A 56,759-nucleotide genomic window follows, 5' to 3' on the forward strand; every position below is an offset into this window, starting at 1 on the left:
CTCCTGGACGCCTGGTGGACCCGCTGGCGTGACGGCCCCCTGGCCGCGGCCGTCGAGACCGGCCGCCAGCTGGAACGGCTGAAGGCCGGAGACCTCTCCCACCTCGGCCACGGCGAAGTGTCACGACTGGAGCGCCCGGAGCACCCGCTCTTCGGTATGTGCGGCCTCCTTCACCCCTATCCCGTCCCCGCCTCCCCGACGCGGCCGCTCCGCGGTGTGTCGGGGTCACCTCACCTCCGTCACTCAAAGGAGCTCTTCTGATGCGGTTTCGCCATCCACCCCTGGTCCTGAGTCTCGTACTCGCGGTCCTGTCGTCCTTGCTGCTCGGGGCCACTCTCCTCAGTGCCCCGCCCGCCGCCGCGGCGACCGTCGACCCCAACGCCTCATACGTGCTGGTCAACCGCAACAGCGGCAAGGCCCTGGACGTCCACAATCTGGCGACCAACGACGGCGCCCGCATCACCCAGTGGACCAGGAACGATCAGAACCAGCAGCAGTGGCAGTTCGTCGACTCCGGCGGCGGCTACTACCGCGTCAAGTCCCGCCACTCCGGCAAGGTGCTGGACGTTCACAACAAGTCCACCGCCAACGGCGGTGCGATCGTCCAGTGGACCGACCTGAACGGCACCAACCAGCAGTGGCGGCTGGCCGACAGTTCGGACGGTCACGTGAGGTTGATCGCGCGCCACAGCGGCAAGGCCCTCGAAGTACAAGGCGGTTCCACCGCCGACAACGCGAACATCGTCCAGTACGACGACTGGGGCGGCACCAATCAGCAGTGGCAGCTCGTCCGGGTCGGCGCCGGCAACCCCAGCCCGACGTGCGAACTCCCGTCGGCGTACCGCTGGTCGTCGACGGGCGCGCTGGCGCAGCCCAAGCAGGGCTGGGCCTCGCTCAAGGACTTCACCGTCGCCCCCTACAACGGCAAGCACCTCGTCTATGCGACCACGCACGGCGCCGCGGGAACGGGAGCGGGCTGGGGTTCGATGAACTTCACCCCGTTCACCAACTGGCCGGATATGGCCTCGGCCGGCCAGAACGCGATGTCGAACTCCGTCGTCGCGCCCACGCTCTTCTACTTCGCGCCGAAGAACATCTGGGTGCTCGCCTACCAGTGGGGCAGGACCGCCTTCTCCTACCGGACGTCGAGCGACCCCACCAACCCGAACGGCTGGTCAGCGGAGCAGGAGCTCTTCTCCGGAAGCATCACCGGCTCCACGACAGGCCCCATCGACCAGACGCTCATCGCCGACGGCACGAACATGTACCTGTTCTTCGCCGGTGACAACGGCAAGATCTACCGGGCCAGCATGCCGATCGGGAACTTCCCGGGCAGTTTCGGCTCGACCTACACAACGATCATGAGCGACACGACGAACAACCTGTTCGAAGCCCCGCAGGTCTACAAGCTCCAAGGCCAGAACCGCTACCTCATGCTCGTCGAGGCGATCGGCTCGCAGGGCCGCTACTTCCGCTCGTTCACGGCCACCAGTCTGAACGGCTCGTGGACGCCCCAGGCCGCGACCGAGAGCAACCCCTTCGCCGGCAAGGCCAACAGCGGCGCCACCTGGACCAACGACATCAGCCATGGCGAACTGATCCGCGCCAGCGCCGATCAGACCTTTACCGTCGATCCCTGCAACCTGCAATTCCTCTACCAGGGACGCGACCCCGACTCCGGTGGCGAGTACGGTCAATGGCCCTACCGGCCAGGTCTGCTGACACTGCGGCGCTGACGATGTGACACAGGTCCGGCTCCGCAGTGGAGCCGGCGTGGCGGGCTCGGCGGAAGGCCGGGCCCGCCCGGTGGTCCCGGAGCAGGTGGAGTGCGAAGCCGGTGCGGCCAAGGGCCGGCCTCGACTGTGCCGATCCGGGCAGGCGGCGTGGTGGCTGCTGAGTATCTCGCCGAAGTCGCGGATATGCGGTGCGGCCGTGTCCAGTTCGGGCAGCGGGCCAGGGGCGGGCCTTGACCCCGGGTTTCGAGCACCGAAGACACTTGGACCTTGAAGGTCCAGGAGAACGGAGTTCCCGTGGGGATGAAGCACTATCCCGCCCAGTTCAAGGCGGATGCTGTCGCGTTGTACCGGTCGGGGCCGGGAGCGACGATCAGGTCGGTCGCCGGGGATCTCGGGGTGAACACCGAGACGCTGCGGAACTGGATCCGGGCCGCCGACGGGCGCCGCCCAGGCGCCCACTCCTCGCCGGCGGCCGCCGCGCCGGCCGGCGGCGACGGTGTTCAGGCAGAGTTCGCCGCGGCCCGCAAGAGGATCCGTGGGCTGGAGGAAGAGCGCGAAATTCTCCGCAAGGCGGCCCGGTGTTTCGCGACGGGGACGCGCTGGTGAACCGCTGCCGGTTCGTTGACGACCACCAGCGCCGGTTCGACGTGAAGCGGCTCTGCGACATCCTCGGCCTCTCCCGCTCGAGCTTCTGCTACTGGCGCCGCACCGCGGCCGCGCGGACGGCCCGGCAGGCAGTTGAAGCCGGCATCGCGGCCCGGATACGCAAGGTCCACCAGGACTCCGACGGCACCTACGGAGCCCCGGGACCACCGCCGAACTCCGCGACGAGGGCGGCTCGGTGGTCAACCACAAACGCGTCGCCAGGATCATGCGGACCATCGGGCTCGGGGGAGTCCGCCTGCGCCGCCGGCACCGCACCACCGTCGCGGACCCGGCCGCCGCGAAGGCACCGGATTTGATCGGCCGTGACTTCACCGCGGCCGCGGTCAACAGAAAGTACGTCGGCGACATCACATACCTGCCGGTCAGCGGCGCGAAGCCGCTCTGCCTCGCGCCCGTCACCGACCTGTGTTCCCGGCGACTGGCCGGGTGGGCGATCGCCGGCCACATGCGAACCGAACTCGTCACCGACGCCCTGGCGGCCGCCGCGCGGACCCGCGGCAGTCTCGATGGATCGATCATGCATACGGATCACGGATCACGGATCACGGATCACGGATTACGGGTCGCAAGGCGGATTCAATCAGTCGTCGCAATACCTTGATCATGGAGGTGTGCGATGGGGTGAGACCAGATGCAGAAGGTGCTGGAGACGCCTGCGGGGGCGCGACGGCAGTGGGCGGTGGATCGGGCGATGCGACCGCCGATGGGCACGGTCACGTTGGCTGACCGGAATCCGACCCCACCACGTCCCGACGCGCCGTCAGGCACGCACACACCCAACAACGTGACAGCGCCCATCAGCGCCATGCAGACGCACTTCATGGCGGCTTGCTCGTTCGGGAAGTGCCCGCGAGCGCGGACGGCCATGCGGATCCGTGCGTTCGCGCTCTCGATCGCGGCGTAGGTGAGGAAGGCCTGTGGGAAATGCAGGTCGAGGCCAAGGTGGCGTGCGTCCATCGTCGCTTCCAGTACGGCTTTGGTGACCGGGACGCCGGCCCGGTATAGGTGGTTTTACTTCCCCAGGATCAGCAATGACCGATTTTGCTTGTACGAGTGCGATAAATGATTGATTCTGAACGAAATTCAGTTTCCCTGGATAAGAGCATATTAATCTCTCAGACTTGCGGTGACGGACACACCTCCGTGCGAACCCCTCAGAGGAGGATTCATGCGTTCAGTTCTCGGCACTGCTGGTCCACGACCGAAGCGAATATTGACCGGCATTGTGGCGGCCATGGGTATCCTGCTGCCCGTAGTCGCGGCCACGCCAGCCCACGCGGCCACCTCGACTTACAGCACCCCCGGCACCTTCACCTTCACCGTTCCCAGCGGGGTCACGCAGATCACCGTCTCGGTCACTGCGGCTGGCGGCGGCGGAGGCGGTAGCACGGCCGGTGCCATCCTTCCCGGTACCGGTGGTGGCGGCGGCGGAGGTGGCGCCACTGTCAAATGCACACTGACCGTCAGCCCCAACGCCACATTGACCATCGGCGTCGGCACTGCAGGCTGGGGAGGCTCGGAATACAACAACGGGGGCAACGGCAACACCTCCACCATCACCATGGGTGGCGCCATGAGGGCCGCAGCCGGCTTCGGCTACGGCGGCAGCCGCGGGCTCGGCTCCTCCGGTGGGGGGCCAGGCGGAGCCGCTGGAGCCCCCACCACCTGCAACGGCACTGCGGTGGCCCTCAGCGCGGGCACCGCCGGCACCCAGGGCGGCTCTGGCGGATTCTCCAGCAACGCTGGAGGAACCGGCGGCGCCGCCGGCGGAACGGTCCCCGCATCCTGCCCAGCCAGCTCCGGGCGTGGCGGAGACGGCGCGGCCGGCGGCTCGTTCCAGGGCTTCACGGGAAACCAGGCGTCCAACGGCTGTGTCGTGCTCAGCTACTGAAGCACCACCGTGGAAGTCGAGGAGCTGGCCGCCGCAGTGTCACGCCCAGGAACGGAGGCCGTCATTGATTCCTCATGCCGATTGCCAAGCCGCCTGGGCAGTGGGAGGCACGGCCTCGTAGGACCGTCCGTCTCGTAGCAGGGCCCAGAGGACGTTGACGCGACGGCGGGCCAGGGCCAGGACGGCCTGGATGTGGCGCTTGCCTTCGGCGCGCTTGCGTTCGTAAAACCGGCGGGAGTCCTCGCAGTGACGGATGCTGAACAACGCGGAGATGCAGAAGACGCGTTGGAGCCGGCGGTTGTGACGGCGTGGGCGGTGGAGGCTGCCGCTGATCTTGCCGGAGTCGCGGGGAACGGGTGCAACGCCGCGACTCCGGCGAGGCGGTCTGCGGTGCCGAAGAGGCTTATGTCGCCGCCGGTCGTGGCCAGGAACTCGGCGCCGAGGATGATGCCCAGGCCGGGCATGCTGGTGGTCACTTCGAAGTCCTGTCAATCTTCTCGAGCTGTGGAGTCCTTCCTGTGCAGCCGGCCCCACGGTGGGGCCGGCTCGGTCTTCGTTCTCGTAGTCGATCGGGCTCTTGAACTCGCACACGCTGTGCAGCCGACGAGTGTTGCGGAAGTCGGTGATCCAGGTAGCGATTCTGATCCGGGCCTCGGCACAGGTGCGGAAGGTGTGACGGTGGACGTACTCGACCTTGAGGACGCTGTTGAACGCCTCGGTGACGATCTCCGTCATATCGCCCGCCCAGACGAGGTCGGGTTCGTCGGCGGTGAAGTCCCGCTTGACGAAGTCCGGTGCGGCCGGTCGCTTCCCCGGCCTGGTCAGCCCGCTTCGGCGTCTGACCACCCGGGCGACGAGGCCGCGTTCGGCCATCAGCTTCACGACGGTGTTCACCGAGACGCGCCAGCCCCTGCGGACCAGCAGGACAAAGATCTTCGGCGATCCGTAGGTGCCGCCGGAGCCGGCAAAGATCTCACCGATCTCGTCGGCCGGCTGCTGCCGACGTACCGCACGCCTGGTCGGGCGACGGTCACGCCACTTGTGGAACCATGACCCGCTCACGCCCAGCACGCGGCACGAGACGGTGTGCGGGATGCCGTGCTCGGTCCTGTTGTCGCTGATCACCCCGGCCACGGCGGCCGGGTCCGCCGCAGCTACTTCACCCACAGGACCATGCGGCGCTTGAGGACATCACGCTCCAACCCCAGCTCCTTGTTGTCCTTCTTCAACGCCGCGATCGAAGCCGGCAGCCGGGCGGTCAACGCGTCCTTGTCCTCCGGCCCCGCCTGCCCGGCCCGCTTCGCGCGCGACACCCAGGTCGCCAGCGTTGTCTCGTTGATCACCAGGTCCTCCGCGACCTCGGGGACCGGCTTCCCGGTCTCCGTCACGATACGTACGGCCCCTCACGAAACCCCGCCGTGAACTTCCGACGCTTCTCCGCCATGACAACCAACATCCCCTGCTGTCACGGGCTCCACGCTACGAGGGGAACCTCACTCGCGGACTCAGCCCTGATCGAGCGGGTTCGACATGGTCCGTTCCGCCCATCCTCCCGCTACCAACTCCGCCGCCGCGCATCCTGGCTTGCGCTCCGCCTGCCCCTGGAACAGGTGCACGAAGGACTTGGCAAAGCCCAGTCGGGGGTACGCCTCAACCAGCGCGTCTCTGAACGACGCGTCGAAGGCTTCCATCCCTGCCCCGGAGACATCCGCGCTGGTCCCCACCTGCAACAGCCGACTCTCCACGTCTACTTCCGGCGCGACGTCGTCCCGCATATGGAGCACGATCAGCTCAGCCGCCCGATCGCGTCTCTCGGTCGGCCAGCCAAGACCGGCCGTGAAGACCCGTGCCAGGTGGCCACCAGCCTCTTCGAACGGCAGCGTGTGGCTGTCGAAGGGCGGAGTGAGAGCCAAGTCGTGCAGCAATGCCGAGACGAAGAATAGCTCCCGGTCGAAGTCGAGGCCACGTGTCTCCGCCCAAGCCGCGCCGAAGAAGTATGACCGCACAGAGTGGTGGTACAGCGCGTCGTCAGCGTATTCCTCACATACCAGTCGCGCTGCCTCTGCCGCCCGCCCCACAGGTACGCGCACTCCTGCAACCTCGATCAACATCTGCCTGCCCCCTTTGCAACCGAACGCTATTTCGAGATGTGCAGCATAAGGGTTGTCCCGTAAATGATCTTCGAGTCGTCTTGGGTAGGGCTGGTCGCTGTGCGGTCCGTTGGCCTACCCGGCGAGAGCGAGGTTGTGCAGGCGGGCGATGCCGAGCATGGCGTGGTGGACTCCGTCGCCTTTGAGGCGGCAGTCGCGGAGGATCTTCCAGGTCTTCATGCGGGCGAAGACGTGCTCGACGCGGGCGCGGACCTGCTTGTGGGACTTGTTGTGCGCCTGCTTCCACTCCGGTAGTTCTTCGCCTTTGCGCCGGCGGTGTGGCATGACGAGTCCGGTGCCGGGGTAGCCACCGTCGGCGATCGTGAGGGTCTTGCCGACGGCTGCCTTGGCGCCGGATTCCTCCCAGGCTTTGCAGTCGTTGCGGTTTCCGGCAAGCGGTCTTCCCACCGCGACGACCAGGCGGGTGTCGGCGTCGATGACGACCTGATGGTTGGTGGAGTACCGGTAGTTCTTCGACTGCGCGGCGATGGCGTGGTCCCGGGTCGGGACCAGAGTGCCGTCCACGATCAGCACGGTGTCCTTGGCGAACCGCTTGCGGGGCTGGAGCGCGAGCATCGGCCCGAGGTGGTCGATGATGCGGTCGGCCGCCGACTTGGAGACCCCGAACAGCGGGGCGAGCTGGCGCATGGTCAGGTTGGTGCGCCAGTACGCCGCGACCAGCAGGGCCCGGTCCTCCAGCGGAAGGCTCCACGGCCGGCCCTTGCGGACCGCATCCGCACCCTCGCGTCGCAGCACGGTCACCAGCTTCCCGAAACAGCGCGGGCTCAGCCCGGTGAACGGGGCTATCCAAGACGGCTCCGACGCCGTGATCACACCAGCCACACCAAGATCATCTCACCCGTGACCAGCAGTTACGGGACAGGCCTTAGCCAGATCTGAGCTCCCACTGCGGTGAAAGTGTCCGGTCACAGCACTAGCGACACTCCGGGGCCCAGTTACCGGCGCCTGGCCGACGCGCTCCTCGGCAGCAGGGCCAAGCAGAAGGCACAGAGACGAATGCGGGCCACGCCTCAGAGTCGCTCGCCGGGGCATCTCCCGCAGGCCCGTGCTGTCGGAACTCGTGAACAACCCGATCCCGCCGCAACGCCCGGATGCCTCCCGTACTGCTGTCGAAGTGCTGTCCCTTTCACGGACAGAGCCAACCGCGTAGAGCGCATCCGGGACGACGGTGGCGCCGCCTGCGCAAGCACCGGACTTTCGGATATCTCACCCCGGCCGAGACCAGGCAGCGGCATCAGCACACCCTCGCGGCATAACGATCACGTGTCCGGGATCACGGGAAAACTTCAAGAGTGCCCACGCTGAGATCTTGGCCCAACGCGAGCAGATCGCCGATCTCCTCGGACAGATCCGGGACCTCCAGACCGAGTGGAGCCAGGGGGACATCACCCGGATCATCACCGACAACGGTGCCCTGAAGAAGCCGGTCCGTGAGCTGTCCGCCCAGAGCGAGTCTTTGACCAGCAAGCTGGCCGCTGCCCGCGAGAACGTCTGCTTCGCCGACAAGCGCATCGCCGACCTCGAAGTCCAGCTCACCGAACAGAAACAGGACGCGACATGACCACCGGCCCCACCCTGCCCCAGCAGATCTCCGTCGACGGACAGCAGGCCGCGAACCTCGCCACGATGCTGCGTGAGCTGGAGCGGTTCCCCGACGGGTGCGACGAGACCATCGCTGGCGCGATTGCGGAATTCTTCGGTCTCCACCCCGCCGCGGAGGCATACAGCGCGGCCGTCTGCTTCCACGCCGACACGCTGGAGGCAGCCCTCGGCCTCCGAGAGTCAGAAGGGGTGCCCCGACGGAACTCGCTGACCAGGGGCGATGTGCCCTTGCCTGGAGATCGTCTCCCACGCTGTCGGAGATCTTTTCCCGCCGGGCGACGCGCCCTTCGTTCACGACCTGACCAGACCGTCAGTCAACTCGTCGACGTCCAACGGGGGTTTCGTGGGTGTCTGTCTCGGACCTGGTGAGGCACCTGTGGTCGTGTGTTCACTTGAGCCGACTTGTCATCTCAAGTGTTTTCTTGCCAAGATCCGCTTTGCTTGGACCTGGCTTTGAAGGTCGGGCACCCTCTTGACCAACTCGGAGTCCACCGTGCTCGATCTGGCTGACTGCCGTGCGCACCAGCCGTCGGCGCCGCGCCACGACCGCGCGCCGCGCGATGTCCCACAGGGCGGCCCCAGGCTGATCGCCCTCATCCCCGCCCACAATGAGCAGGAACGTATCGGCGCCGCCATCGAAGGCCTGTGGCGGCAGGCCAGGCGTCCGGACCTGGTCGTGGTGGTCGCCGACAACTGCACCGACGCCACCGCCGAGATCGCCGTGCGGCACGGCGCTCAGGTCTTCCCCACCGAAGGCAACACCCACAAGAAGGCCGGCGCCCTTAACCAGGCCATCGAATGGGTGCTCCCCTCTCTGGACGACTGTGACCTGCTGCTCGTGCAGGACGCCGACACCATCCTGGCCCCCGTGTTCGTCGAGACGGCCATCGCCACCTTCGGCGACAAGGTGGGCGCGGTCGGTGGGGTGTTCTACGGCGAGGAGGGCGGCGGCCTGCTCGGGCTGCTGCAACGCATGGAGTTCCACCGCTACGCCTGGGAGATCGGGCGATCCGGTGGCAAGGCCCAGGTCCTCACCGGCACCGGCACGGTATTCCGGGCCCGTGTGCTGCGCGAGGTACGCGCCGCCCGCCTGGCCGGGCGGATCGGCGGCGGCACCGGCTACTACAGCCTCGCCTCGCTCACCGAGGACGACGAGATCACCAAGGCCATCAAGACCCTCCGCTACCGCACCATGTCCCCGGCCGGCTGCGCGGTGACCACAGAGATCATGACCACCCTGCCCAAACTGTGGCACCAGCGTCTGCGCTGGCAGCGCGGTGCCCTGGAGAACCTGCGCGACTACGGCTTCACCCGGGTGACCGCACGCTACTTCCTGCAGCAGTTCATGCTCGGCTTCGGCGCCTTGAGCTTCCTGATCTACCTCGCCTTCATGTCCCTGACCCTCACCCTCTACGGCTGGACCGGGCTGTCGCTCTTCTGGACCGCCATAGGTCTGATCTTCGTCATCGAAAAGGTCGTCTCCGTGCGCCGCGCGGGCCCCCGGGCCGTCTTCACGGCCCTGCTGATGGTGCCGGAAATGCTCTACGACCTGTTCCAGCACGCCGTCTACTTCGCCTCCCTGTGGGGCCTTGTCCGGCGTAGCGAGGAGAAGTGGGTCGCCACCTGACCACCCCCCACACCACCTTTCACTATCCAAGCGGCAGTGCGGCACGCCTGAGACCTGTGCCGTTGTTGCCGCTGCCCACAGGAGAGATCGATGTACGGAAAAGTAATAGGAACAGGTACCGCCGGCACGGGCGGTGCGGCCCTGGCCGCCACCGGCACGGGCCTTCACAGCATGGCGCTCATTGTGGCGGCCACCACCCTCGTCGCGGCCGGAATGGCCCTGTACAAGCTGGCCCCGCGCCCACGCCGCCGCTGAACCACCCCCCGGCGCGGCGCCCGAACCGCCGCCGCGCCGGACCTGCGATCCTTCATCGCCAAGCAACCGCCGTACAGCGCCCCTCCCACGTTGAACGCGCCGAGCCGAAACCAAGCTCACGTGGCCGCCGTGCAGGAGTGGAGATGGCGCCAGGCGTACCCGTCGCGGTCGTCGAGTCCGTGCGGCCTCCCTCACAACCGATCACCGGGACCGCCACAGGCGCCAAGTCGGCGGCGGTCTTCGTGCTGCCGCCCCGGCTCTTTCCACACCCGACAGGTACTGACCAGCCCGGACCATAGCGAAACGGGCGGATCGTAATCACGACCCGCCCGTTTCGTCGGTGCGTTGGAACACCTTTCGTCGGTGCTCCGAAGGGACACAAGGGGCAGATTCCCCGACCATCTGACCGGCTTCGAGACCCGCGGGTCCAGCGCGAGGCGCTGGACCCGCGGGTCTCGGCTCGTTCGACGCGAGCTTGCCGATCACTCGATGAAGCTGCAAATCCTGAGTTCCGCGCCGACATCCCGGACATGTTCGCTATGTTCCGCCGTAGGCCACAGCCCTTCTGCGGACGTCCTCGGCCGGAAAAGCCCAGCAGCATGGCGTCTTGGTATGCCGACGGCGTTGTCATGTTGTTGGGTACGTGATTGTCTGACGGTGTGTCGGGGTGTGATGGGCCCCGGGTGCGGTCGTGTTTTCAGGCCGTGGTGGGCCGGTCGGCGGCGCCGGTGATCTGATCCCGGACGGCGAAGCGGACGATCGTCTCGGCTCGGTAGTGATGTGCGGGCATCGGGTGGCGGTGGGGCCGCAAGTGCGGCGAGATGCCGCTGAGCGCGGACCGGGACCGCTGTGCCGCGCCCGTGGATCGCAAGGCCCTTCACGCGCGTTCCCGCTGTCGGGTGGGCTGGTGGCTGTTCTCGGCCCGGCTGTTCGGGCCTTTATGAGCGCGGTGCCCGACGGAAGGCATGACCTCGCCGTTGACACGGCGCTGTGGGAGCGCAGCTTGTCGGTGACGACCACCCGCGGCACTGCACGCGTCTTCATCGTCAGGTGGCAAAAGAACCGCCTGGCGGCGGCCTTGTCCCGCCGGTTCCGCACAGGGATGCCGGGGACGTTGCCGCCGGCGTCGACGGCTCGCCATAGATACTCCAGCACGCCGTTGACCTTGATGAGCGTTCAGCTTGGCGCGGGTCCGTTCGGAGACCACGGGCAGGAACTTCGTTTCACCGTCGTCGTCGACGGCGGTGACGTACTCGTGCTCCAGCTCGGTCAGGCAGGCGGTGATCTGGTCGCTGCGCCGGGCGGTCCAGCGGATCAGCTCGTGCGGCACCCCGGCAATCTCCATCACGGGCCGTCGCCCCGGGGTGACGGTGCGCGGCTCGGTCGCCGGCCCCAGCGCCTCGCAGACCTCAGCGGCCACGAGCTCGTTGTAGAGCGCGGAGGCGGCCACGGTGTTCTCGTGCAGGGCCGTGGTGTGTATCGAGCCCCACTTCCCGTCCAGGCGCTGCCCCTTCACGGACAACAGCAGATGGTCATGGAGCAACGGTCTCCCCGACCGTGCCTCGTAGTGGCGGAAGCGGGCGGCGGCCGGTCACCGGCCTGTACGATCCTGCGCCCGGTCCGTACGACCGCCTGCCGGAACCGGATCGCCTCGGTCACCGCCTCATTGACCAGCCACTCGCCCTGAGGCCCGTCCATCATGGCCCCGGCCACGTCGAGCGAGGCGATCGCCGGATACAGGGCCGAGGTGGTGCCGTGCATCATGAGCGCCTCGTTGGACCGCTCCATCATGTAGAAGGCAGGCCGGCGCCGAGCGTTGCAGCACTGCGCCGGCTGGCCCGGTCCCGGTCCTCTGAGGAGAAGCGGGGTCTTCTCCTCGGGGGCCGGGATCACGTTGCTGCCCGGGGGCCCGGCTCGACACCGGTCAAGTGAGGGTCAGCGTGGTGATGCCGGTGGCCTCGGTGATCCCGGTCGTCAGGCACTTCAGGGTGTTGGGTTGGGGCAGTGTGATCGTTTGCAGGACGCTGGATCCCTGGAAGAGGCCTTGGGTGACGGTGCCGGTGAAGGTGGTGATGACCTGGCCCAGGACTGCGGTGCTGCTGCCGCTGCCGGTGATCACGCTGGTGGCGCCGGTGTTCCAGGTGATGACGCGCTGCCCGGTGAAGTCGTCCAGCAGGTTGTTGCACCCGGCGAAGAGGGTGAACGTCTCTGCGTAGGCGCCGGCGGTGACCTGGCTGGTGGTGTCGAGGCAGGAGGTGAAACTGCCGGTGGTGGTCAGGCTGATGTTCCGGGGCCGGAAGACAACTCCGGGACTGTAGGTGGTTGTCTCCGAGCCCGTGCACTGCACCGCCGACAGCGGCTGTTGCGGCGCTGTGGCTGCGGCGTGGGCCGGCATCGCGAAGACCATCAGGGCCGCGACGGCGGAGATCAGTCCGGCCCATGACATACGCGTCATCCGTACACCTTCCTTCCTTGGCCGGGCCACGGAAGGTCACCGGCGGCCCGGGCTGCCCCACGGACGCGGGGAAGTGAGAGTTCAGAGGCTGGTGATGGTGAGAGTGAGCATGCCGCTGACACTGGTGACGCCGGTGGGAGTGAGGCAGGCGAGGGACTGGTTGAGAGGGGTGGCGAAGGTGACCGTCTGGACGAACGTGGCGCCGGTGTAGCGGCCTGCGGTGATGGTGCCGCTGGAAACCACCACGGTCTGGCCCAGGGTCCGTACGGGAATGCTGGTGGCGTGCGGGGTACTGGTGTCGCCGTTGTTCCACTGGACGGTCTGCTGGGCGAGCGTCAGCCCGGGGCTGTACTGCTGGTCGGCGGTCCCCGTGCAGGCGACCAGCGCCGCCGCCTGGGCCGGCCCCGCGGCCAGGAGCGGCAGGGCTACGGCCAGGGCGGCGGTGACGGCTGCGGCGACCAGGCGTCGGAACACAGGTGCCACGAGCTTTCCCCCCGAAGAGCGAGTGCGAGCGGACCGAAGTATTGTGCGCCCGGGCGCGAGGATGCAGGGCGAGCGGTTCGGGGGCGCGCGGAAGCACATCCCCGGCACTCGAACAGCGGGGTCGACGGCATGTGCGCGGTGCAGGGGTTGTGGAACATACCCGTTCGAGCTAATTCAGGTTTGATGCCGGGATTTACCGCAGCGGGGGCCTGAGCATGAGGTTCAGGCGGCACCTGGGCGCCCGAAGAAAAAGAGGGCGATCATGAGCGTGACCCTGCGCACGCTGGAGGGACCTGCCGCCGACGCCTACCTCGCCTCATCCTGGGCCGAGCTCTACGACCAGGCCCCGGAGGCATCTCCCTACCAGTTGCCGTCCTGGCCCACCGGATGGGCCGGGCAGCTCCCGCCCACCGACCGCCCGGTCACAGCCCTGTGTGAAGAAACAGCCGGACGGGTCCTGGCCGCCCTGCCCCTGGTCCACGACCGCGAGGGCGGCCGGGTACGGACGTACGCGCTGTCGACCCCGATGGGTGAGTACGCCCGGCCCGTCGGTCCGACCGCACACGACCCGCAAGTTGTCGCGTCCTTCGCCCGCTACCTCCACGACCTGGCCCGAGAAGGCCACGACGTCGAGGTCAGCGGCCTTCCCGCACAAGGCGACCTCGCCCGGCACCTCACACCCGCCGTACCCGTCTCCGTCGGAGGCCGGCGGACCGAGGTGGCCGACTGCGCAGAGATTCCGCTGCCGGTGGCCTACGAGGCGATGTCCCTCGACCCGGCGCGATCACAAACGACGCCAGCGCGCCTGGGAGAAGCTCGCTCTCACCCGCACTGTGGCCTACCGCCGCACCCGCGACAGCGACGAGTTGCTCGGCGCCTACGCGGCCCTGACCCGCCTGCACGCCCACCGCTGGGCCGGTCGCACCCCCCGGACACCCTCACTCACGCCCCCGACGCACCCCACTGGCCGGCCGTACTGAAACACTGCGGACCCAACACGGCGTTCGTCGCCACCCTCACCCTCACCCTCGACACCCGGACTGTTGCCGCACAGCGCGGCCGCGGCCGGGTCGGTGGCCCGTCATCACGAGGTGGACGGGGCGGTTCGCGACCTGCCCGTCCCGGACGGATCTTCACGTTGATGGCGTCCGCGAACGGCACCGGGCCGACGCGGTCCGGCGGCCGGTTGGACCACTCCGCCATGCCGTCCATCACCTTGCCGGTGATCGTGGAGATCGTGGCCTTGGACACGCTCGCGCCGTAGACCTCGGCCAGGTGTGCGGATATCTCACCGCGGGTGAGCCCCTTCGCGGACAACGACAGCACCATCTCGTCCACGCCGGACAGGCGCCGCTGCCGCTTCTTGACGACGGCCGGCTCGAACGTGCCCGCCACGCCCCGGGGGACCTTCACCTCGACGGGACCGGCACCGCTCAGCACCGTCTTCGCCCGCGTCCCGTTGCGGGAGCTGCCGCTGCCGCTGCCGCTGCCGCTGCCGCTGCCCCGGCCCTCGGCGTCGTGCTTCTCGTATCCGAGGCGATCGGTGATCTCGCCCTCCGGGGCGGACTCCAGGACCCCCTGGTCAGCTGCTGCAACAGCCCGCCCTCCCCGGTCAACTGCAGACCCTCACTCGCGGGCCCGGTCCACCAGCATCGCGACCAACTGCTCGTCACTCACCGGCACGACCGCCGCCACCTGGCCGGTGTCCGCTATCCGCTATCCGCTCGATGGTGGTGTCGCTCATCTGGCGTCTCCTTGATCATCGGATCCGCCGATCATTGAACACTCCCGCACCTCACGGTGCGGCCGGACGTGGCGCCGTACGGTCGGGGTCAGTGGTAGGCGTGGACGACGGCGTGGCCCTTGCCGCGGCCGATCATCCACTTGTTGACCGGCGTGGTGACCAGGAAGGCGACGGCGAAGCCGCCCAGCAGTGCCGTCCAGAACAGTGCGTCCGACAGGTGCGCGTCCATCGCGCCGGGGGTGAGGGCGATGATGCCGTTGTCGACGAGCTCCATCACCGCGATCGACACGGTGTCGGCGGCCAGCGCGACCTTGATCGCGCTCTTCCAGTCCAGGCCTGCCCTGCGGACCGCGAACAGGGTGAAGGAGTAGCCGAAGACGAACGCCAGGGTGATCGCCAGGACCATTGTCTGGACGTTGCCCCACAGCAGGGCGGTGCCGATGACCATGCCGAGGATCTCACCGATGGCGCATCCGGTCAGGCAGTGCAGCGTCGCCTTCGCGGCGGCTCCCCACGTCACGCCGCCCATCTGATGCCCGGCGTGACCCGCGTGCGCCTGGTGCACGGCGTGGTCGTGTGCGGCGGCTGTGTGGTGTGCGCTGTGATCCATGACCATCATCCCCAATCCCGTCCAGTGTGACCCGCTCCCGCGGGCTCACACCATCCATTATATACCCCCTAGGGGTATGAGGGGAGGGGTTGCCAGATCCGGCATCAAGCCTTTGACGCCCCGCGACGGTTGGGGCCCTTGTCCGCGGGCGTGAGGCCTGCGGACAGGGAGGTGCGGGTCGCCTCGGTCAGGTGCACGGGAGGGGGTCGGTCGCCGTCGGCTCCCGGCACAAGGGACACGGGAGCTCTCCTCCTTGCCTCTGTGCCGCTGTGCGCGGCCATGGGGAGGACCCATCGATGGGGAGGGCCCATCGATGGGTAGCGGCGGGTCTCTCGTTCCCCTTGTGGTCGGTTCCCGGCGTGCTGAGGCTGTGCGGCCCCTTCGGTGGTGGCGGTTTCGACTGGCGGGCTCTGCGGTTTGCCGCCCATGGGAGTGAGGGTGGCCAGGGAGCCTGCGGCGGCGAGGAAGGCGGTGCTGAACCCGTTGGTGAGGGCGGTCAGGTCTGCCGAGTGCGCCGACGTACTGGGAGGTGGCGAGCGCGGTCAGGGCGGCGAGGCCGAGGGCGGGGCCGACCTGGTAGGTGGTGTTGACGATGCCGGAGGCGAGGCCGGTCTGTTCCTGGGGGGTGGGGACATGGCGGCCATCAGGGTCGGGATGTAAGCGAGCCCCATGCCCAGGGCTGCCACCAGTGAGGCGGGCAGGACGTCTGCGAGGAAGCTGCCGGTGGGGCGGGCGGCCGAGAGCCACACCAGGCCCGCGGTCAGGACCAGCAGGCCGCCGGTGATGAGCGGCTTGGGGTCGAAGCGGCCGAGCAGGCGGGCGCTGGCGGTGGTCATGAAGAGCATCAGCAGGCCGGTCATCGGCAGCAGGGCTGCGCCGGATGCGAAGGCGCCGTAGCCGAGGACCTGCTGGAGGTGGAGGTTGAGGAAGTACCGCATCGGGATTCAGGACGCACCCAGCAGTGCCATTGCCAGGTTGGAGACGCCGAGACCGGGGATGCGCCAGATGCCGAGCGGCATCAGCGGCGATTTCGCGGAGCGCTTGATGAGGACGAACACGATCAGCGGGGCGGTGCCTGCGATCAGCTGAAGGACCGTCTGCGCGCTTCCCCAGCCCGTCTCGGGGGCGCGGACCACGGTGAAGACGGTGAGCGCGAGTCCGGCAGCAGGCAGGTGGTGAGCAGGGTGGCGATGCTGATCGAGATGCAGATGATGTGGTCGTACTGGCAGGGCTGGTGGCCGGGCACGGCCTGGGACCCGCCCCCGCGCCGGCCGCCGCGCACGCGGCGGCCACTTCCCACCACGCGTCGGCCGCCGACCACGGGCAGGCGATCCCCGACGGTGCTGCATGCCAGGAGGAGTGCGTCCATGCCGACGATCCGGCCGACAACGGCGGCGGCGGACGCGCCGAGCACGCCGACGCGACGTGCGCCGCCATCGGCACGGCCGCCGCCACCGGCACGGCCGGCGCCCCGGTCCTGCCCGCGCCCGCGGTCCTGCCCGACCACGCCGAAGCCCAGACGGTTCTCGCGCACGGGGTCATCCCCGACGCCACCGCCTGTGGACGGGCACCGCCGTCACTGAGCGAAATGCAACCCCTGCGCATATAGGGCGGCCCCGGCATGCCCGGCCCCCAGAGGGCCGGCCGGCCTCTCGGCCCCGCCTCACTTCCGCACGTTCGCAGACGCGCGCGTGTCCCAGCGCAGGAGTTGCACCATGAGCACCAAGCGTTCCCTGATCCGCCGCGCCACCGCCGTGGCCGCGGCCGCCACCGCCGCTCTCATCCTCGCCCCCTGCGGCAACGGCAATGACAGCGGCGGCTCGGCCCACAACGGGCACGGCGCCGCCTCCTCGTCCGCCTCCGTCCTCGCGCAGCAGGGCGACCACAACGCCGCCGGCACCGCGTTCGCCAAAGGGATGATCCCCCACCACCGTCAGGCCATCGAGATGGCCGACCTCGCCGTGACGGGCGCCGAGTCGGCCGAGGTGAAGAAGCTGGCCGACAAGATCAAGAAGGCCCAGGACCCGGAGATCAGGGCCCTCTCCGGCCGGCTGACCTCCTGGGACGAGCGGGTCCCGGCCGAGGGCGTCGGTCACGGCGGGCATGACATGTCCGGAATGGTGACGGCCGAGGAGACGAAGCAGCCGGAATCGGCCTCGGGCAAGGCGTTCGACACCGCCTTCCTCCAGCCGATGATCAAGCATCACGAAGGCGCCGTCGTCATGGCCAAGACCGGGCAGGCCCAGGGCGCGTACCAGCCCGCCAAGGACATGGCTCAGGTGATCATCACGTCCCAGAGCGCGGAGATCGCCCGGATGAACAACCTCCTCGGCAAGAGCTGAGCCGCATCAGCACACCTCGGGTGCGGACAGCCGGCAACGGTTGTCCGCACCCGGGCCGGCCAGCCGTTCTTCCCCTCCAAGCGTTCTGGACCTCACACATGACCATCCGCTTCCGCAGCGCCGCGTTCGTGGCCGCTGCGGCGACCGGCGCGCTGCTGCTGACCGCCTGTGCTCGACCACCGGCACCGCGCCCGCCCAGGACCAGGCCGACGCGACGAGCGATGCCGACCCGGGGGTCGGGCACCTGCACGATCTCGGCGTCGACCCGGCCGACGGCACCCTCTACGCCGCCGGGCACCTCGGCGTCTTCGGCCTCATCCCGACCGGCGCCGTACGGATCACCGACCGCTACCAGGACGCGATGGGCTTCACCGTCACCGGCCCGCGCACCCTCCTCGCCGGCAACCACCCCTCACCGACCGCCCCCGCCGCGACCTCTCCGTATCTGGGCCTGATCCGCAGCGCCGACGCCGGCCAGACCTGGACCACCGTCTCCGCCGCGGACGAAGCCGACTTCCACTCCCTCCAGCAGGCCGGCCTGATCCTCCACGGCCTCGACAGCCGGACCTCGCAGGTCTGGGCCGGCAAGGACGTCGGCGCCACCTGGGAGCGGCGCGCGAAGATCCCGGCCGATGACCTCGCCGTCCCCCCCCGGGACGCCGCAGGAGGTGTGGACGGCCGGCCCCGACGGGCTGCTGCACAGCACCGACAGCGGCGCCGCCCTCCAGCCGGTTCCCGACGCACCGGCCCTGGCCGCCGTGGAGCAGCCGGCTCCCGGCCGGCTGATCGCCCTCACCGCGGGACGGCAAGGTCCTCTCCGGTGGCGACCGACGGGATCTCCTGGACCGAACGGGGCTGCCTCCCGGGCGGCGTGCGGGGCTCTGTGCTGACTGCGGTCGGCCCCGGCCGTCTCCTGGCCGCCGACAGCAACGACGCCGTCCACGAGTCCAAGGACGGCGGCCGCACCTGGACCACCGTGCACCAAGGGGGCCACACGAACACAGGGCACTGACCGCCCGACCCGTGAGCCTCAAGGTCCCTGCTGCCGGAGTGAACCCGGCGGGGACCGTCCTGCAGGCCACTACGGGGCCCAGTATGGACAGGGAGTACCGGTGTCGGGGGCATCGGCGGCTGCTCAACCACTGAGGAGTACGGCCAGCAGCCGCGCTGTGGTCGCCTTCGTGTCCTCGTCCGGTCGGGGACTGCGGGCCATCAGCAGGTGGTGGGTTGTGCCGATGAGCGCGAGCGCGATGGTGGCGGCGTCGGCGCGTGCGGGCAGCCGGCCGTCGCGCTGCTCCGCCTGCAGGTAGGCGGTGAAGACGTGCTGGATGGCGTCGAACGCGGGCGCGCCGGACTGGAAACCTTCGCGGGTGTGCTGCGCGGCTGCCGGGCGGGTCATCGCCAGTCCCACCACGGCGGGAGGAAGGGAGTCCAGCAGGGCGAGAACGACCTCTTGGAGATTGTCGGCAACGGTGGCCTGTCCCACCCTGGCCTGCAGCGCCTCGGCCTGGCGAGCGTACGGGCGACGTCGAGCCGCGCCCTCTCGGCCGCCTCGGGCCCGTACCGCGGTCTGCTGCCGGCCTGGTCGCGGCCCGGCTCGGGCTGCGACCAGGCCGTGGAGAAGTCCTGCCCGCGACACGACGCGGCGGACTCAATGGCCTGCGGCCGCACCTCGCCGCGTCGTATCGCGCGCCCTGAGCCCGCCGCCGCGCACGTAGCCGCGCCCGGCCGCCCCAGCCACCGTGCCGCGCCGGTCGGGCAGTCCCGCTGTTCATCAGTGAACATCCTGTACGTCCGCCACTCCGCCGCCACCCGGCCGCCCTCGAGCCGTGCCGTAGCTCGCCGACGGCAAAACCACGGGCGATCGTGGGTAGGCTGTGGCGGTGCGCACAGTCGAGCTCCTGTTGGACGAGGCGGCGGACCTGGCGGTCCGGGAGGCCTGGCGGCGGCTGGCGGACGCGGGGCTGCCCAGTCAGGCGCGCCACCGTTCACCGACCAACAGCCCGCACCTCACCCTGGCCGCCTGCCGGGAGCTGACCGCCCCGATCCGCTGGGAGCTCGCCGAGGTGGCCGCGGCCCTGCCGCTGCCGGTGCGGTGCACCGGCGTGGTGTGCTTCGAGCGGCCCACCTCGGTGCTGGCCTGGGCATTGGACCTCGACCTCGCGCTGGCCAACTTGCACCGCCGGGTGTGGGAGGCGGTGGCCTCGGACAGTCCACTCGAACACCTCAACCCCTTCCACGCACCCGAGCGCTGGAGTCCGCACATCACTCTCGGCCGGACCCGGCGGGCCGGAGCTTTCGCCGGCCGGCGGGTCCCTGAACTACTCCCCGCACCGCCGCTGTCGATCCGGCTCACAACCTTGCGCAGCTACGACACCGAGACCGGCGCCTTGGAGGTGCTGGAGCCCCGCACCTGAGAGGTCGTTTTCACCTGCATCGCCCTTGTACCGGTCGGTTCCTGAGGTGCCGGGCGCTGGTGCAGGTATGGCCGTGGAGATCGTCGACGTCTGGGGGTAGGCGAGGTTGCGGATGGGACGGAAGACGGCGTAATCCTGTCTCGTCCCGGGATGCCCGTTCTTCGTGGCCGTGTGTGCCTCCATTGCCGCTGCCGCGCGCCTGGGCGCATTCGGTTCGCGGCGGTACTCCGGAAGCATGCCGACACGACGCCCGTATCCGAGTGATCTGTCCGATGCCCGCTCGGAGTTGATCGAGCCGGTCCCTGCTGCCTGGCGCTTCGAACGCCGCGGCAGGGCCCTGGGCTTCGGCCGCCCGCCCGAGCACGACCTGCGCGACATCATGGACGCGATCTTGTACGTGGACCGCACCGGGGTCCAGTGGCGCTGTCTCCCACACGACTTCCCGCACTGGAACACGGTCTACGGCTACTTCGCCAAATGGGCCGACGAGGGCGTGTTCGCCCAGCCGGGCGGCCTGCTCAGGCGATTGCTGCGCGAGAAGGAAGGACGGAAGGGCAAGCCTTCTGCGTGCGTGATCGACGCCCAGAGCGTGAAGACCTCCACCAGCGTCCCCGCCGCAGGCCAGGGCATCGACGTGGGGAAGAGGATCGTGGGACGCAAGCGGAGCATTGTCACCGACACGCTCGGACTCCTGCTCGCCGTACTGGTCACCGCGGCGAGCGTGCAGGACTCCGCCGTCGGCACCACACTGCTCGATCAGATCGCCGCCGACCACCCCGGCATCCGCAGGGTGTGGGTCGACGGAGGCTGCCGCCAGCACCTCGTCGAACATGCCGCGACCCTCGGCATCGACATGGAGATCAGCGCCCGCACCCCTGGGACCAGGGGTTTCACCCTGATCCCGAAATATTGGGCTGTCGAGCGGACCTACGGCTGGCTCATGCTCCACCGTCGCCTGGCCCGCGACTACCAAACCCTGCCCACCCGCTCGGAAGCCATGATTCACCTCGCGATGACCGGTCTCATGGCCCGCCGCCTCACCAGCGAGAACACCATCTCCCGGCGCGATCCGGCACCGCAGACCAAACACCAGATTCCTGAATAAAACACTGGGAGAAAACGACCTCTGAGATGCTGTTTGGCTGCTGGTGCCGGACCGAGCGGGTGTTGCTGACGTAGGAGCAGTACGCGCCTACGAGTTGCCCCGTGACCGAGGGCAAGCACGACGATCCGAGGTGGCCGGCCTTCGCTCGCCGCCACGGCTTCGATCCCCGCTGCCCCGTGCAGTGGGAGACTGGCCCAACGGCCGTGCATTTCGCAGAGTTCTTTGTCTGCCTGGACGCGGCCCCCACGCCTGATCAGCGCGGTCAACGGCGGATCAGGGGCGGGCGCGCCCGCACAGAGCCTCAACGCGCCGTCCCCTACACCGGGGGCACCCCGCCACCAGGCAGAGGCGAAGCTTCTACTGTCTTGTGTCCTCAGTAATGGCACCGGATCGGCCACGTCAGCCGGCGGTCTCGAGCCGGGGCACGATGTCCTGGCGCAGCCGTACCTTGTCCGTCTTGCCGACGGCGGTCAGGGGGAGCGCCGGAACCTCGGCGAGCCGTTCGGGCAGCTTGAACCGGGCCGGTCCGCTGTCCTCCAGATACCTCCGGAGTTCCGGCAGGGGCGGTGCTCCCTCGTCACGGCCCACGACGTACAGGCACACGGCCTCACCCAGTACACGATGGGGCGTAGCGACGGCTGCGGCGGCCGCACACCGGGGTGTTCCAGTACCAGTGCCTCCAGTTCGTCCGCCGGGATCTTCTCTCCGCCCCGGTTGATCACGTCCTTGACGCGCCCGGCGACCACAAGGTTCCCGGACTCGTGGCGACGGACGAGGTCGCCGGTGCGGTAGTGGCCGTCGGGGGTGAAGGACGTGGCTGCCGCGCCACCGTGGTACTCGGTAATGACACCCGGCCCCCTGGCGAGGAGTTCGCCCATCTCGTCGTCGGCCACGGGCCGGCCTGCACCGTCCACCACGAGGATCTCGTCACCGGGCGAGGGGGGACGTTCCTGCGTGGTGAATGCCACCTCGGGCGGATCGTCGAGCCGGGTGAAGTTCAGAAGTTTCTCACTCACGCCGTACACCTGCTGGATTCGGCAGTCGAAGGCACGGTTCAGTTGGACGGCCGTTGATTCGTCCAGGCGGGCCCCACCGACCTGCAGGACTTGCAGGCTCGACAGGTCAGGGCCGCTGGAGGCGGCGCGGGCGAGGAGCCACTGCCGTGCGAGCGCGGGGGTGAGCGCGCAGTGAGTGACGCGTTCTCGCTCGATCAGCGACATGGCGGCGGCCGCGTCGTTCGGGGCGGAGAGTACGACCTTTCCGCCGCAGGCGAGCGTGCCGAGTACTCCTGAAGAGGCGAAGGTGAAACGGTGTGACACCTGCAGGACGGCGAGGAACACGGATTGGGGTGTCAGTCCCGAGACCGCTGCCGCGCAGCGGGTCGTGTGGCCGATCGCCTCATGGGTTCGAGCGATGGCTTTGGGACGCCCGTGGTTCCGCTCGACAGCAGGAAGAGGGCGGTGTCCGAGGGGAGCCGGCCCGGATGGGCGGGAGGCGGGTGGCCGGCCTCGATGAAACGGTCGATGTCCACATGGCCGACGGTCCGGTCGCCAGCATCCGAGACGAGCAGGAGACGTACCGACGGGTGCCGTTCGCGGAGCTTCTCGGCGAGCCGCAGGTGGTCGAAGCGCTGATGCCGGACCGGTACGGCCAGCACGGTCGGCGCCAAGGCGGTGATCACCGTCTCGAGTTCGTGCTCGCGCAGGGCGGGAAGGGCGAGGACCGGGCGCGCACCGAGCCTGACGAGCGCGAGTGTGAGGATCAGGATCCGGGTCTGGTTGGACAGTTGCACGAGTACGGTGTTGCCGGGCCGGATACCCGTGTGCACCAGCCGGGCGGCGCAGCCGGACACCGCCGCTTCGAGGCCGGCTCCGGTGAAAGAGTGCTCGGCGTCGACCGGTGCCGCCCGGTGCCCGCGTGCACGTGGGTGCTCAGCCCGATGTCGTCCAGGAACTCCGGACGCCACCAGCCGCGGTCCCGTTACTCTCCGCAGGCCCCCGCGCCGGGCCGACGGTCGCCGATGACGTCGGCGAGTTGCCGCACGGTGAAGTCGTGCTCTGCCCAGAGATCGATGCGGGTGTCGAAGCGTTCGGTCAGGGCCGGCTGGACCTGCGTGAGGTCGACGGAATCGAGCCCGAGGTGCGTGCGCAGCTGTGAATCCTGGCGCAGCAGCTCTTCTTCGATTCCCAAGTCACGAAGGATCTTTCGCACTTCTTCGATGCCCGTCAACCGGGCCTCCTTGCCTGAGATCACGTGCCAAGAGCTGACCAATGCGACTGGTATGCCCAGTGCTTCTGGCCGTGAGACCGGCGCACGGGAGCAGTGGGAAGCGCATGCAGCCACGGTGCACCCGCGAAGTCAGCAGCCGCACTCCCGCACGCCCCGCACTGTCCGTATTCTCCGTGCGACGCTGTGACATCACACCGGTTGAGCTTCTGGAGCGTGATGAGCCCATTGAACAGCGGGACGCTCGCGGTACCGGGCGCCAAGATCTACTTCGAGGTACGGGGTGAAGGGCCTTTTCTGCTCCTCGTCGGAGGAGGAAACTCCGACGCGGCGGTGTTCAAACGTCTGGCCGACGTCATGGCTGGGAGCCACTGTGCCGTCACCTACGATCCGCGCGGGAACTCACGCAGCGTGCTCAACGGCCCTCCGGTGGACCAGAGGGTCGAGGAGCACGCCGACGACGCCTACCACCTGATCGAGCACCTCGCCGACCCGGACGAACCCGTATACGTCTTCGGGAGCTGCTCGGGCGGGCTCACTGCGCTGGAACTCACCATTCGCCACCCGGACAGTGTCCGGCTGGTCGTCGCCCACGAGCCGCCTGTTCTGAGCATCCTTCCGGACGCCGAGCAGCACTTGGCACTCCTGGACGACATCTGCGGGACATATCTCCGTGAGGGCATGGCGCCGGCCCTCACCAAACTGCAGGCCTTCCATGGCGGCCGGCCCGCTCCGGCCCTCCCCGAAGTGCACAACAACACCGACTTCTTCCTGACCCACTTCCTCCGGCAGCTCGCGCACTTCGTACTCGACCTCACCGCGCTGGAGGAAGTGGCGGACAAAGTGGTGTGGGCCGGTGGCCATGCCTCACGCGAGGACCTCGTGCACCGCCCGACGCTCGCCCTCGCCGGTCGGCTCGGACGTGAGGTGGAACTGTTCCCAGGCGGGCACGTCGGCTACGCGAGGTACCCCGCCGACTTCGCCGAACGGCTCGTCGAGGTGCTCACCCCCGCGGTCGATGCGGTCGACGCCCGGCGGGGAAGCACCGGCGGAGGGCAGTGACGTGCGGATCGTAATGGGGGCGCAGAACTGCGGATTCGGCCCGGTCTCCGAACTCGTCGCGGTCTCCCGGCCGCTCCATGAGCACGAGCGGGTGTTTGTCGGGGACGGCGTCGCCGCTGTCTTTGCCCGGCGCAACCCCGACGCCTTCGACGCCACGTACGACACCAGCGGGCTGTCGGAGAACGCCAGGTCCGCAATGATCGACGACCTGCTGCGGAGCAGCGACCATGTGGTCTCGGCCATGGACGCTGAGTTGGTGCTCCGGTCCGTGGTGGCGCGGCGGACCGTGACCATGGTGGACAGCCTGTTCAGTTTCTGGCAGCTGACGCAACCGCTGACCGAGATCCGTGACTTGTGCACAGCCATGCCACGTTCTCGCTTCGCGGCCGCCGACCAGCACCTGTCAGGCCTTTCCCCGCACGAGCGGATTGTCGCGGCTCACCTGCTCGCCACACACAGTGTCGTGCAGAACTTCCCCGGCGTCACCGAGCGCGCAGCCGGCTTCGCCGCCCTGGGGGAGGGGCCTCGAATACATGTGACCGGCTCGATCGTCGACGTCGAAGGCCTGCGGGATGTCGTGTGCACCGCCGAGCCGGAATACGACCTGTTGATCAATATCGGCGGGTTCAAGAACTTCCTCCTGGACTTCGACGTCAACAACGACTACGTATGCCTGCTCCGCCGGTGGATTCCGGATCTGCTGCGTGACTGGCCCCGATTCCGTCGCGTACTCGTCTGCGGCGGCCCGTTCGGTGAGGGCCGGGAACAGACCATCCGGGCTGCGGGCAGTCAGGTCGACTACCGTCTCCTGTGCCAGCGCGAATTGCTCCAGGTGGCGGCGACCACTGCGGACTACCTGATGGCACCCGGGCTCACAGCCCTCCACGAATCGATGACCCTGGGGCGGCTGCCCCTGGCGATCCACGAGCAGCACTACGCCCATGTCTTCACCATGCGCGCACTGGACGGCACGTTGTTCGGCCGCTCCGGAGGCCGGTTCACAGACGTGGTTCCGTGTCACCCGCTGCCGGAGGACGATTTCGCCGGGACCGCCGCCCTGGTCGAGCTGGCCGGCCGTATCCGGGAGAGCCAGGAGCTTTACGCGAAGTACCGGAAGACATTCAACGAACGCATCGAGCAGTACCTCACGCTCACCCCATCGCAACGACAACACGGCATCGAGGAACTCCGGAAACTACTGAACGGCGCCTCGACCCACTCGGTGATGACCGAGATCCTGGACGCGCTGCACGCTACGTAATGTGGAGAAGACCCAGACCAGGCCGGGACTGTAAAACGTTCGGTATAACTCCCTACCCCGACCAGCTCACCGAACGCCTGATCAACAACAACAGGCCCAACACCCTGCGCCCGGCCTACGACATCGGCGACCGCGTCCACCCCAACAACGCCGGCTACCACCGCATGGCCCAGACCATCCCGCTCACGCAACTCTGAGTGCCCCGCTGCACGCGCTACCGCGACCCCGGGGACGAACCACTACGGCCGGGGCAGGGCCATTCCTGCCCCGGCCGCTGCGAACGCTCGGACATCGAACCACGGTGACTCCCTGGGTTTGGCCACCCGCCTCAACCCGCTGGCATCGCCAGGACGGCCCCGGTTCGCCGATACCGGCGCCTTCCAGGAACACGACCAGGTAGTGGTCGCTATAGGGATGCCGAAAATCTCGCCCCGGCTGGCGCTGTGCACAGTGACTCTCCGGCCGCCCGAGACGAAGGGCCGGTGCACGACGATCGGCGTGCTACTCACACCTCCCAACCTGCCTCGGGCCCTTGCGCTCGGGCCGCCGATTGCTGTGAGCTCCGGGCTCTACTCTCCGCGTGGGGCCCGGTCGATGCCGGGGGCTTCCTGGGCGATCGTCGTATTCGGCCCGTGGCCGGTGCGGACGACGGTTTCCGGGGGCAGTGTCAGCAGCCGGCGGCGGATCGAGTCGATGATGGTCGGGTGGTCGGAGAATGAGCGGCCGGTCGCGCCGGGGCCACCCTGGAAAAGAGTGTCGCCGGTGAACACGGTACCCAGCGCGGGCGCGTAGAGGCAGACGGCGCCCGGTGCGTGGCCCGGGGTGTGCAGGATCTCGAGGTCGATGCCCGCGACCTGGATGCGACGGCCGTCGTGCAGCTCGCCGTCCGGTCGGCGCGTCGGGTGGGTGAGCGCCCAGACCGGCAGGTCCTCGGGGTGGAGCAGAACGGGGGCGCCGGAGCGGCGGGAGAGTTCGGGGGCCGCGTCGACATGGTCACTGTGTGCATGCGTGCAGATGATCGCGCGCACGGTGCGCCCGGCGATCAATGTCTCGATGGCGTCGACGTCGTGCGGTGCGTCGATGACAACGACCTCCGTATCGTCGCCGACCAGCCACACATTGTTCTCGACCTCCCACACCCCACCGTCGAGCTTGAACTCGCCGGTGGTGACGGTGTGGTCGATCCGTACGCCCGTCCCGGTGCCGGTGCTCACAGGACCACCACCGAGCGCAGGACGTCGCCGCCATGCATCCGCTCGAACGCCATTTCCACGTCCTGGAGGCCTACCGTCCCGGTGACAAAGGCGTCCAGGTCGAGGCGGCCCTGGCGGTAGAGGTCGATGAGCATCGGGAAGTCGCGGGACGGGAGGCAGTCGCCGTACCACGAGGACTTCAGGGCGCCGCCGCGGCCGAAAATGTCCAGGAGCGGGAGAGTGAGCTCCATGTCAGGGGTGGGGACGCCAACGAGGACGACGGTTCCGGCGAGGTCGCGGGCGTAGAAGGCCTGTTGGTAGGTATCCGGGCGGCCGACCGCCTCGATGACGACATCGGCACCGTTTCCGTCGGTCAGGGCGCGGATTGCCGCGACGGGGTCGGTGTTCTTGGAGTTGACAGTGTCGGTGGCGCCGAGGGTGCGGGCCAGCTCGAGCTTACGATCGTCGAGGTCGACGGCAATGATCTTCGCGGCGCCGGCAAGACGCGCGCCTGCGATCGCCGCGGCGCCGACGCCGCCGCAACCGATGACGGCCACCGAGTCGCCGCGCGAGACCTGACCGGTGTTGATCGCGGCGCCGATACCCGCCATCACACCGCAGCCGAGCAGGCCGGCGACGGCCGGGGAAGCCTCCGGGTCCACCTTGGTGCACTGGCCGGCGGCGACCAGTGTCTTTTCGGCGAAGGCGCCGATGCCGAGAGCCGGGGACAGCTCGGTCCCGTCGGTCAGCGTCATCTTCTGCTTCGCGTTGCGGGTGTCGAAGCAGTACTGGGGGCGGCCGCGACGGCAGGCGCGGCACTGGCCGCACACCGCACGCCAGTTCAGGATCACGAAATCGCCGGGGGCGACGTCCGTGACGCCCTCGCCGACCGTCTCGACAACGCCCGCCGCCTCGTGGCCGAGCAGGTAGGGGAACTCGTCGCCGATGCCGCCCTGCTTGTAATGAAGGTCGGTGTGGCAGACCCCGCAGGCCTGGATCCTCACGACGGCCTCACCCGGGCCGGGGTCGGGGATCACGATCGTCTCTACGCCGACGGGCTCGTTCTTCGCCCGCGCCACCACGCCTCGCACCTGTTGCGCCATGAGTGCTGTCCTCGTCTCGTCTCGTCGCATCGCCGGCCACGGGTAACTCGTCCCCGGGATCCGGTCCGGTCCTTCTGCGTCGTACCATCGCTTGCGGTGCGCCGGATGCGAAGCCAGGGCAGCGGTGGCGGCAGGAACCAGCAGATGGGAGAACAATCGTGGCAGATACCGGCACAGGCGCGGGGGTGGTGGCGGGTGCGGAGCCATACGTTCCGGACACTCTGGATCGCGGCATCCTGCACGTGCTGCAGCTGGACGGCCGTGCGCAGTTCCGCCGGATCGCGCCCGTCCTGAACGTCTCCGAGCACACGGTCGCGCGCCGGTACCGGCGGTTGCGGGCGGCGGGCCTGCGGGTCGTGGGCGAACCGGACACGGAACGGCTGGGCCGCACCCAGTGGCTGCTGCGCCTGCGCTGCGCGCCGGACGCCGCCCTCCCACTGGCTGACGCGCTCGCCCGCCGCCCGGACACGGGGCACGTCACGCTAGCCTCCGGCGGTACCGAGCTGCACTGCACCATCCACACCGGCAGTGCCGAGGAGGACGAGGAGGTCCTGCTGCGCGCACTGCCCCGCACCCCCCGCGTCGTCTCCTTCGACGCCCACTGCTTCCTGCGTACCTTCAGCGGCAACCCGCCCCGCTGGTACACCAAGCTGGGCGCGCTGACCGCCGCGCAGCACGCGGTCCTCGCCCCGGACGGCGAGCCGCGGCCCGCTACCCCGTTCACGACGCCCCCGCCCCTGGCCCCTCTGGCCCCACCGCGCCCGCATGTCGAACTCGACGCCCTCGACCGTGCTCTGATCGCGGCCCTCGCCCGCGACGGCCGCGCCCCGCTTCCCGAACTGGCTGCCGCCACCGGCCTGTCCCCGTCCAGCATCCGCCGCCGCCTGGACCACCTGCGCGCCACCGGCGCCGTCCGCATCAACGTCGGCTTCCCTCCGGCCCGCCTGGGATACCGCAAGCGCGCGATGCTCTGGCTACGGGTCGCGCCGGGTGCGCTGCAGACCGTCGGCGAGGTCCTCTCCGGCCATCCCCAGACCGACCTGGTCGCGGCAACCACCGGCCCCTCGAACCTGGTCGCCACCGTCATCTGCCGCGACGCCACCGAGCTTTACCTCTACCTCAACCACCACATCGGCTCCCTCCCGGACATCCAAGCGGTGGAGACAACACCCGTGATCCGCGAGGTGAAACGGCTGGCGGCATGGCACGGCGACAGCCACCGCTGACCCGCGGCCTATCCGACTCGGGACACGTCGGGCCCGCGTGTCATCGACGTGGTGCGCTGACGCATGGCGCCAGGCGAGGGCGGATTCAACTGGTCGTCGCAACACCTTGATCATGGAGGTGTGCGATGGGGCGAGACCAGATGCAGAAGGCACTGGAGGCGCCTGCGGAGGCGAGACGGCAATGGGCGGTGGATCGGGCGATGCGACCGCCGATGCGTTCACCGGGTCGGCCGGTGCCCTCTCGTGCAGTGCAGCGTCACTTCTGGCGGCGGATCGCGTCGGGAGTGACGACCGCGGAGGCCGCGGCGGCTGTTGGCGTTTCATGGCCGGTCGCCACCCGGTGGTTCCGTCGCGTTGGCGGGATGCCGCCGATCAGCCCGGATGGGCCCACCGGCCGCTGTCTGTCGTTCGCCGAGCGTGAGGAGATCGCGCTGCTGCGCGCCCAGGAGTCCGGCGTGCGGGAGATCGCTCGCAGGATCGGCCGCGACGCGGGCACGATCTCACGCGAGCTGCGCCGCAACGCGGCGACCCGGGGCGGCAAACCGCTCTACCGGGCTCTGGTGGCGCGGTGGACAGGACAGCAGGCTGCGAAGTGTCCGAAGACCGCGAAACTCGCAGGTGATGACAGGTTGCGTGAGTACGTGCAGGACCGGCTCGCCGGCAGCGTCCGCCGCCCCGACGGCACGACCGTCACCGGGCCCAAAACGCCCGCGTGAAAGGGGCTGAACAAGCCGCACCGGCAGGACAGGCGTTGGGCGATGGCGTGGGGACCGGAGCAGATCTCGCACCGGCTGCGTGTCGACTTCCCCGATGATGAGTCCATGCGCATCAGCCACGAAGCGATCTACCAGGCGCTGTTCATCGAAGGCCGTGGCGCGCTCAAGCGGGAGCTGGTCATGTGTCCGCGCACCGGTCGGGCGCTGCGGGTTCCCCGTGCACGGTCGCGGAACAAGCCGCAGGGGCATGTCACCGCGGAGGTCGTCCTCAGTGAACGCCCCGCCGAGGCTGCGGACCGTGCGGTCCCCGGATACTGGGAAGGAAATCTGATCATCGGGACGGGCCGCTCCATGATCGGCACGCTGGTCGAGCGCGGCAGCCGCTCCACGCTCCTGGTACACCTGCCCCGGCTCGAGGGCCGGGGCGAGAATCCGCCCGTGAAGAACGGCCCCTCGCTCGGGGGCTACGGCGCGATCGCGATGAACGCGGCACTCATCGTGGCGATGACGCAGCTGCCCGGGCAGCTGCGCAAGACCCTCACCCGGGACCGCGGGAAGGAATTTTCCGGTCATGCCCAGTCCGCTCTCGATACCGGGGCGAAGGTGTTCTTCGCGGATCCGTACTCGCCCTGGCAACGACCGACGAACGAGAACACGAACGGGCTGCTGCGTCAGTACTTCCCGAAGGGCACCGATCTCTCCCGCTGGTCGTCCACGGACCTCGAAGCCGTCGCCACGGCGATCAACAACCGGCCCCGCAAGATCCTCGGCTGGCGGACACCGGCCGAGGTCTTCGAAGAGCGGCTACGCTCGCTTCAACAGCCCGGTGGTGCTAACGGCCGGTTGAACTCGCTCAATATACGAGTAGGGCCTTCGCTGGAATCCGCAGGTCAGCCGGGGTCCGGCAGAGCATGGGCGCGGTCGGGTCCAGTGCCGACAACGCCGCGGCCGAGCCCTTCAACGCCGGCTTCAAAAGAGAGACCCTCAAAGGTCAAAAGGGCTGGCCGAGCGAGCGCGAGGCGCGACTCGACGCCTTCCGCTGGCTGACCCGGTACAACACCCGCCGCCGGCATTCCCATCTCGGTCAGCGGTCCCCGATCGCCTTCGAGGAAGCCTTCCGACCGACGACGACCACCCTTGCTCAAGCTGCATAGACGTGTTCAGGATTCGGGTCAAGGCCCGGGCTCATTCTTTCCCCCTGCCAGTGCCCGCTCATTCCAGCACGCCGAGGGCGGTGTCCGGTCGGCAGTAGGGGCAGGCGGGCACGCCTTCGGCCAGCAGCCGCCGTATCTGCTCGGGCTCGGCGGCCACGCAGCGGTTGCCGGTGTCCCAGCACTCTACGATGGGCCCCGGCGGGAAAGACCGGCTGCTCGCCGGTGCAGCGGATGCGCAGGGAGTGGTGGCCTTCGCCGTTGAACTCCCAGGTGTCCTGCCCGCGGTGGAACAGGGTGACCAGGGCGTGGCGGTCAAAGAAGATCGAGACCTTCGGTGATCGGGATCCGTTATGCGACGGTCCGCACGCTCGTGCGGAGCTGCTTCGGGGCCCGCGGTCACAGGGGCCCCAACCTCTGGCTCCCGAGGCTGCCGGGCGTGGTGATGAAAGGCGGGTGGCGTCCCTCAGGCCCGTAATCCGACGATTGTCGATGATCACTGCACGAGACCTGTTTCCACCACCCGGCCATGATCAGCCATCAAGGGTTCGACGCCTCACTGCTTGTCGTGCACGAGGTCGTTACTGCAGACCGCGGGTTCCGGCGGCGAGGTCGTGAAGCTCATGCCGGCCCTGACCACCACGGACGAGGACCTGGGCGAGGGCCTCGGCATCCTGCGGGAGGCGGTGGCCGATGCCGTGGGAGCCGGTGGCCGCTCGCGCCCGGTGACCGGCCGCGCTATGGCCGGGGCCGGGGCCTGGTAGACCATCCGCCACGTATACGGGCGGTTCAATCCCGCGGCGGCGGAGCCGTCATCCCCGCGGCGGCTCCCGCCTCCCGGGCCGGGCCGCGTTCGGTGAACCAATGAGTACGTACCGCGTCCGTCGGCCCCGGTTCGCCGAGCGCGTCCAGGCCCCAGTCGGCCAGGGCGTCGATGACCTGGCGCAGTGCCAGCCCGCGCGGGGTGAGCCGGTACGCCGCCGCGCTGGCGGGCCGCTCCAGGCGGTAGCGCTCGACCAAGCCGTCGCGCTCCAGCTGCCTGAGCCTGCCGGCAAGGACGTCGGTGGAGACGCCCGGCAGATCGGTGTGCAGTTCGGTGTACCGCCGGGGGCCGTGCAGCAGCTCACGGACGATCAGCAGGCTCCAGCGTTCCCCCACCGCGTCCAGCGCTCGGGCGACGGCGCAGTACTGGTCGTAGCTTCGGTGCGACATGGATCCAGCATAGCCAAAAGGTTGGACTTTCCAAGTAACCACTTGGTAGAACAAAGCAATCAAGACGGCGCGGATGATGATCGGGAGGCCACAGATGAGGTTCCGGCAGTCCAGAAAACTGAAGGACGTGTGCTATGAGATACGCGGTCCGGTAGTCGATCAGGCCAACGCCCTTGAGAAGGCTGGTCACAGCGTGCTGCGGCTGAACACCGGCAACCCCGCACCGTTCGGCTTCGAGGTGCCGGAGGAGATCCTCCAGGACATCATTCGCAACCTGCACAACGCCCACGGCTACAGCGATGCCCGGGGCATCCTGCCCGCCCGGCGCGCGGTGATGCAGTACTACCAGCAGCGGGGCGTCGCGGGCGTGACCGTCGATGACGTCTACCTCGGCAACGGTGCCTCCGAGCTGATCCAGATGGCCGTGCAGGCACTGGTCGACGACGGCGACGAAGTACTTGTCCCCGCACCCGACTTCCCACTCTGGACGGCCGTGGTCCGGTTCGCCGGGGGCCGGGTCGTGCACTACACGTGCGACGAGGACGCGGACTGGTTCCCCAGCCTCGAAGACATAGCTGCGAAGATCACCGATCGCACCAAGGCCATCGTGGTCATCAACCCCAACAACCCGACCGGCGCGGTCTACTCCAGGGAACTCCTCGAAGGCATCCTCGAACTGGCCCGTCGGCACGGGCTGATGGTGTTCGCGGACGAGATCTACGACAAGATCCTCTATGACGACGCCGAGCATCACTGCCTGGCCGCGCTCAGCGAGGACGTGCTCACGCTCACCTTCAATGGCCTCTCCAAGTCCTACCGCGTGGCGGGTTTCCGCAGCGGCTGGCTGGTCGTCTCCGGACCGAAGGAACAGGCTGGGGACTACCTGGAAGGCCTGACCATGCTGGCCGGGATGCGGCTGTGTCCGAACGTGCCGGCCCAGTACGCGGTCCAAGCCGCGCTCGGCGGACATCAGTCGATCTACGACCTCACGCTGCCGACCGGCCGACTCACCGAACAGCGAGACGTGGCCTGGCGGGCGCTGAACGATATCCCGGGCGTGAGCTGCGTCAAGCCCAAGGGCGCGCTGTACGCCTTCGCCAAACTCGACCCGAACGTGCACAAGATCGTCGACGACGAGCGGTTCGTGCTGGACCTGCTGCTGCGCGAGAAGATCCACGTGGTCCAGGGCACCGGATTCAACTGGCCCCGCCCGGACCACTTCCGGCTCGTCAACCTGCCCCACGCGGCCGACCTGGAGACCGCCATCAACCGCATCGGCCGCTTCCTCGCTACCTACCGTCAATAACCGGGCCCGGGCTCCAGCCCGGCTGATCGCCGTCGTAAGTCATCGACCTGCGATGTGTCGACCTCGTGTCAGTGGGAGTGTGTCAGTCAGGGCCGAGTGGGAGAACTTTGTTCCCGCTGGTCGCCGGCCCGTGGCTGGGGTTTGCCACTGACGTGGCGGTGGTACTCCCCGGCCTCGCGGCTGTCATGGGGTGGTGCATCGCCAGATGGCTCATTGCAACGGGGACCGGAAGATAAAGAAAAAACTGGGAGCGCTGGATGGAGACCGGGCTTCGGGAATGACGGCAGGGGTTTCGCGGTCAGGCCGCCGGCCCGGCGGTCTCGGTGACCGTCAGCGCGAAGGCCTCCGCCTGCGCGGAGGGCCGGGTGCGGTGGCGGATGAGGCCCAGTTCGGAGTCGGGCAGGCCCTGCACCGGGACGAAGGTGAGGGAGTCGCGGCGCCCGTGGTAGTCGGCTGTGGACCGGCACAGCAGCATGGTGCCGCGGTTGGCCGCCGTCAGACTCAGCCCTTCCTGGAGCGTGTTGACGCTGGGTCCGGCCGGTACGGGAAGGCCGCCCGGGGTCAGGCCGGGGGCCTGGGCCCGCCGCCAGTACTCGGGGGCGTCGCCGTCGATTGAGATGAGCCGGCAGGTGGTGAGTTCCTCGGCGGAGAGGGATTCCCGGGCGGCGAAGGGGTGGCGGACGGACACGGCGAGGGTCTGCGGCTGCCGGGGGAAGACCGGGCCGAGGACGAGGTCGTCCTCGGCCACCGGCAGCAGGACCACCGCGCAGTCCACCTCCCGGCGGCGCAGCGGCCCGAAGGGGTCGGAGAGCGGGATCTCGACGATGTCGATCGCGCAGTCGGGATACCGGTCCCCGAACAGGGCGATAGCCCGGCTGAGGTAGTCGTCGACGGTGCCCTGGAAACCGATGCGCAGCTCCCCGCCCGTGCCCCGTGCGGCGGCCCGGGCCTCGTCGACCGTGGAGCGCAGGGCGTCGTACGCGGGGCGCAGGTCTGCGAGGAAGCTCTCGCCGAGCGGGGTCAGGCGCACTCGGCGGCTGGTGCGTTCGACGAGCGGGGCGCCGATGCGGCTCTCCAGAGAGCGCAGCAGCTGGCTGACCCGGCTCTGGGACACGTACAGCCGCTCGCCCGCCCGTCCGAAGTGCAGCTCCTGGGCGAGCACGAGGAACGTCTCCAATTCGCGTATCTCGACACCGCTCATGGTTCCCTTTCCGCACTGCCGCTCCGCGCGGCCGATCGAGTAGTCCCGCTTATCGAAGGATGAGGGATCAGCCGTTGTTCCCGCAGACCGGGGCGGGTTGGCTGGTCGCATGGCACAGACTGAGGAAAACGCAGGCACCACCGCGGTGCCTGAGCGATCCGCGACCCGCGGTCGGCTGGGCGTCGCGGCGGTCGCGAGCGCGACGTTCACGGTGGTGACGTCCGAAATGCTGCCCGTGGGCCTGCTGACGCCCATCGGGGACGCGTTGAAGGTGACCGAGGGCACCGCCGGGCTGACCCTGACCATCACCGGTCTGGTCGGAGCGGTGTCGGCGCCGCTGCTGACACCGCTGCTGGGGCGGTTCGACCGGCGGACGGTGCTGTGTGTGCTGATGGCGGTCCTGACGGTGGGGAACCTGCTCACGGCATGGTCGCCGGACTTCGCTGTGATGGTGGCCGCCCGCGTGCTGGTCGGCATCGGCATGGGCGGCGTCTGGGCGATCGCGGCAGGCCTGGCGGTACGTCTGGTGCCGCCGAAGTCGATCGGCTCCGCGACCTCGTTGATCTTCAGCGGTATCGCGGTGGCGTCGGTGTTCGGCGTCCCGGCGGGTACGTACATCGGTGAACTGACCGACTGGCGGACGGCGTTCGTGACCGTGGGCGTGCTGGCGCTGGTGGTGCTGGTCGCCCTGGCGGTTCTGCTGCCGCGGCTGCCCGCGGAGCAGGAGGTGCGGCTCAGCGGTGTGGTGCGGCTGTTCGGCGAGGCGCGGGTGCGGACCGGACTGGCCGTGGTGGCGTTGCTTGTCACCGGGCACTTCGCCGCTTACACGTACGTACGCCCCGTACTGGAGGAGGTCTCGGGGGCGAGCGCCGGGATGATCGGCACGCTGCTGCTGGTGTACGGAGTCGCCGGCGTGGCGGGCAACTTTGCGGCCGGCACGGTCGCCGGCCGGTCACCGCGCTCCACCCTGCTGGTGATCAGCGCGGTACTGGCGGCCACGGTCGCGCTGGTACCGGTGCTGGGCGGCTCCGTTCTGACCGCCGGTGTGCTGCTCGCCGTCTGGGGACTGTCGTACGGCGGCGTGTCGGTCAGCACGCAGACCTGGCTGCTGGCTTCGGTTCCCGAGGCGCGCGAGGCCGCTTCCTCGCTGTTCGTCGGCGCCTTCAACGGGGCAATCGCCCTGGGCGCGCTGGTCGGGGGGCTGGCCGCGGACGGCGCGGGCGTCACCGCGGTGATGTGGCTGGGCTGCGGGCTCGCCGTCGCGGCCCTCACGGTGACGGTGCTGGGCAAGGCCCCCTCGTCCGGGCGTCTCTGAGACCGGGCCCGGCGCCCACCCCCGGGCCGCGCCACCCCGGTACAGGGGGGCGGCTCGGGCGGGCGCCGGACCCGCGACCGGCCAGCCGCAGCGGGACGGCTCGGGCGGTACGGGCGAGGCCTGCCCGTACCGCCCGAGGTGGCCGGCCGTCGACGGTGGCGAGGAACGTGGTGAGGAGCTCGACCCACTCTCCGACATGCGCAAGCACGGCCTGTCCGAGAACGGCGGCTCCACCGAGACGGGGAAGACGCTGCGGAACCTGACCCTCGAGGGCCTGGAAGCTGCCTCCTACGAGATGCGGTGCCCGATGGGTTCCACCGCGCGCGGCGGGCACATCCAGTCGGGCCGCGCGGTCATGGGACGACGGTATCGACTGCGGCCGTCACGAGGGGCGCTCCCCTGCTCCGAACGCGGCGTACGGAGGTCGGGCGGCAAGCGGGGCCGGACCCGTCGGGGCCGGCCCCGGTGCGGGGGAAAGGGTCGGTCAGCTCAGTGTCATGGGGGTGTCGGGGGTGAGTTCGGCCGCAATGCGTTCGGCCACCTCTTCGGCCATGTTGCCCGCCGGGGTCTTCGGGGTCTTGGTGGCGGAGACCGCGATGGCGATCCGCTTGGACGAGTGGTACGCCTTGATCGCCCCGTAGCCCGAGAACGACGGGTTCTGGATCACCCAGCCGTTGACGACCAGGACGCCGAGACCGAAGTGCCTGGCCTTCGTCTGCTTCACGCAGACCGTGGCGGGACATGTCTTGGTCGCGCCGCCGAGGCCGACCGTGCCCGGGTTCAGCAGGGTGCGGTACGAGCGGGGCGACAGGAGCTCGCCGCTGCCGATGCCCTCCGCCGAGCGGGCCAGGTCGCAGATGTGGGTGGTGATGACCGCGCCGGGTGCGGTGGTCCACGACGGGTTCCAGAAGGTGGATTCCTCGTACAGGCCGCGCTCGGAGGTGAAGGCGTGCAGGACGGGCCTGGGCATGTCGGGGGTGAAGCTGTTGCGGGTGTTGCGCAGGCCCAGCGGTCCTGTGACGCGCTGGTGCAGCAGCTCGTCGATGGGCGTGCCGGTGATCTTCTCCAGCGCCGCGATCAGGAGTACGAAGTTGGCGTGGGAGTAGCTCCAGTTGGTGCCTGGCTTGTACCAGAGCGGGTGGGCGAGCGAGTACCCCACCAGCTCCTTCGGCGTCCACTGGCGGAACGGGTGCGCCTCGAGCACTGCCAGGAAGTCCGGGTCGGTGACGTAGTCGTGCAGACCGCTGGTGGCGTTGCCCAGCATCCGCAGGGTGATCTTGTCGGCGTGGGGCAGGTCGGGCAGCCAGCGGTCCACGGTGTCGTCGAGGCCGACCTCGCCCTCTTCGACCAGTTGGAGGAGGGCCGTGCCCAGGTAGGAGAAGACCACGGAGCCGGCGCGGAAGTGCATGCCCGGCTCGGCCGGGACGTTGGTCATGGACTCGCCGAGCGCGTCCGTGACGACCTCCTGCCCGTCGGCGGCGACCCGCACCTGCACGGCCTTCAGCCGCAGGTCGGCCTTGGCCTTGCGGACGACGTCCAGGACCTGCTCGGCCTCGCCGCTGCGGCCCTCGGTCCTTACGCAGTCGGGGCCGCCGCGGTCTTCGGGACCCTTGGCCGACGCGGACGAGGCGGCGGTGGTCTGGAGCGTGGCGGCGAGGAGGGCGGCGCTCAGGAGGGCCCCGCAGGCGCGCGCGGCAGTGCGCGGCCGCGTACGGAAGGAAGTACGTGTCATGCCAGCACTATGTCGGGGAGAGTGCCGCAATTAGGGACAAAACACCTTGGCATCGTCGGTGACCCGCCCATGTGGGGGCAAGGTGGCCCCGCGCACCCCCCGGGCCGAGGTCCGGCGGGGACCGGGACGGGCCTCTGCCGGTGGGGCGGGGCGGCTCCGCGCGGCTATCTCACGCGGGCGAAGGGGTCCACCAAGGCCCTGGTGGAGCGCCTGGGCGCCGCACGGTGGAGTGCTACCGCGCCGGGAAGCTGACGACGGAGCCGGACATGAACTCCCGCCTCGGTCTCGCCGCCGCGGCCATAGTTCCTGGCCCTCTTACGGCGTCCGGTCCTGTTCCTGCCTCGACCGCGTCCCGTGGCGGAGTGGCGGGGGCGGGTGGCGCATCCCCCGTGAGAGCTACAGGAGCTGTCCACGCGCAGGTGATTCGCGGACGTCCGCGGGTTCCTAGCGTGGTCGTCAGGTCACCACGGGTGTGACCACTACCGGGGAGGCCACCATGGGAACGACATCCGCCACACAGCACGACACAGATTCCGGCCCGGACCCGGACCCGGACCACGACGGCGGCGGCCGTCCCGGCCGGATCGTGCGTTCTCCGCTCGGCTGGATGCTGGCGGGGTTGGCCGGCGTCGGCCTGGTCTCGGCGTTGACGGCGACCGGACCCGGCCCGGTGCCGGTGCTGGGCGCGGCCGCGGCAGTGGCCGTGTACTGGTTGGTCATGCGCTGCGTGGCACGACGCTCCACGCCGGAGATCGCCCGGTCCGGAGCCGGGCGGGAGGCGCTGCTGGGCGGCGGGATCGGTCTGGGTTTCATCCTCGTCTCCGCCCTTGTGATCACGGCGTTCGGGGGTTATTCGTTCTCCTGGGCGGGCGACGGCTTCCTGTCGGTCGCCTGGGCTGCGGTCGTGGTGCAGATCGGCGCCGCGGTCACCGAGGAGTTGCTGTTCCGTGGTTTTGCCCTGCAGGCCCTGGAGCAGCTGTGGGGCAGCCGGGCCGCCATTGTGATCACCTCGCTGTTCTTCGGTGCCGCCCACCTGGGCGCTCCGGGAGCGAGCGCGTGGAGCGGACTGGCGATCGCTCTGGAGGCGGGCGTCCTGCTTGGAGCCGCGTTCTTGTGGCGGCGTAGCATCTGGTTCGTCGCGGGTTTGCACTTCGCCTGGAACATGACGGAGCAGCTGCTCGGCATCCCGGTCTCCGGACGCACCCCCAAGGGTCTGTTCACCGTCGACGTCCACGGCTCCGCCCTCCTGACCGGGGGCGGTTTCGGCCTGGAGGCGTCGGTCGTGCCCGTCCTCATCGGTGTGGCCCTCGCCGTCCTGATGCTCGTCCTCGCCCGCCGGAACGGCGGGGCCGGGACCCGACGCGCGGGCCGCTGACCCAGGTCGACGGGAGGGAACGGAAATGGCAAATCGTCAGGTGCCCTGGGGTCCTTCGCTGCTCCGGGCACCGCTCGACTGGTGGCAGGAGCGGGATGCTCTCCTCAAGGACGGCACCCTCGCCCTGACTCTCACCCTGCTGGCCTTCGTGCCGACCCTGTCCAACCTCGGTGCACAGATCGGCGATCTGCCCGAGCGGCCGGCGAACGCGCTGAGCGCCGGGCTGGTCCTGGCCCAGGCCCTGCCGTTGGCGGTCCGCCGCAGGTGGCCCGCAGCCTGTCTGGCCGCCGTCGCGGGCGCGTTCGCCGTGCATCAGGCGCTGGGCTTCGCGACGACGTTCGCGAGTGTGGGGCTGTATCTAGCCCTGTACTCCGCCGGGGCCCACCAGATCCGCTTCCGTCACGGTCTGGCCGTCATGGCGAGTGCGGGCTACGCCGTGCTGGCCGTCGTCCTGGACCACCTCGGTTCACCGCAGTCGATACCGGACTATCTCGCGTTCTGTCTGGCTCTGGCCGCGTTCTGGCTGGTGGGGAGCACGGTGCGCACACGGCGGACGGAAGAGGCGAAGCGGCGGCGGCTGGTTGCCGAGGCGGCCACGGCCGCCGAGCGGGCGCGGATCGCCCGCGAGCTGCACGACGTGGTCACCCACCATGTGACCGCCATGGTGGTCCAAGCCGACGCGGCGCAGTTCCTGCTCACCTCCGCACCGGACAAAGCCAGCGAGGGACTGACGGCCGTCAGCGACACCGGCCGCCGGGCGCTGACGGAACTGCGGTACCTGCTCGGCGTCCTGGAGGCGACCGGCGAGTCGGCGTCCGCGGACTCGGCGCGTGCGGACCGGGCACCCGCCCTGGGACGGGTGGGGGACCTGGTCGAGCAGGCCCGCAGGTCGGGTCAGCCGGTCGAGTTCGCCGAGCAGGGTGAGCGGCGGCCGCAGAGCGTGGACGTGGAGCTGGCCGCGTACCGGGTGGTGCAGGAAGCACTCACTAACGCCATGAAGTACGCGGGCGGGAAGCCGACACAGGTCCTGCTCCGGCACGGCGACAAGCACATCGGGATCGAGGTGACCACCGACGGACCGGTCGCCGCACCGGTCACCCGCAGACCGGGCCCTGCGGGCGGACGTGGGCTGGCCGGGCTGCGTGCACGAGTGCGGATGCTCGATGGTGAACTGGAGGCCGGTCCCCGGCCCGAGGGCGGGTTCGAGGTCCGCGCCACGATCCCGTCCAAGACCCTTCAGGAGTGACCCCGTGAGCGATGCGCCGCCACCGATCCGTGTACTCGTCTGCGACGACCAGGCGCTGGTGCGCACCGGCTACGTCACCATCTTCTCCGCGCAGCCCGACATGGAGGTCGCCGGGGAGGCCGAGAACGGTCACGAGGCGGTCCAGGCCGCGCGGCGACTGCACCCCGACGTGGTTGTGATGGACATCCGGATGCCCCTGCTCGACGGCATCCAGGCGACGAGGCAACTGGCCGGTCCCGATACCGAAGACGCGCCGAAGGTACTGGTCGTCACCACGTTCAACGTCGACGCCTACGTCTACGACGCGTTGCGCGCCGGAGCGAGCGGCTTCCTCCTCAAAGACGCGCCTCCGGCGGAGCTGGTCAACGGCATCCGCACCGTCGCCCAGGGCGAGGCCCTGCTGGCCCCCGCCGTCACCCGCCACCTCATCGGCCACTTCGCCCAGTATCTGCGACCGGCCGACACCTCCCGGCAGGGCAGGCAGCACGTCGTGCGTGCACTGACCCCCGGGAGCTGGAAGTGCTCCAACTGATCGCCGAAGGGCTGTCGAACGCGGAGATCGCTGCGGCGATGTTCATCACGCCCGAGACCGTCAAGACCTATGTGTCCCGCATCCTGGCGAAACTCGGCCTGCGCGACCGCGTCCAAGCCGTCGTCCTCGCCTACCGGGTCGGACTGGTATCCGGCACACCGTGAGCCAGCACGGCCGTATGCCCTCAGCGCCGCCCGACTGGTCGAAGCCCAGCTCCACCACGGAGGCAACGTTCGGCCTGGCTACCGTACTTGGCGGGCGTGTCGCAGTAGCCGGACTTCGCATCGGACGTGTTCTCGACCAGGCTGGGCACCTTGTCCAGTTCGATGGCGGGGGTGGCCTTCTTCGTACCGCTTCGTGCCTCGGCCGCGTGTGCGTCGTCCGGGTACGTGTCGAGGAGATGCTGGTAGCGCGCCCGCGCCCGCGCCTGCTGCCAGGCGTCCTCGTCCGTCAGGCTGTCGCCGCATCCCACCAACGCGGCGGGTTCCACACGGGCCGCGGTGTCGGCGGACCGGTCCAGTACGTCGCGGGTGCGCTCGCGGCCGCGGAGCCAGTCGGTGATGTCGGCGGTGTCGCAGGAGTCCTTGGTCGGCAGGCCGTCGAGGAAGGCGCCCAGGACCGTCTCGACGGTCTTCTCGTTGCCGGGCTCCCTCAGGACGCGGGCGAGGATGCCGAAGCCCCGCTCCAGGTCCTCGATGTTCCCGTTCCGGCCGGCGTCGGCCAGCGTGGAGGCTGCCTGTTCCAGCCGGTGGCGCGCCTCTACCACCGCGTCACCGGGTTCGACCACCGGTACGCCCGCCAGGCGGTGGCCGAACCACACCTCGTCCTGCGCGGCCACGGCCTTCTCGCAGTCGCCGCCCTCGCGGGCCTCGTCGACGCGGTCCTCGATCCCGTACGCATCGACGCGCAGCAGCGCGGCGCGCTGCCCGCGCCGTACCACGTGCTCCGCGCGCCCTCGTGCCAGGACCCAGCCGTGGGCGATGCCGGCCGCCCACCACAGGAGCAGCAGAATCCCGCACCGGGTCACGGCGGTCGAGGCGGTGAGGCTGAGGAGCACGACCGTGCCGAGCGCGGCGAGCGCGGCCAGCCGCCAGTGGCCCAGCAGCAGATAACCGATGCCGAGCAGCGAGGCGTTGCCCAGGGCCGCCGCCACCAAGTCGCACGGGGACGGGGCGCTGGGGGGGGGCTCGGGAGGCTCCGGCGGCCCGTCGGGCGGCCGGTTCGGGTCGCGCGCGTACGTCGGGTAGCCCATGGGGATCACCCCCGAGGTGAAGTGGGCGCCGGGCCGCGTACGGGGAACCAGTGACGGCCGGTCTCGCCGAGCACCACCCACAGGGCCACCACATCGATGCCGGAGATCACGAGAACCGCGAGGCTGGGCGTCCCGGCGGCCAGCGAGCCGATGAAACCGAGGACCGCCGAGAACGTCACGAAGATCAGCCACACGGCGAACACCACACGGATCCAGGGGCGGCGCTTTCGAGCCAGTACGACGCAGACGACCTGGAGCGCTGCCAGCCCCAGCAGAACAGCGCCACGAACCAAGCCATGCCCATCGGCGTGAGCAGGTCCTGCCCGTGCTCCTGCTTGCTGAGGTTCTCCTGGAGGATCGCCCAGCCGCCGAAGGCCGTGCCCAGCGCGTGCACGGTGACGGTCACGAGAACGAAGACGAGAGGCCCGGGCATGCGCGCCGTCTCGGGCGGACCGGGCGGATACGGAGAGCTGTGCATCGCGGATCACCTCACGCTTTCGTTGTCCGGCAGGTCGTAGACCCGGGCCCGGTCCACTTCGTGGACGGCGCTCTGCAGGCCGTCCCCGTGGAAGTTGTCGAGCTGGATGGTCTGGTGCATGGACGGGGCGCACCGGACGCAGTCGCGGTCCGCGTTCGCGCCGCCGGAGAAGCGGAACCACTCCTCGCCGTCGATGAAGCCGCGCAGAAGGTCCGGGGTCCACTCGACGGCGACGTTGTGCCACTGCGACAGATCCACGCCGCACTTCTGCGCGAACTCCTGCTGCACGGGGACGCCTTCCGGATGCGGGTAGTGCAGGAACGCCTCGGCGCACCGCTCGCCCGGAGCGCCGTTCTCCACGTAGTCGTACTCGCCGTCCTGAGGGTGCTCGCCCGAGTCCGGCCACAGGATCAGCAGCGGGTGGTACTGCCGCCCGTTGTCGTGGGCGGTGGCCCGGGAGCGCACGCGAGCCTCCCACCGGCCGTACTGCCGGCCGTACTGCGAGGCGAGCCAGCCGGTGTCTCCGTTCGCCTCGCCGGTCATGCGCAGTACGTCGCCGACGACCCGGGTGCTGACGTCGCAACGACGGCCGTTGCCGCTGTGGCCGGGCCAGCACTTGCCGGGGCCGCCGCCCGCCAGGCGCCACTTGTCGCGGTCCGGTACGGCGGGATCGGCCTCGGAGCCGTAGGTGGACTCGTCCGACCACTCGGGCAGTGGGTCGCCCCAGCCGTACCGTCCGGCGGCAACCGTCGGATCGGCGGGGGCGGCGTTCACCGTGGCCGCCGTGAGCGTCACCGCGAGTGCCGCCACGCCGAACCCCACGGCCAGGTGCCGGACGCGAAGTCGTCCGTACATGACTCTCCTTCAGCCTGTCGCGCGTCTGTGAAAGGGAGCGGCCCGTCCCGGCCATGTCCCTCGGGTCATTCGACCGCCGTACGCCGTTGTTCCGCAGGCCCTCTTCCGGCTCTGAACAACTCGGAGGCGCGAACCGAACGAACCGGTCGGGAGGAATCGTGCAGATCGAGTGAACGCCCCTACCACGCCTGCCCACACGCCGGAAGTCCGGTTGCGGCCACCCCCGCCACTGCCTACCTTGGGCGATCGGACGGGCGCGCTGGGTGATGGCCTGGTGGCGGTTGGGGTGACGAGGGGCGGACACGTGTCGGGACAACCAGGACCGGGGCGCACCGAAGGTGAGCTGGACCCGGACGCCGGACCGGCGCCGCGGTTCGCCGCCGCGCTGCGCGCGCTGCGCGAGTCTGCGGGGAAGCCTACGTACCGGGCGATGGCTCAGCGGACGCGATACGGGGTGACCACCTTGTCGCAGGCGGCGGCCGGGAAGCAGCTGCCCACCCGCGCGGTGGCGCTCGCCTACGTGAAGGCGTGCGGTGGTGACGTGATCGCGTGGGAGCGGCGTTGGCACGAGGCGTCGGCCGAGCTGACCGCCGAGGTTGTCGCCGCCGGGACCTCCCGGCCGCCGTACCGCGGCCTGACCCGGTTCGAACCGGGCGACGCCGAACTGTTCTTCGGCCGCGACCGGCTCGTGGAGCGGCTGACCGAGCTGAACCGCAAGCACCGCTTCACCGCCGTCTTCGGCCCCTCCGGCAGCGGCAAGTCCTCGCTGTTGCGCGCCGGTCTGATTCCCCGGCTGCGTGCTCCGTGCGGCGGCGGGGGAGGTGGGGGCCGTGACGCCGCTCCCGCGGCCGTACGGATTTTCACGCCCGGCGCGGACCCGCTGCGCACGTATGCCGACCGGCTCATACCCGTACCCGGCACCGACGCCGACACCTGGCTGATCGTCGACCAGTTCGAGGAGCTGTACACCCTCGGCGCCGACCCGGCCGACAGGGACGCTTTCATCGACCACCTCGTCGCCGCCACCGACGCCGGCAGTCGTCTGCGCGTCATCATCGCGGTGCGGGCCGACTTCCTCGGCCGCTGCGCCGAACACCCGGGCCTCACCACCGCGTTGCAGGACGCCACGCTGCTCGCCGGGCCGATGAGCCGCGCGGAGCTGCGGGAGGCCATTGTCCGCCCGGCCGCCGCGGACGGCCTGATCGTCGAACGCTCCCTGACCGACCGCCTCCTGGACGAGGTCGAGGGAGCTCCGGGCGGACTGCCGATGATGTCGCACGTCCTGCTGGAGACCTGGCGCCACCGCAGCGGCCGCGTCCTGACCGAGGCCGGGTACGAGGCGGCCGGCGGGCTGCAGGGCGCCGTCGTCCGTACGGCCGAGCAGCTGTACGGCGAACTCACCGCGCCTCAGGCCGAACTGGCCCGCCGCATCCTGCTCCGCCTCATCACCCCCGGACGGGGGTCCCCCCTGTTCGAACAGAGTCGGGAGCTCGGGGGAGGCACACCCGACACGCGTCGCCCCACCGAGCACGCGGAGCTCGACTTCGGAAGCCCTGCCGACACCCGAGCGGTACTGGAGCGCCTGGTCCGCGCCCGCCTCATCACCTTCGACAACGGCACCGTCGACCTCGCCCACGAAGCCCTCATCACCGCCTGGCCTCGCCTGCGCGCATGGATAGATACCGAACGCGACCGGCTGCGGGTCCACCGCTCGCTCTCCGAGGCGGCCCGTATCTGGCAGGTACTCGGCCGGGAGAACGCCGCGCTCTACGCGGGCTCGCGGCTGGACGCCGCCCGCGACGCCTTCCCGCAGGGCGCCGCCCAGTGGCCCGGCATCGCACAGAAAGATTCCGAGGGCCACCCAAGCGACGCACTCACCTCGCTGGAGCGTCAGTTCCTCACCGCCTCGCTCCGGCGCCGGCGCCGCGCCGCGCGACTGCGCCGTACGGTCGTGGCCGTCCTCGCCGTGCTCGGGCTGCTCGCCACCGGCACCGCCGTCGTAGCCCTCCAGGCACGCGCCACCGCGCAGGCCGAACGGGACGACGCCGTCTTCGGCCGTCTCATTGCCGAGGCCGATGGTGTCCGCGACACCCACGCGGGGCTGGCTGCCCGGCTCGACGTCGCCGCGCACCGCATGCGCTCCACACCGGATCTGCGGACCCGGTTGACCTCGGACGCGGGCCGGGCGCTGGGCACCCGGTTGTCAGGGCACCGCGGCCTGGGCAGATCAGTGGTGTACGCGCCCGACGGCCGCACCCTCGCCAGCGGCAGCCACGACGGCACGGTCCGGCTGTGGGACACCGTCGCGCGACCGGGGCCGGCGGACGGGCCCGAGGACATGGGGAGGCCGCTGGGCGAACCGCTGCGCTTCCGTACGGGACTGGTTGACGTGGTCGCCTTCGCGCCGACGGACGGCGACCTGCTGGTGGCCGCCGGGAAAGGCGGCGCCATCCAGCTGTGGGACGTACGCGACCGGGCGCGGCCCCGCGCCGTCGGCCGGCCGCTGGTGAGCCACGACGAGAAGAACGTCGTCTCCGTCGCGTTCGCCCCCGACGACCGGACGCTGGCCACCGCCGGAGACGACGGGACCGTACGGCTGTGGGACCTGAGCGATCCGGCACACCCCGCGCCGCTCGGCGAGCCCGCCGAGGCCGACGGCTCCGAGACAGGCAGCGTCCGTGCCGTCGCGTTCGCCCCGGGCGGGGACACTCTGGCCACGGCCGGCTTCGACGGGACCGTACGGATGTGGCGGTTCAGCGAGGACGACGGGATCGCGCCACTCGGCAAGCCGCTGCGCGCACACACCGCCTCCGCCTGGACGCTGGCCTTCTCCCCGGACGGCCGGACGCTGGCCACGGCCGGCTTCGACGAGACCGTACGGCTGTGGGACGCGTCCGACCCGAGCCGCCTCCAGCCGCTGGGCGAACCGCTCACCGAGCACACCGCGCCCGTCATGTCGGTGGCCTTCAGCCCCGACGGCCGTACCCTGGCGACCGCGGGCCAGGACGACTCCCCGATCCTGTGGAACGTGGCCAATCCCGCATACCCGCAGCAGCTCGGGGAGCCGCTGACCGGCCACACGGAGGCTGTGTGGGGGGTGGCCTTCAGCCGTGACGGCCGGGCCCTCGCCAGCACCGGCGCCGACCGCAGCGTCCGCCTCTGGCACCGGCCGCCGACCGTCCTCACCGACTTCACCAACCCCCTGACCGCCGTCGCCTACAGTCCCGACGGCCGCCTGCTCGCCGCCGCCAGTACCGACGACGCGCTGATCCGCCTGTGGGACGTGGACGAGCCGGGCCGCCCGCGCCGGATGCCGCGGACGCTCACCGGTCACGAGGACGATGTGCTGGCCGTCGCGTTCGCCCCGGACGGCCGTACGGTGGCCAGCGGCTCGAAGGACGGCACCGTACGGCTGTGGGACGTCTCCGTGCCCGAACGTCCCACCCCGCTCGGCGAACCGCACGACGCGCCCGACGGCGCCACCCTCGCCGTCGCGTTCGCCCCGGACGGCCGCACGCTGGCCACTGGTGGACGCGACGGCACGGCGCGGCTGTGGGATGTGCGCCGGCCGGACCGCGTACGGCCGCTCGGCGAACCGCTGCGCGGCCACGGGCACGCCGTCACCTCCGTGGCCTTCGCACGGGACGGCCGCACTCTGGCCACCGGCAGCGAGGACGGTGCGGCGCGGCTGTGGCACGTGGGCGACGGGGCGCGGGCACGGCCCGCGGGTCGTGCCCTCACCGGGCACGACCGGACGGTCAACGCGGTGGCCTTCGCCCCGGACGGGAAGACGCTGGCGACCGGCAGCGGTGACCGTACGGTCCGCCTGTGGGACGTACGACGGACGGACCGCGCACGTCCGGTGGGAGAGGAACTGGCCGGGCACCGCGGGCCGGTCCTGTCCGTGGCCTTCGCCCCGGACGGGAAGACGCTGGCGACCGGCAGCGGCGACAGCACGGTCCGCCTGTGGGACGTGGCCGACCCGGCCCGTGCCGAGCCCGTCGGCCGGGAACTCACCGGCCACCTCGAAACCGTTACCTCCGTCGCGTTCAGCCCGAAGGGCGACGCCCTCGCTTCCGGCAGCTACGACCTGACGGCCCGGGTGTGGACCCTGGACGCGGACCGCGCGGCGGACTACGTCTGCGACCGCACCGGCGGCGTCCTCACCCGCGCCGAATGGGAGGAGCACCTACCGCAACTCGGTTACCGGGAGGTGTGCGAGGCGCGCTGACGACGGACAGACAGGCAGACAGACGGGCGGCCGGCCGGGACGGCGCTCAGGGAGTGGTGAACTCCAGCACGGCACCGTCCTCGTGCTGCGCGATGACGATCACGGCGAGGTCGTCACCGAACTCGGCCACGCTGCCCGGGCTGCCGAGCTGTATTACGGTGCTCGGCGTCTGGAAGGTGACGGATTCGTTCGCTGCGGTGACGTGCACGGTCTGCCCGTTCGCCGTGATGCTCACCGGCGAGGTCACCAGGACCTCGCACGCGCCGTCCACGCAGGCGCCGGTGTTCTTGCCGTCTGCCGCCTTCGGCAGCGGACCGGAGGATCCGGGCGCGGGCGAGGCCGTCTCCTTGGGGGGCTTCCAGCCCGGGGCACACCGCTCCGCGCGCTTGTGCGCGGCCGCGAGCTGGGAATCGTTCTTCGTCAGCGCCGACAGGTCCGGCTTCGGCGGGGTGAGGGACTGCACGAGCTTGTCGACGTCCGCGGCACTGCCCTCGGCGTCGTCGAAGGCTGCGGACGGGGACACCTTGCCGAGTTCGTGCGCGACATCCTTCAACTTCTTCAGCCAGGCGTCGAGCAGCCGGTCGGTGGCGGAAACGCCTGACGGGCCCAGGTCCTTCAGGTCGCGCTCCACATCCTCCACCGACAGCGGTGTCCGGGAGATGTAGCCGACGGCGAGGGGTTCGGCGGACGAGCCGATCTCGTCCGGGTTCCGGATCTCCTTCAAGACCGCCGCGCTCTTCACCCGGAGGTTCTTGAGCGCGGTCGTCGACTCGCACATGTCACCGATCCACTCCACCAGTTTCTTGGACGGCGGCGGTGCCGGCATCGGCTCTACCGCCCCCTTGTCCGACGGGCCGGACTTGTCGTCCGCTCCGGCCCCGCAGCCACCGACGGCCAGTACCAGCCCGGCGGTTACCACGGCGACGCTCCTTCTCTTGCTCTTGAACATCCGATGGCCTCTCTCCGAACTGTGACACCGTCTGCACGGGCCGGACGTCGGCGCCGTGGGCCCAGTTCAGCGCGGCACGGATTGTTCGGCCCCCCGGCCCACAGCAGTGAACAGCACCCGATGGCTGAAAAGAGCACTCAGCGGAACCAGGCGGCCTCCGAGGTGGGCGCACTCGAACGCGGAGGCGGCCTGCCGACGAGCACGGTGTGGCGGCCCTGCAGCAAGCGCGGCGAACTCCAGCTTTCATGCTTCCCCAGCCGCCGTTCCTCATCCGCGTTCACCCGTGCCTCGCGCCTTGTCTCCGACCACGCGATGTCCCCCTTCTTTTCTTTGCGGCCGAGCGCGATCGGCCACACACGCTCGTAGCGTTCATCGGCGAGCCCAAGGGCCGCTTCGGCGGTGTCGACCTCACCGACCGTGACCGCAAGACCGCCCCCTCCACGTACTGCGCGGCGAGGAACTGCGCGGTCGCCCCCTCGGCCCCAGACAGTGGTGAACGCTGTGCAGTCAGCCGACGCAGCCGCTCGAGGGGGGCCATGTGAAGTACGCGCGCCAGGAGACGATCCGGCCGGTGACCACGACAGGGCGACGGGTGGCGGTCACGGCCGCTCTCGCCGCGGCCAGTGCTCTGGGGCCGGCGACCGCGCCACCGGCGAGCGCCGGGGTCAAGTCCACGTGCGGTACCTGCATCTGCGTGGCCACCACCTATCAGGGGTGCGACTATGTCCAGGACATCACGGTCACGACCCGGGACGGCCTCCCGGGGGCGCTGCGCGCCTTCGTGGGGGACTACCGGGCGAGCAAGGCCGGTGCGTCGCGGTGGCGGTTCGTCGCCAATCGGGAGATCAGGGCGTACCCGCGGTTGGCGGTCCGCGGAGGGCTGGACCGCAGCGGCAGGGTCATCGAGAACCACTGTGTACTGATCCCCTGACGTCGGGAGTTAGCTCAACGGGCCGTCAGTAAAGCCCGCGGTTCCGGACGTTCGCCACCGCTTCGTGCACCGGCCCCAGGATCGCCCAGGGAACGGGGTCCGCAACGGGTGTGGCGCAGCAGCGCGCCTGCGGCCCGGTGCGCCCGGTCACCGACGTCGACCAGTCGGCGTTCGCGGTCCGGCTCGCCACCACCGAAGCCGTCGGCGCCCTCGCCGTGTTCCTCGTGACCTGTCGCAGCAAAGGCTGAGCGCAGAACCGCGCGAGACAGGACGGGGCGGAACCGTGTGACGTCCTCTACCGTCCTGGGCGTCTGCCGGGCGCTTGCCAGCACCACCCCGTCTCCGGCGCAGCCGCGAGTTGTTCAGGGGGATGGAGCAGGTTACTGAACAACCAGGCAGGTGCTGGAATCGGTGCAGCGGGGCGCGGCCGGCCAGCTCGGATCCGAGCACACAGGGCGCCTGGGCTCCGACGGCGCAGGAACTCCCCGCCGTACCGTTTCCGACCGACCGAAGGGCGATGACGTGAACCGTATCCACCGACTGACAGCCGCCACCCCGGCGACCACCGCCGGTAAGCGCCGACGGGCCGCAACGACTACCGTGGCGCTGACCATGGCGGGCACACTCGGGTTCGGCGCGATGACGCCGGTGGCGTCTGCCGCCAACGGGCCCTGTTATGACGGGCGGTGCAAGACCACCGTGTCGGCGCCCAAGACCATCAAGGTCGACAGCCGCAAGTTCGGGTTCGGTAAATTGAAAATCACGAGCATCAGCTCCCGATCCGTGAAGATGTCGGCCGCCGACGGGCGCCTCGGCGGCAGCACCAGCCCGGGCGGTACCGTCAAGTTCAACAACCTGAAGATCTGGGTGAAGTCGGTCTCCGGCAACAAGGCCAAGCTTCAACTGTTCCCCACGCGGTACTGAGCCTGTCGTTGAACCCCGGCGCGTTTGTCCCGCGCCGGGGTTCGCCGTTCCCTGGATGGCAGGCATGGTCGGCTGGCCGGTTCGTCGTGGAGCACCGCCAGCACGCTCTTGCGGCGCTGGCCCGAGGACCGCCACCCACCGTCCGGGCCCTTGCCCGCCGACTGCTCGTCGATGAGGGAAGCGTCCCTCGGGGCCTTCGGGCCCCAACACGTTGACGCCCCAAACAGGCTGTGGACGGCCTCTGGACGGGAAGGCGGCGGGACTGCAGCAGTCCCTTCTGCTCCAGCAGTGGGTGGATCACCGGCTATCAGTATGTCGGTGCTGGCCGTTAGCCTGTCGGCATGTCTGAGCGTGTCATCCCGGGTCGTGCGGGCGGCCTGATCACTCTGGGTGCCGCGGATGCTCTGTGGGCCGACTTGACGGCCGACAGCGCTGTGCCGACGGCTTCTGGGCCGTTCTCCTGTCTTTCGGCCACTGGCCGGGTGGAGTACGTCTTGCTCGGCGGTCGTGTGGTGGCGACGGTGAGGGAAAGCGGCGGCCAGTGGAGTGTTTCGGAGACCGAGGTGCGCCGGGCGGCAGCGGAACTGAACGCGGTCGAGATGGATGGCCAGGACCTGGTCCGCATCGGTCCATTCCGTGACGTGCCGCAGGAGGAGTACGGCGAGAACACGCCGTTGCGATGGCGCCGGCGCATCGTCCGGGAACTGCAGGAGCCGGGCGGCCTTGAGCGGGCGGCACGACGTGGGAGCGGCCGGCTGCACCATGTGGCGGGGGTCGACTGGCGGCGGCTGCTCGTGGAGCAGAGCCGCGACCGCACGGAGCGGACGTGGTGGCTGCCACGCGCCGTGGTCAGGCTGCTGGATGTGGCCGAGCACACCGAAACGCAGTGGCTGCAAACCGCCCGGGCCGGCCAGGCAAGCGCAGCCGCCCCCGAGCTGCCCTCCCGCCTCTGGCAGCTCCGGGCCACCGACAGCCGACATGCGAGTCCCGACGGCCCCACCGCCCCCCTGCGTCTGTACAACGGGGAACTGAAAGGCCAGCTGTACTCAGTACTCAGCAGGAAACCCGGGATCTCCCGCAAGGTGGCTGGGTGGGTTTGCGCCGTCTGCCGCACCGCACCGGCCGCCGTACTCGACCACTGCCACGAACACGGCTACGTCCGTGCCCCCCTCTGCCACTCCTGCAACACACAAGAACGACCCGACCACCTGTACAGCAACGACATCCGCGTGGCCAACCACTACACACGCCTTTTCAACACCCACACCGCCGACTGGCTCCGCCACTGGCACCGCTGCCCCGGCTGCCGCACCCGCACCACCCTGCCACTGCCACACCTCGCCGCATGGACCGCCCACATAGCCTGCCGGCCACTGCGCCCCACCCACCGCGACCCTCGCGGCTCCCGCGGGCGCAAACCCTGCGGTGTGCTGCGCGTGTCCTGGACGGGAAGCCAGAACGCGCCCCGCTCCTGCCTGCTCACAGTCGCCGTCGACTTCTGTCCCTCCGGCGAGCACCGTGTCCTGGCGCAAGTCCCCTACCGTGAAGCCGCCGAGCGGTTTGGCACCTGGCTGGCCGAGACCGCCCCCGCAGTGGCCGCCGCGGCAGGCCCCGACCGCCTGGACGGCCTCCCCACCCAGTCCCGGCCAGTCATCGCGGACACCGACGGTGAGGGCCTGGCGCTGTTCTGAGCAAACAGCGGAAGACCCGACACCAACATCAACCCGTACTCGCCCGACCCCACCGACAAGGGGTAGGCCCGCTGGACCATGGGCTGGAAGACCCTATTGAACGTCTTCGACGTCACCTTCGACGACCGTCTGTCGGCAGCCCGCCAGTAACCCAACTACTCGAGTTACACACTCGTTTGTCAGATCCGCCTTCCGCGGGAGAAGTCGCCTGGCGGAGATGGTGCTCGACGCGGCCTCGCGGGTCATGCCGGAGGCCGCTGCGGCCAGTCCGAGGCTTTACGCGGGGCAATGGCCATCAGGCCAGACCGTCGCGCCGTCGGTGCGGACACCCTCCAGGTCAGCCTCGTCTAGGCGAGCGTCCGACAGGTTGGCTCCCCGTAAGTCAGCCCCTCGCAGTACCGCCTCCCGTAAGTCGGCGCCTTGCAGGTGAGCTCCGCGCAGGTCGGCATCCGCCATCCGGGCTCGCTCAAGACGGGCGTGCCGCAAGTCGGCGTTCACTAGCTGGCTACGTTCCAGATTGACGTTCACCATCCAGGCCCGAGTGAAGTTGGTGTATCGCAGATTGGCGTCCGCCAGCCGCGCTCTGGGCAGATGCGCCCGGCGGAGATCTACTCGTGACAGGTACAGCGCCTGCTCGTCAGAGCTAGCCGGCCGTCGTCCCAGCACCTGCAGGGCGGTCTGTACGTCGGAAGCGCGACTGGTCAACCAGGGCAGCTGATCGTCCAGGGTGGGTGTGGGATGCTCCGGCCCGTTCGGGGCACCCACGTGCCAAGGAGCGTGTTCCCGGATGAACGCCCCCAGGATGTAGGTGACGGTCGGCCGGTCGGCCGGGGAGTTCTTGGCCACACGCTCCAAGGCGTAGATGCCTCCTAAGGGTTGTCCCGTAAATGATCTTCGAGTCGTCTTGGGTAGGGCTGGTCGCTGTGCGGTCCGTTGGCCTACCCGGCGAGAGCGAGGTTGTGCAGGCGGGCGATGCCGAGCATGGCGTGGTGGACTCCGTCGCCTTTGAGGCGGCAGTCGCGGAGGATCTTCCAGGTCTTCATGCGGGCGAAGACGTGCTCGACGCGGGCGCGGACCTGCTTGTGGGACTTGTTGTGCGCCTGCTTCCACTCCGGTAGTTCTTCGCCTTTGCGCCGGCGGTGTGGCATGACGAGTCCGGTGCCGGGGTAGCCACCGTCGGCGATCGTGAGGGTCTTGCCGACGGCTGCCTTGGCGCCGGATTCCTCCCAGGCTTTGCAGTCGTTGCGGTTTCCGGCAAGCGGTCTTCCCACCGCGACGACCAGGCGGGTGTCGGCGTCGATGACGACCTGATGGTTGGTGGAGTACCGGTAGTTCTTCGACTGCGCGGCGATGGCGTGGTCCCGGGTCGGGACCAGGGTGCCGTCCACGATCAGCACGGTGTCCTTGGCGAACCGCTTGCGGGGCTGGAGCGCGAGCATCGGCCCGAGGTGGTCGATGATGCGGTCGGCCGCCGACTTGGAGACCCCGAACAGCGGGGCGAGCTGGCGCATGGTCAGGTTGGTGCGCCAGTACGCCGCGACCAGCAGGGCCCGGTCCTCCAGCGGAAGGCTCCACGGCCGGCCCTTGCGGACCGCATCCGCACCCTCGCGTCGCAGCACGGTCACCAGCTTCCCGAAACAGCGCGGGCTCAGCCCGGTGAACGGGGCTATCCAAGACGGCTCCGACGCCGTGATCACACCAGCCACACCAAGATCATCTCACCCGTGACCAGCAGTTACGGGACAGGCCTTAGCCGAACGTCAAGCGTGTCACTACCCAGGTGATCGATTGCCCGCGTGAAGCGTTCCGTTATCTGGCCCTCCCGGGCGAGGCGGAGTTGCTGCCAGCCAGCCGCTGCACCAGCCACGACCACCAAGCCGCCCAGGGCTTGCAGTAGTTGGCTGCGGAAGTCGTTCTGGACCTTGGACTGCGCTTGTCGCAGTTCCACCCGCTTCTCTCGACTGGCCACCTGATCCAGCTCGTGCGACGTAAGTGGCGGATAGATCAGGCGAGGGAGCCAGACGACCACAGCAAGAACCAGGAGAGCGGCGGCTCCGCACAGCACGCCAAGCAGTTTTGGATGTAACCGCACCGATGCCACGTTTCCCCCCGCCGTCCCGGCCGACTGGCCACATCCCATCGTGCCCACCGACGCGACCTGCCACCCACCAGTCGGTGACTGCGTTCGGTGGCAGGTACGGACCTGGGGCTGTTACGAGCAAGCGTGAAGAGCCAATCTGAGGTGGCCCCCGGAGTGTGGACACAGGGGGACTGCTGAACAGACCAACGGCAAGGTCGAACGCCTGAACCGAACCCTGCTCGACGAATGGGCCTACGCCCGCCCCTACAGCAGCGACCAGGAACGACGCGACGCCTTTCCACAATGGCTCCACACCTACGATCACCACCGCGGACACACCGCGCTCGCAGGCCAACCACCCGCCAGCCGCGTCTCCAACCTCTCAGGGCAATACACCTAGCCTCGCGCTTTCATGGGGACGCTGTCCGAGGCTTGATCGAATAAGCGGAGATGCTCCTGACCTGTAACGATGGGACTTGTCTAGGGTCCTGTCAGCTGCACGGAAGAAGCACTCTCCAGGTGAAAAAGATTATCGGGTCCTGCCCGCGGGTCCGCATCGAGGGCGGCGGCCGGGCGGTGGTCTCCCAGGCCGGGAGCGTGCTGCTGGTCGAGACCGTCCGCAAGGCCCGCCTGGACACCGCGATATCCGCAGCGCTGATGCCGTGGCGCAAGCCGCGGGCCGTCCATGACCCGGGCAAGGTCCTCCTGGACGTCGCCCTGGCTGTGGCCTTGGGCGGGGACTGCCTCGCGGATGTCGGCATGCTGCGGGCCGAGCCGGCTGTGTTCGGGCCGCCTCGGACCCGACGGTCTCCCGTTTCATAGACACCCTCGCCGCCTGCGGCGAGAAGGCCGTGGGTCTCGACGGGGTGCCGGTGATCGCGCACTCCGAGAAGGAGGACGCCGCACCCACGTGGAAGCGGACCTACGGCCACCACCCACGTCACCGCCACTCGGCTGGCCCTGGCGCAGTTGCCGAAGGAGTACCGGCGCGGGCGCCTCCGCCGGCGGCACCCACACCTTCCTCGCCGGACTCACACAGCGCAGGAGGTGGCTGTCCTACACCGCCGGCATGACCGCCACCGAGCAGGCCCACAGCCACGTGCTGAAGGTTCCGGCCTCCGCCTGGACGCCGACCGTTGAGCGTCCAAGGGGCGGATATTCGATCCCTCGCTTGCGCAATTGAAAGGCCGTGCGAAGTCCGTCGGCGATAATGCGACACCGCGCACCGAATTGGCCTGAATTCGCTGGTGTTGCGTAAGCGTGAACCGGGGCATTTCGCACGTCGGCGTTTACTGGCAGGTCGTCCGGTGGTCCGCTCCGAGGGTCAGGCGAAGAGCGGCCACGGGGTGAAGTCTTGCAGGGTCGGTTAGTTGCTACGGTCCCTTTGTGTCGTGCTGTCTGAAACTGGGCGTTGTTGAAATGCTCCGCAACGTGATTCCATCCGATCTTGCAAACATCTGGGGGGGAAGTTTCTGCCGGTACGGACGAGGCGTTCGTGCTGCGTAACGCGGCTTGCCTGACGGCGTGATCCCGAGGTGCCTGTGTACGTGCAATGTCGGGAATCACGAGAAGGAGAGCACGTGAAAATCAAGAAGGCTATCGCTTCCGTCATGCTCGTCGGCTCCGCCCTGATGGTCACGCCCATGGCCAACGCGGCGATAAGCGACTGCAACAACGACAACATGTGCATGTGGGGCAACAGCGACTACCAGTGGATGATCGGCGAGCGGGCTCACTGCAGCGGCACGCTCGTCAATCTGAGCGGCGGCAGGGACAACGCGATGGACTCGTGGTCCAACGAGTCGGGCACCCACTCGGGCTGCATGTACGGCGCCTTTAACGGCACTGGCGACAGGCAGGGCATGGCTCCGGAAGCCAATGACAACAACGTCTCGCCGCTGAACAGCGACGAGGTCAGCTCGTGGCGAACCAGGTACGGCTGCTAAACCGCTCAGAGAGCAGAAGGGCTGACGACATGACCGGAGCACCGCTGATCCAAACGCGCGACTTGTGTAGAGCCTACCGATCGGCAGTGGAGACGGTGTGGGCCGCACGAGAGGTGAACTTCGCCGCCAGCGCGGGCGAGTTCGTCTGCGTATATGGGGCGAGCGGCTCCGGGAAGTCGACCCTGCTGAACCTGCTGGCCGGCCTGGATGTCGCCGATACCGGTGACATCCAGGTCGCCGGTGTCGACGTCAGTGCGGCGGATGAGGCCCAGCGCGCGCGGCTGCGGTTGGACGCCGTCGGAGTGGTCTTCCAGCACCACCAGTTGGTGGAGGAGTTCACCGCCGCTGAGAACGTTGCGTTGCCGCTGGAGGCGCGCGGGGATTCGTCCTCTGCTGCCCGTGCAGAGGCTGTCGCCCAATTGGCCCGCGTGGGCCTGGCCGGGCTGGAGGACCGATTTCCA

50 protein-coding genes and 15 pseudogenes (2 of these 65 only partly in view) are annotated in these 56,759 nt (G+C 69.5%); 34 read left to right on the plus strand and 31 right to left on the minus strand.

What is annotated here, in order from left to right:
• The 5 genes and pseudogenes from BN1555_RS33755 to BN1555_RS33770 form a co-directional block, all read left to right on the plus strand.
• Positions 1 to 261, plus strand: partial view of a cupin domain-containing protein gene (locus tag BN1555_RS33755; RefSeq protein WP_093803843.1) — the 3' end only. Its footprint begins 483 nt before the window's first position; the window shows 261 of its 744 coding nt (coding positions 484–744); its start codon lies beyond the left edge, outside the window; the stop codon is at positions 259 to 261.
• Positions 261 to 1,736, plus strand: a complete 1,476-nt coding sequence (locus tag BN1555_RS33760) for a non-reducing end alpha-L-arabinofuranosidase family hydrolase (RefSeq protein ID WP_093802947.1) — start codon at positions 261 to 263, stop codon at positions 1,734 to 1,736. The genes BN1555_RS33755 and BN1555_RS33760 overlap by 1 nt, the downstream gene beginning before the upstream one ends.
• 300 nt (positions 1,737 to 2,036) lie before the next feature.
• Positions 2,037 to 2,342 (plus strand): transposase, encoded by a 306-nt coding sequence (locus BN1555_RS33765; RefSeq protein ID WP_218058222.1) that lies wholly within the window; start codon positions 2,037 to 2,039, stop codon positions 2,340 to 2,342.
• A 217-nt stretch (positions 2,343 to 2,559) separates the two neighbouring features.
• Positions 2,560 to 2,637: pseudogene (locus BN1555_RS40945) on the plus strand (IS3 family transposase); the annotation flags it as partial.
• Complete coding sequence (locus BN1555_RS33770; RefSeq protein ID WP_369689039.1) at positions 2,638 to 3,003, plus strand: DDE-type integrase/transposase/recombinase; 366 nt, start codon at positions 2,638 to 2,640, stop codon at positions 3,001 to 3,003. It begins immediately after the preceding pseudogene.
• Between the two features lie 203 nt (positions 3,004 to 3,206).
• Here the strand turns inward: BN1555_RS33770 and BN1555_RS38250 are convergent.
• Positions 3,207 to 3,371 (minus strand): annotated as a pseudogene (locus tag BN1555_RS38250) (transposase); the annotation flags it as partial.
• Positions 3,372 to 3,636: 265 nt separating this feature from the next.
• On the opposite strand from BN1555_RS38250, the gene BN1555_RS33780 reads away from it, so the two are divergent.
• Positions 3,637 to 4,293, plus strand: coding sequence for a glycine-rich domain-containing protein (locus BN1555_RS33780; RefSeq protein ID WP_093802951.1), 657 nt, complete (start codon positions 3,637 to 3,639; stop codon positions 4,291 to 4,293).
• A gap of 72 nt (positions 4,294 to 4,365) precedes the next feature.
• Here the strand turns inward: BN1555_RS33780 and BN1555_RS33785 are convergent.
• The 5 genes and pseudogenes from BN1555_RS33785 to BN1555_RS33805 form a co-directional block, all read right to left on the minus strand.
• Positions 4,366 to 4,757: pseudogene (locus BN1555_RS33785) on the minus strand (transposase).
• 100 nt (positions 4,758 to 4,857) lie between these two features.
• Positions 4,858 to 5,460, minus strand: a pseudogene (locus BN1555_RS40950) (IS3 family transposase); the annotation flags it as partial.
• Positions 5,448 to 5,681 (minus strand): transposase, encoded by a 234-nt coding sequence (locus BN1555_RS33795; RefSeq protein ID WP_176710230.1) that lies wholly within the window; start codon positions 5,679 to 5,681, stop codon positions 5,448 to 5,450. The gene BN1555_RS33795 and the pseudogene BN1555_RS40950, both read right to left, overlap by 13 nt.
• Before the next feature lie 117 nt (positions 5,682 to 5,798).
• Positions 5,799 to 6,404 carry an HD domain-containing protein gene (locus BN1555_RS33800; protein ID WP_255306315.1) on the minus strand — a complete coding sequence of 202 codons (606 nt, stop codon included), beginning with the start codon at positions 6,402 to 6,404 and terminating at the stop codon, positions 5,799 to 5,801.
• 114 nt (positions 6,405 to 6,518) lie between these two features.
• Complete coding sequence (locus tag BN1555_RS33805) at positions 6,519 to 7,286, minus strand: transposase (RefSeq protein WP_093796984.1); 768 nt, start codon at positions 7,284 to 7,286, stop codon at positions 6,519 to 6,521.
• Positions 7,287 to 7,773: 487 nt separating this feature from the next.
• Here BN1555_RS33805 and BN1555_RS39330 point away from each other — a divergent pair, with 487 nt between their 5' ends.
• From BN1555_RS39330 to BN1555_RS39335, 3 genes are all read left to right on the plus strand, one after another.
• A complete protein-coding gene (locus tag BN1555_RS39330; RefSeq protein WP_093802953.1) occupies positions 7,774 to 8,025 on the plus strand; it encodes a hypothetical protein in 252 nt (83 codons plus the stop codon).
• A 624-nt stretch (positions 8,026 to 8,649) separates the two neighbouring features.
• On the plus strand, positions 8,650 to 9,693 hold the full coding sequence (locus tag BN1555_RS33820) for a glycosyltransferase family 2 protein (RefSeq protein ID WP_255306477.1): 1,044 nt from the start codon (positions 8,650 to 8,652) through the stop codon (positions 9,691 to 9,693).
• A 90-nt stretch (positions 9,694 to 9,783) separates the two neighbouring features.
• The gene (locus BN1555_RS39335; protein ID WP_176710231.1) at positions 9,784 to 9,948 is read left to right on the plus strand and encodes a hypothetical protein; all 165 of its coding nucleotides are present in this window, start codon (positions 9,784 to 9,786) and stop codon (positions 9,946 to 9,948) included.
• Between the two features lie 697 nt (positions 9,949 to 10,645).
• Here BN1555_RS39335 and BN1555_RS40955 read toward each other — a convergent pair.
• From BN1555_RS40955 to BN1555_RS33855, 8 genes and pseudogenes are all read right to left on the minus strand, one after another.
• Positions 10,646 to 11,118: pseudogene (locus tag BN1555_RS40955) on the minus strand (DDE-type integrase/transposase/recombinase); the annotation flags it as partial.
• A 133-nt stretch (positions 11,119 to 11,251) separates the two neighbouring features.
• Positions 11,252 to 11,491: pseudogene (locus BN1555_RS40960) on the minus strand (relaxase domain-containing protein); the annotation flags it as partial.
• Positions 11,461 to 11,736: a hypothetical protein gene (locus tag BN1555_RS33830; RefSeq protein WP_255306317.1), complete on the minus strand. Its 276-nt coding sequence runs from the start codon at positions 11,734 to 11,736 to the stop codon at positions 11,461 to 11,463. The pseudogene BN1555_RS40960 and the gene BN1555_RS33830, both read right to left, overlap by 31 nt.
• Positions 11,737 to 11,872: 136 nt before the next feature.
• On the minus strand, positions 11,873 to 12,403 hold the full coding sequence (locus tag BN1555_RS33835; RefSeq protein ID WP_141662932.1) for a hypothetical protein: 531 nt from the start codon (positions 12,401 to 12,403) through the stop codon (positions 11,873 to 11,875).
• Positions 12,404 to 12,484: 81 nt separating this feature from the next.
• A complete protein-coding gene (locus tag BN1555_RS33840; protein ID WP_141662933.1) occupies positions 12,485 to 12,886 on the minus strand; it encodes a hypothetical protein in 402 nt (133 codons plus the stop codon).
• A gap of 1,091 nt (positions 12,887 to 13,977) precedes the next feature.
• Positions 13,978 to 14,514: pseudogene (locus tag BN1555_RS33845) on the minus strand (transposase); the annotation flags it as partial.
• A 204-nt stretch (positions 14,515 to 14,718) separates the two neighbouring features.
• The gene (locus BN1555_RS33850; RefSeq protein WP_093803848.1) at positions 14,719 to 15,240 is read right to left on the minus strand and encodes a DUF4396 domain-containing protein; all 522 of its coding nucleotides are present in this window, start codon (positions 15,238 to 15,240) and stop codon (positions 14,719 to 14,721) included.
• Between the two features lie 437 nt (positions 15,241 to 15,677).
• Positions 15,678 to 16,403: pseudogene (locus BN1555_RS33855) on the minus strand (MFS transporter); the annotation flags it as partial.
• A gap of 50 nt (positions 16,404 to 16,453) precedes the next feature.
• Here BN1555_RS33855 and BN1555_RS33860 point away from each other — a divergent pair.
• The 3 genes from BN1555_RS33860 (at position 16,454) to BN1555_RS33870 (ending at position 18,594) form a co-directional block, all read left to right on the plus strand.
• Positions 16,454 to 16,849 (plus strand): DUF6153 family protein, encoded by a 396-nt coding sequence (locus tag BN1555_RS33860; RefSeq protein WP_093802958.1) that lies wholly within the window; start codon positions 16,454 to 16,456, stop codon positions 16,847 to 16,849.
• A 106-nt stretch (positions 16,850 to 16,955) separates the two neighbouring features.
• Positions 16,956 to 17,582: a DUF305 domain-containing protein gene (locus BN1555_RS33865; protein ID WP_093802959.1), complete on the plus strand. Its 627-nt coding sequence runs from the start codon at positions 16,956 to 16,958 to the stop codon at positions 17,580 to 17,582.
• A 40-nt stretch (positions 17,583 to 17,622) separates the two neighbouring features.
• Positions 17,623 to 18,594, plus strand: a complete 972-nt coding sequence (locus BN1555_RS33870; protein WP_093802960.1) for a hypothetical protein — start codon at positions 17,623 to 17,625, stop codon at positions 18,592 to 18,594.
• A 123-nt stretch (positions 18,595 to 18,717) separates the two neighbouring features.
• On the opposite strand, the gene BN1555_RS33875 is transcribed toward BN1555_RS33870, so the two are convergent.
• Positions 18,718 to 19,068 carry a hypothetical protein gene (locus BN1555_RS33875; protein WP_093802961.1) on the minus strand — a complete coding sequence of 117 codons (351 nt, stop codon included), beginning with the start codon at positions 19,066 to 19,068 and terminating at the stop codon, positions 18,718 to 18,720.
• Between the two features lie 397 nt (positions 19,069 to 19,465).
• On the opposite strand from BN1555_RS33875, the gene BN1555_RS33880 reads away from it, so the two are divergent.
• Both BN1555_RS33880 and BN1555_RS33885 read left to right on the plus strand, forming a co-directional pair.
• On the plus strand, positions 19,466 to 19,999 hold the full coding sequence (locus BN1555_RS33880; protein ID WP_093803849.1) for a 2'-5' RNA ligase family protein: 534 nt from the start codon (positions 19,466 to 19,468) through the stop codon (positions 19,997 to 19,999).
• Positions 20,000 to 20,234: 235 nt separating this feature from the next.
• The gene (locus BN1555_RS33885; RefSeq protein WP_093802962.1) at positions 20,235 to 21,104 is read left to right on the plus strand and encodes an IS5 family transposase; all 870 of its coding nucleotides are present in this window, start codon (positions 20,235 to 20,237) and stop codon (positions 21,102 to 21,104) included.
• Between the two features lie 399 nt (positions 21,105 to 21,503).
• Here BN1555_RS33885 and BN1555_RS40965 read toward each other — a convergent pair whose 3' ends face one another.
• From BN1555_RS40965 to BN1555_RS40980, 3 genes and pseudogenes are all read right to left on the minus strand, one after another.
• On the minus strand, positions 21,504 to 21,707 hold the full coding sequence (locus BN1555_RS40965) for a hypothetical protein (protein WP_255306318.1): 204 nt from the start codon (positions 21,705 to 21,707) through the stop codon (positions 21,504 to 21,506).
• Between the two features lie 287 nt (positions 21,708 to 21,994).
• Positions 21,995 to 23,070: pseudogene (locus tag BN1555_RS41775) on the minus strand (AMP-binding protein); the annotation flags it as partial.
• Positions 23,071 to 23,084: 14 nt separating this feature from the next.
• The gene (locus BN1555_RS40980) at positions 23,085 to 23,333 is read right to left on the minus strand and encodes an acyl carrier protein (protein WP_255306320.1); all 249 of its coding nucleotides are present in this window, start codon (positions 23,331 to 23,333) and stop codon (positions 23,085 to 23,087) included.
• A 216-nt stretch (positions 23,334 to 23,549) separates the two neighbouring features.
• On the opposite strand from BN1555_RS40980, the gene BN1555_RS33900 reads away from it, so the two are divergent.
• Both BN1555_RS33900 and BN1555_RS33905 read left to right on the plus strand, forming a co-directional pair.
• Positions 23,550 to 24,392, plus strand: coding sequence for an alpha/beta fold hydrolase (locus BN1555_RS33900; RefSeq protein ID WP_176710232.1), 843 nt, complete (start codon positions 23,550 to 23,552; stop codon positions 24,390 to 24,392).
• Positions 24,393 to 24,405: 13 nt separating this feature from the next.
• Complete coding sequence (locus BN1555_RS33905; RefSeq protein ID WP_255306321.1) at positions 24,406 to 25,653, plus strand: hypothetical protein; 1,248 nt, start codon at positions 24,406 to 24,408, stop codon at positions 25,651 to 25,653.
• A 569-nt stretch (positions 25,654 to 26,222) separates the two neighbouring features.
• Here BN1555_RS33905 and BN1555_RS33915 read toward each other — a convergent pair.
• Positions 26,223 to 26,867: an MBL fold metallo-hydrolase gene (locus tag BN1555_RS33915; protein ID WP_093802967.1), complete on the minus strand. Its 645-nt coding sequence runs from the start codon at positions 26,865 to 26,867 to the stop codon at positions 26,223 to 26,225.
• The gene (locus BN1555_RS33920) at positions 26,864 to 27,949 is read right to left on the minus strand and encodes an S-(hydroxymethyl)mycothiol dehydrogenase (RefSeq protein ID WP_093802968.1); all 1,086 of its coding nucleotides are present in this window, start codon (positions 27,947 to 27,949) and stop codon (positions 26,864 to 26,866) included. Before BN1555_RS33920 ends, BN1555_RS33915 begins: the two co-directional genes overlap by 4 nt.
• A 188-nt stretch (positions 27,950 to 28,137) precedes the next feature.
• On the opposite strand from BN1555_RS33920, the gene BN1555_RS33925 reads away from it, so the two are divergent.
• The 3 genes and pseudogenes from BN1555_RS33925 to BN1555_RS33935 form a co-directional block, all read left to right on the plus strand.
• Positions 28,138 to 29,175, plus strand: a complete 1,038-nt coding sequence (locus tag BN1555_RS33925; protein ID WP_093803852.1) for an Lrp/AsnC family transcriptional regulator — start codon at positions 28,138 to 28,140, stop codon at positions 29,173 to 29,175.
• 362 nt (positions 29,176 to 29,537) lie between these two features.
• Positions 29,538 to 30,713: pseudogene (locus BN1555_RS33930) on the plus strand (IS30 family transposase); the annotation flags it as partial.
• Positions 30,714 to 30,742: 29 nt separating this feature from the next.
• Positions 30,743 to 31,045: pseudogene (locus BN1555_RS33935) on the plus strand (integrase core domain-containing protein); the annotation flags it as partial.
• 58 nt (positions 31,046 to 31,103) lie between these two features.
• On the opposite strand, the gene BN1555_RS40985 reads toward BN1555_RS33935, so the two are convergent.
• Positions 31,104 to 31,445: a DUF6233 domain-containing protein gene (locus BN1555_RS40985; RefSeq protein WP_255306322.1), complete on the minus strand. Its 342-nt coding sequence runs from the start codon at positions 31,443 to 31,445 to the stop codon at positions 31,104 to 31,106.
• Positions 31,446 to 31,656: 211 nt separating this feature from the next.
• Here BN1555_RS40985 and BN1555_RS33945 point away from each other — a divergent pair, with 211 nt between their 5' ends.
• Positions 31,657 to 31,806: a hypothetical protein gene (locus BN1555_RS33945; protein WP_218058223.1), complete on the plus strand. Its 150-nt coding sequence runs from the start codon at positions 31,657 to 31,659 to the stop codon at positions 31,804 to 31,806.
• Between the two features lie 94 nt (positions 31,807 to 31,900).
• Here the strand turns inward: BN1555_RS33945 and BN1555_RS33950 are convergent.
• Positions 31,901 to 32,254, minus strand: a pseudogene (locus tag BN1555_RS33950) (winged helix-turn-helix transcriptional regulator); the annotation flags it as partial.
• Positions 32,255 to 32,348: 94 nt separating this feature from the next.
• Here BN1555_RS33950 and BN1555_RS33955 point away from each other — a divergent pair.
• Entirely contained in the window at positions 32,349 to 33,560 is a 1,212-nt protein-coding gene (locus BN1555_RS33955; RefSeq protein WP_093802973.1) for a pyridoxal phosphate-dependent aminotransferase, read from the plus strand.
• 298 nt (positions 33,561 to 33,858) lie between these two features.
• Here the strand turns inward: BN1555_RS33955 and BN1555_RS33960 are convergent, their stop codons facing one another.
• Entirely contained in the window at positions 33,859 to 34,761 is a 903-nt protein-coding gene (locus BN1555_RS33960) for a LysR family transcriptional regulator (RefSeq protein ID WP_093802975.1), read from the minus strand.
• Positions 34,762 to 34,870: 109 nt separating this feature from the next.
• Between BN1555_RS33960 and BN1555_RS33965 the strand changes: the two genes are divergently transcribed.
• Entirely contained in the window at positions 34,871 to 36,076 is a 1,206-nt protein-coding gene (locus tag BN1555_RS33965; protein WP_093802976.1) for an MFS transporter, read from the plus strand.
• A 484-nt stretch (positions 36,077 to 36,560) separates the two neighbouring features.
• Here the strand turns inward: BN1555_RS33965 and BN1555_RS33970 are convergent, their stop codons facing one another.
• A complete protein-coding gene (locus BN1555_RS33970) occupies positions 36,561 to 37,808 on the minus strand; it encodes a serine hydrolase domain-containing protein (RefSeq protein ID WP_093802977.1) in 1,248 nt (415 codons plus the stop codon).
• A gap of 496 nt (positions 37,809 to 38,304) precedes the next feature.
• On the opposite strand from BN1555_RS33970, the gene BN1555_RS33975 reads away from it, so the two are divergent.
• The 3 genes and pseudogenes from BN1555_RS33975 (at position 38,305) to BN1555_RS33985 (ending at position 41,125) form a co-directional block, all read left to right on the plus strand.
• The gene (locus BN1555_RS33975; protein ID WP_093802978.1) at positions 38,305 to 39,183 is read left to right on the plus strand and encodes a CPBP family intramembrane glutamic endopeptidase; all 879 of its coding nucleotides are present in this window, start codon (positions 38,305 to 38,307) and stop codon (positions 39,181 to 39,183) included.
• A 25-nt stretch (positions 39,184 to 39,208) separates the two neighbouring features.
• Positions 39,209 to 40,429 carry a sensor histidine kinase gene (locus BN1555_RS33980; protein WP_093802979.1) on the plus strand — a complete coding sequence of 407 codons (1,221 nt, stop codon included), beginning with the start codon at positions 39,209 to 39,211 and terminating at the stop codon, positions 40,427 to 40,429.
• Positions 40,430 to 40,433: 4 nt separating this feature from the next.
• Positions 40,434 to 41,125, plus strand: a pseudogene (locus BN1555_RS33985) (response regulator).
• Positions 41,126 to 41,145: 20 nt separating this feature from the next.
• Here the strand turns inward: BN1555_RS33985 and BN1555_RS33990 are convergent.
• The 4 genes from BN1555_RS33990 to BN1555_RS34005 are packed head-to-tail and all read right to left on the minus strand — an operon-like array spanning position 41,146 to position 43,546.
• Positions 41,146 to 42,213, minus strand: coding sequence for a hypothetical protein (locus BN1555_RS33990; RefSeq protein ID WP_093802981.1), 1,068 nt, complete (start codon positions 42,211 to 42,213; stop codon positions 41,146 to 41,148).
• Positions 42,214 to 42,218: 5 nt separating this feature from the next.
• Positions 42,219 to 42,416, minus strand: a complete 198-nt coding sequence (locus BN1555_RS33995) for a hypothetical protein (protein WP_093802982.1) — start codon at positions 42,414 to 42,416, stop codon at positions 42,219 to 42,221.
• Entirely contained in the window at positions 42,398 to 42,691 is a 294-nt protein-coding gene (locus BN1555_RS34000; protein ID WP_141662935.1) for a hypothetical protein, read from the minus strand. Before BN1555_RS34000 ends, BN1555_RS33995 begins: the two co-directional genes overlap by 19 nt.
• Positions 42,692 to 42,697: 6 nt before the next feature.
• Positions 42,698 to 43,546, minus strand: coding sequence for a glycoside hydrolase family 16 protein (locus tag BN1555_RS34005; RefSeq protein ID WP_093802984.1), 849 nt, complete (start codon positions 43,544 to 43,546; stop codon positions 42,698 to 42,700).
• 304 nt (positions 43,547 to 43,850) lie between these two features.
• Between BN1555_RS34005 and BN1555_RS34010 the strand changes: the two genes are divergently transcribed.
• Entirely contained in the window at positions 43,851 to 47,777 is a 3,927-nt protein-coding gene (locus tag BN1555_RS34010; RefSeq protein WP_093802985.1) for an nSTAND1 domain-containing NTPase, read from the plus strand.
• A 46-nt stretch (positions 47,778 to 47,823) separates the two neighbouring features.
• Here BN1555_RS34010 and BN1555_RS34015 read toward each other — a convergent pair whose 3' ends face one another.
• A complete protein-coding gene (locus BN1555_RS34015; RefSeq protein ID WP_093802986.1) occupies positions 47,824 to 48,726 on the minus strand; it encodes a hypothetical protein in 903 nt (300 codons plus the stop codon).
• Between the two features lie 571 nt (positions 48,727 to 49,297).
• Between BN1555_RS34015 and BN1555_RS34025 the strand changes: the two genes are divergently transcribed.
• The 4 genes from BN1555_RS34025 (at position 49,298) to BN1555_RS34035 (ending at position 52,272) form a co-directional block, all read left to right on the plus strand.
• Entirely contained in the window at positions 49,298 to 49,657 is a 360-nt protein-coding gene (locus BN1555_RS34025; RefSeq protein ID WP_093803853.1) for a hypothetical protein, read from the plus strand.
• A gap of 110 nt (positions 49,658 to 49,767) precedes the next feature.
• Positions 49,768 to 49,905 (plus strand): hypothetical protein, encoded by a 138-nt coding sequence (locus BN1555_RS39340; protein WP_176710234.1) that lies wholly within the window; start codon positions 49,768 to 49,770, stop codon positions 49,903 to 49,905.
• 151 nt (positions 49,906 to 50,056) lie between these two features.
• Entirely contained in the window at positions 50,057 to 50,581 is a 525-nt protein-coding gene (locus BN1555_RS40990; protein WP_255306323.1) for a hypothetical protein, read from the plus strand.
• Between the two features lie 341 nt (positions 50,582 to 50,922).
• Positions 50,923 to 52,272: an endonuclease domain-containing protein gene (locus BN1555_RS34035; protein WP_093802988.1), complete on the plus strand. Its 1,350-nt coding sequence runs from the start codon at positions 50,923 to 50,925 to the stop codon at positions 52,270 to 52,272.
• Between the two features lie 276 nt (positions 52,273 to 52,548).
• On the opposite strand, the gene BN1555_RS34040 is transcribed toward BN1555_RS34035, so the two are convergent.
• Complete coding sequence (locus BN1555_RS34040) at positions 52,549 to 53,118, minus strand: pentapeptide repeat-containing protein (RefSeq protein WP_176710235.1); 570 nt, start codon at positions 53,116 to 53,118, stop codon at positions 52,549 to 52,551.
• Positions 53,119 to 53,210: 92 nt separating this feature from the next.
• On the minus strand, positions 53,211 to 53,978 hold the full coding sequence (locus BN1555_RS34045) for a transposase (RefSeq protein WP_093796984.1): 768 nt from the start codon (positions 53,976 to 53,978) through the stop codon (positions 53,211 to 53,213).
• 573 nt (positions 53,979 to 54,551) lie between these two features.
• On the opposite strand from BN1555_RS34045, the pseudogene BN1555_RS34050 reads away from it, so the two are divergent.
• The 4 genes and pseudogenes from BN1555_RS34050 to BN1555_RS34065 all read left to right on the plus strand — a co-directional run.
• A pseudogene (locus BN1555_RS34050) lies at positions 54,552 to 54,752 on the plus strand (integrase core domain-containing protein); the annotation flags it as partial.
• Positions 54,753 to 54,871: 119 nt separating this feature from the next.
• Positions 54,872 to 55,493, plus strand: a pseudogene (locus tag BN1555_RS34055) (transposase); the annotation flags it as partial.
• A gap of 439 nt (positions 55,494 to 55,932) precedes the next feature.
• Complete coding sequence (locus BN1555_RS34060; RefSeq protein WP_093802992.1) at positions 55,933 to 56,298, plus strand: peptidase inhibitor family I36 protein; 366 nt, start codon at positions 55,933 to 55,935, stop codon at positions 56,296 to 56,298.
• A gap of 29 nt (positions 56,299 to 56,327) precedes the next feature.
• Positions 56,328 to 56,759 carry the 5' portion of an ABC transporter ATP-binding protein gene (locus BN1555_RS34065; protein WP_255306324.1) on the plus strand. It continues 249 nt past the right edge of the window, so only the first 432 of its 681 coding nucleotides appear in the window; it begins with the start codon at positions 56,328 to 56,330; its stop codon lies off the right edge, out of view.

The sequence above is a fragment of the Streptomyces sp. Wb2n-11 genome (assembly GCF_001049855.1).
GTDB lineage: Bacteria > Actinomycetota > Actinomycetes > Streptomycetales > Streptomycetaceae > Streptomyces > Streptomyces altiplanensis.

Coding starts and splice junctions, on each gene's coding strand:
- BN1555_RS33955 (WP_093802973.1), top strand. CDS start 32,349: ATGAGGTTCCGGCAGTCCAGAAAACTGAAGGACGTGTGCTATGAGATA.
- BN1555_RS33780 (WP_093802951.1), top strand. CDS start 3,637: ATGGGTATCCTGCTGCCCGTAGTCGCGGCCACGCCAGCCCACGCGGCC.
- BN1555_RS33905 (WP_255306321.1), top strand. CDS start 24,406: ATGGGGGCGCAGAACTGCGGATTCGGCCCGGTCTCCGAACTCGTCGCG.
- BN1555_RS33835 (WP_141662932.1), bottom strand. CDS start 12,403: ATGACGCGTATGTCATGGGCCGGACTGATCTCCGCCGTCGCGGCCCTG.
- BN1555_RS33900 (WP_176710232.1), top strand. CDS start 23,550: ATGAGCCCATTGAACAGCGGGACGCTCGCGGTACCGGGCGCCAAGATC.
- BN1555_RS33865 (WP_093802959.1), top strand. CDS start 16,956: ATGAGCACCAAGCGTTCCCTGATCCGCCGCGCCACCGCCGTGGCCGCG.
- BN1555_RS34035 (WP_093802988.1), top strand. CDS start 50,923: ATGTCTGAGCGTGTCATCCCGGGTCGTGCGGGCGGCCTGATCACTCTG.
- BN1555_RS33990 (WP_093802981.1), bottom strand. CDS start 42,213: ATGGGCTACCCGACGTACGCGCGCGACCCGAACCGGCCGCCCGACGGG.
- BN1555_RS33920 (WP_093802968.1), bottom strand. CDS start 27,949: ATGGCGCAACAGGTGCGAGGCGTGGTGGCGCGGGCGAAGAACGAGCCC.
- BN1555_RS33800 (WP_255306315.1), bottom strand. CDS start 6,404: ATGTTGATCGAGGTTGCAGGAGTGCGCGTACCTGTGGGGCGGGCGGCA.
- BN1555_RS34015 (WP_093802986.1), bottom strand. CDS start 48,726: ATGTTCAAGAGCAAGAGAAGGAGCGTCGCCGTGGTAACCGCCGGGCTG.
- BN1555_RS34005 (WP_093802984.1), bottom strand. CDS start 43,546: ATGTACGGACGACTTCGCGTCCGGCACCTGGCCGTGGGGTTCGGCGTG.
- BN1555_RS33760 (WP_093802947.1), top strand. CDS start 261: ATGCGGTTTCGCCATCCACCCCTGGTCCTGAGTCTCGTACTCGCGGTC.
- BN1555_RS34000 (WP_141662935.1), bottom strand. CDS start 42,691: ATGCACAGCTCTCCGTATCCGCCCGGTCCGCCCGAGACGGCGCGCATG.
- BN1555_RS33765 (WP_218058222.1), top strand. CDS start 2,037: ATGAAGCACTATCCCGCCCAGTTCAAGGCGGATGCTGTCGCGTTGTAC.
- BN1555_RS33960 (WP_093802975.1), bottom strand. CDS start 34,761: ATGAGCGGTGTCGAGATACGCGAATTGGAGACGTTCCTCGTGCTCGCC.
- BN1555_RS33965 (WP_093802976.1), top strand. CDS start 34,871: ATGGCACAGACTGAGGAAAACGCAGGCACCACCGCGGTGCCTGAGCGA.
- BN1555_RS33885 (WP_093802962.1), top strand. CDS start 20,235: ATGCCGACACGACGCCCGTATCCGAGTGATCTGTCCGATGCCCGCTCG.
- BN1555_RS33980 (WP_093802979.1), top strand. CDS start 39,209: ATGGCAAATCGTCAGGTGCCCTGGGGTCCTTCGCTGCTCCGGGCACCG.
- BN1555_RS33975 (WP_093802978.1), top strand. CDS start 38,305: ATGGGAACGACATCCGCCACACAGCACGACACAGATTCCGGCCCGGAC.
- BN1555_RS39335 (WP_176710231.1), top strand. CDS start 9,784: ATGTACGGAAAAGTAATAGGAACAGGTACCGCCGGCACGGGCGGTGCG.
- BN1555_RS33850 (WP_093803848.1), bottom strand. CDS start 15,240: ATGGATCACAGCGCACACCACACAGCCGCCGCACACGACCACGCCGTG.
- BN1555_RS33830 (WP_255306317.1), bottom strand. CDS start 11,736: ATGGAGCGGTCCAACGAGGCGCTCATGATGCACGGCACCACCTCGGCC.
- BN1555_RS33970 (WP_093802977.1), bottom strand. CDS start 37,808: ATGACACGTACTTCCTTCCGTACGCGGCCGCGCACTGCCGCGCGCGCC.